General features: G+C 53.3%; 53 protein-coding genes and 8 tRNA genes. 16 read left to right on the top strand and 45 right to left on the bottom strand.

Annotated features, from left to right (window positions below; genetic code table 11):
- The first annotated feature begins 16 nt into the window (after positions 1-16).
- Together pagP and cspE are read left to right on the top strand one after the other, a co-directional pair.
- Positions 17-592, top strand: a complete 576-nt coding sequence (gene pagP / locus ACI2I2_RS18785) for a lipid IV(A) palmitoyltransferase PagP (protein ID WP_404659255.1) — start codon at positions 17-19, stop codon at positions 590-592.
- A 191-nt stretch (positions 593-783) separates the two neighbouring features.
- Positions 784-993 carry a transcription antiterminator/RNA stability regulator CspE gene (gene cspE, locus ACI2I2_RS18780; protein WP_004100146.1) on the top strand — a complete coding sequence of 70 codons (210 nt, stop codon included), beginning with the start codon at positions 784-786 and terminating at the stop codon, positions 991-993.
- 56 nt (positions 994-1,049) lie between these two features.
- On the opposite strand, the gene crcB is transcribed toward cspE, so the two are convergent.
- A complete protein-coding gene (gene crcB, locus ACI2I2_RS18775; protein ID WP_404659254.1) occupies positions 1,050-1,427 on the bottom strand; it encodes a fluoride efflux transporter CrcB in 378 nt (125 codons plus the stop codon).
- Between the two features lie 87 nt (positions 1,428-1,514).
- On the opposite strand from crcB, the gene ACI2I2_RS18770 reads away from it, so the two are divergent.
- Positions 1,515-2,303, top strand: coding sequence for a deaminated glutathione amidase (locus ACI2I2_RS18770; RefSeq protein WP_404659253.1), 789 nt, complete (start codon positions 1,515-1,517; stop codon positions 2,301-2,303).
- Between the two features lie 127 nt (positions 2,304-2,430).
- Positions 2,431-2,634 (top strand): twin-arginine translocase subunit TatE, encoded by a 204-nt coding sequence (tatE, locus tag ACI2I2_RS18765; protein WP_330984499.1) that lies wholly within the window; start codon positions 2,431-2,433, stop codon positions 2,632-2,634.
- 114 nt (positions 2,635-2,748) lie between these two features.
- Here tatE and ACI2I2_RS18760 read toward each other — a convergent pair whose 3' ends face one another.
- From ACI2I2_RS18760 to leuS, 16 genes are all read right to left on the bottom strand, one after another.
- The gene (locus ACI2I2_RS18760) at positions 2,749-4,107 is read right to left on the bottom strand and encodes an 8-oxoguanine deaminase (protein WP_404659252.1); all 1,359 of its coding nucleotides are present in this window, start codon (positions 4,105-4,107) and stop codon (positions 2,749-2,751) included.
- Positions 4,108-4,188: 81 nt separating this feature from the next.
- The gene (locus tag ACI2I2_RS18755; protein ID WP_404659251.1) at positions 4,189-5,559 is read right to left on the bottom strand and encodes a nucleobase:cation symporter-2 family protein; all 1,371 of its coding nucleotides are present in this window, start codon (positions 5,557-5,559) and stop codon (positions 4,189-4,191) included.
- A 241-nt stretch (positions 5,560-5,800) separates the two neighbouring features.
- Entirely contained in the window at positions 5,801-6,766 is a 966-nt protein-coding gene (gene lipA / locus ACI2I2_RS18750; RefSeq protein WP_404659250.1) for a lipoyl synthase, read from the bottom strand.
- Positions 6,767-6,975: 209 nt separating this feature from the next.
- Positions 6,976-7,929, bottom strand: a complete 954-nt coding sequence (locus ACI2I2_RS18745; protein ID WP_404659249.1) for a YbeF family transcriptional regulator — start codon at positions 7,927-7,929, stop codon at positions 6,976-6,978.
- A 300-nt stretch (positions 7,930-8,229) separates the two neighbouring features.
- Positions 8,230-8,871: a lipoyl(octanoyl) transferase LipB gene (lipB, locus tag ACI2I2_RS18740; RefSeq protein WP_404659248.1), complete on the bottom strand. Its 642-nt coding sequence runs from the start codon at positions 8,869-8,871 to the stop codon at positions 8,230-8,232.
- A gap of 89 nt (positions 8,872-8,960) precedes the next feature.
- The gene (ybeD, locus tag ACI2I2_RS18735) at positions 8,961-9,224 is read right to left on the bottom strand and encodes a DUF493 family protein YbeD (protein ID WP_013367141.1); all 264 of its coding nucleotides are present in this window, start codon (positions 9,222-9,224) and stop codon (positions 8,961-8,963) included.
- A 107-nt stretch (positions 9,225-9,331) separates the two neighbouring features.
- Positions 9,332-10,531, bottom strand: a complete 1,200-nt coding sequence (dacA, locus tag ACI2I2_RS18730) for a D-alanyl-D-alanine carboxypeptidase DacA (protein WP_404659247.1) — start codon at positions 10,529-10,531, stop codon at positions 9,332-9,334.
- 139 nt (positions 10,532-10,670) lie between these two features.
- Complete coding sequence (gene rlpA / locus ACI2I2_RS18725; protein WP_404659281.1) at positions 10,671-11,816, bottom strand: endolytic peptidoglycan transglycosylase RlpA; 1,146 nt, start codon at positions 11,814-11,816, stop codon at positions 10,671-10,673.
- A gap of 13 nt (positions 11,817-11,829) precedes the next feature.
- Positions 11,830-12,942, bottom strand: a complete 1,113-nt coding sequence (gene mrdB, locus ACI2I2_RS18720) for a peptidoglycan glycosyltransferase MrdB (RefSeq protein WP_404659246.1) — start codon at positions 12,940-12,942, stop codon at positions 11,830-11,832.
- Between the two features lie 2 nt (positions 12,943-12,944).
- Positions 12,945-14,846, bottom strand: a complete 1,902-nt coding sequence (gene mrdA / locus ACI2I2_RS18715) for a peptidoglycan DD-transpeptidase MrdA (protein WP_404659245.1) — start codon at positions 14,844-14,846, stop codon at positions 12,945-12,947.
- A gap of 27 nt (positions 14,847-14,873) precedes the next feature.
- A complete protein-coding gene (rlmH, locus tag ACI2I2_RS18710; protein WP_404659244.1) occupies positions 14,874-15,341 on the bottom strand; it encodes a 23S rRNA (pseudouridine(1915)-N(3))-methyltransferase RlmH in 468 nt (155 codons plus the stop codon).
- Positions 15,342-15,344: 3 nt separating this feature from the next.
- A complete protein-coding gene (gene rsfS, locus ACI2I2_RS18705) occupies positions 15,345-15,662 on the bottom strand; it encodes a ribosome silencing factor (protein WP_312624465.1) in 318 nt (105 codons plus the stop codon).
- A gap of 275 nt (positions 15,663-15,937) precedes the next feature.
- Positions 15,938-16,597, bottom strand: a complete 660-nt coding sequence (nadD, locus tag ACI2I2_RS18700; protein ID WP_404659243.1) for a nicotinate-nucleotide adenylyltransferase — start codon at positions 16,595-16,597, stop codon at positions 15,938-15,940.
- A gap of 1 nt (position 16,598) precedes the next feature.
- Positions 16,599-17,630, bottom strand: coding sequence for a DNA polymerase III subunit delta (holA, locus tag ACI2I2_RS18695; protein WP_404659242.1), 1,032 nt, complete (start codon positions 17,628-17,630; stop codon positions 16,599-16,601).
- Positions 17,630-18,217 carry an LPS assembly lipoprotein LptE gene (lptE, locus tag ACI2I2_RS18690; RefSeq protein WP_404659241.1) on the bottom strand — a complete coding sequence of 196 codons (588 nt, stop codon included), beginning with the start codon at positions 18,215-18,217 and terminating at the stop codon, positions 17,630-17,632. The genes holA and lptE overlap by 1 nt, the downstream gene beginning before the upstream one ends.
- Positions 18,218-18,231: 14 nt before the next feature.
- Positions 18,232-20,814 (bottom strand): leucine--tRNA ligase, encoded by a 2,583-nt coding sequence (gene leuS / locus ACI2I2_RS18685; RefSeq protein WP_404659240.1) that lies wholly within the window; start codon positions 20,812-20,814, stop codon positions 18,232-18,234.
- 214 nt (positions 20,815-21,028) lie between these two features.
- On the opposite strand from leuS, the gene ACI2I2_RS18680 reads away from it, so the two are divergent.
- The gene (locus ACI2I2_RS18680) at positions 21,029-21,511 is read left to right on the top strand and encodes a zinc ribbon-containing protein (protein ID WP_404659239.1); all 483 of its coding nucleotides are present in this window, start codon (positions 21,029-21,031) and stop codon (positions 21,509-21,511) included.
- Positions 21,512-21,884: 373 nt separating this feature from the next.
- Here the strand turns inward: ACI2I2_RS18680 and ACI2I2_RS18675 are convergent, their stop codons facing one another.
- The 9 genes from ACI2I2_RS18675 to miaB all read right to left on the bottom strand — a co-directional run bounded on the left by ACI2I2_RS18675 (position 21,885) and on the right by miaB (position 31,221).
- Positions 21,885-22,610, bottom strand: coding sequence for an amino acid ABC transporter ATP-binding protein (locus ACI2I2_RS18675; RefSeq protein WP_404659238.1), 726 nt, complete (start codon positions 22,608-22,610; stop codon positions 21,885-21,887).
- Entirely contained in the window at positions 22,610-23,284 is a 675-nt protein-coding gene (gene gltK / locus ACI2I2_RS18670) for a glutamate/aspartate ABC transporter permease GltK (protein WP_330984480.1), read from the bottom strand. Before gltK ends, ACI2I2_RS18675 begins: the two co-directional genes overlap by 1 nt.
- Complete coding sequence (locus ACI2I2_RS18665) at positions 23,284-24,024, bottom strand: amino acid ABC transporter permease (RefSeq protein WP_404659237.1); 741 nt, start codon at positions 24,022-24,024, stop codon at positions 23,284-23,286. Before ACI2I2_RS18665 ends, gltK begins: the two co-directional genes overlap by 1 nt.
- Before the next feature lie 178 nt (positions 24,025-24,202).
- Positions 24,203-25,108, bottom strand: coding sequence for an amino acid ABC transporter substrate-binding protein (locus tag ACI2I2_RS18660; protein WP_404659236.1), 906 nt, complete (start codon positions 25,106-25,108; stop codon positions 24,203-24,205).
- 465 nt (positions 25,109-25,573) lie between these two features.
- A complete protein-coding gene (gene lnt, locus ACI2I2_RS18655) occupies positions 25,574-27,112 on the bottom strand; it encodes an apolipoprotein N-acyltransferase (protein ID WP_404659235.1) in 1,539 nt (512 codons plus the stop codon).
- 22 nt (positions 27,113-27,134) lie between these two features.
- Complete coding sequence (gene corC, locus ACI2I2_RS18650; RefSeq protein ID WP_330984475.1) at positions 27,135-28,013, bottom strand: CNNM family magnesium/cobalt transport protein CorC; 879 nt, start codon at positions 28,011-28,013, stop codon at positions 27,135-27,137.
- Positions 28,014-28,115: 102 nt separating this feature from the next.
- On the bottom strand, positions 28,116-28,583 hold the full coding sequence (gene ybeY / locus ACI2I2_RS18645) for an rRNA maturation RNase YbeY (protein WP_404659234.1): 468 nt from the start codon (positions 28,581-28,583) through the stop codon (positions 28,116-28,118).
- Complete coding sequence (locus tag ACI2I2_RS18640) at positions 28,580-29,635, bottom strand: PhoH family protein (protein ID WP_404659233.1); 1,056 nt, start codon at positions 29,633-29,635, stop codon at positions 28,580-28,582. The genes ybeY and ACI2I2_RS18640 overlap by 4 nt, the downstream gene beginning before the upstream one ends.
- A 152-nt stretch (positions 29,636-29,787) precedes the next feature.
- Positions 29,788-31,221: a tRNA (N6-isopentenyl adenosine(37)-C2)-methylthiotransferase MiaB gene (miaB, locus tag ACI2I2_RS18635; protein WP_404659232.1), complete on the bottom strand. Its 1,434-nt coding sequence runs from the start codon at positions 31,219-31,221 to the stop codon at positions 29,788-29,790.
- A 139-nt stretch (positions 31,222-31,360) separates the two neighbouring features.
- On the opposite strand from miaB, the gene ubiF reads away from it, so the two are divergent.
- A complete protein-coding gene (gene ubiF, locus ACI2I2_RS18630) occupies positions 31,361-32,536 on the top strand; it encodes a 3-demethoxyubiquinol 3-hydroxylase (RefSeq protein ID WP_404659231.1) in 1,176 nt (391 codons plus the stop codon).
- On the opposite strand, the gene ACI2I2_RS18625 is transcribed toward ubiF, so the two are convergent.
- From ACI2I2_RS18625 to nagB, 14 genes are all read right to left on the bottom strand, one after another.
- Complete coding sequence (locus ACI2I2_RS18625; protein ID WP_404659230.1) at positions 32,537-33,130, bottom strand: hypothetical protein; 594 nt, start codon at positions 33,128-33,130, stop codon at positions 32,537-32,539.
- A gap of 94 nt (positions 33,131-33,224) precedes the next feature.
- Positions 33,225-33,299 (bottom strand) — tRNA-Gln (locus tag ACI2I2_RS18620).
- A gap of 34 nt (positions 33,300-33,333) precedes the next feature.
- A tRNA-Gln gene (locus tag ACI2I2_RS18615) sits at positions 33,334-33,408 on the bottom strand.
- Positions 33,409-33,444: 36 nt separating this feature from the next.
- Positions 33,445-33,519, bottom strand: a tRNA-Gln gene (locus ACI2I2_RS18610).
- A gap of 8 nt (positions 33,520-33,527) precedes the next feature.
- Positions 33,528-33,604: transfer RNA gene (locus tag ACI2I2_RS18605), tRNA-Met, on the bottom strand.
- Between the two features lie 17 nt (positions 33,605-33,621).
- Positions 33,622-33,696, bottom strand: a tRNA-Gln gene (locus ACI2I2_RS18600).
- 32 nt (positions 33,697-33,728) lie between these two features.
- Positions 33,729-33,803 (bottom strand) — tRNA-Gln (locus ACI2I2_RS18595).
- Between the two features lie 23 nt (positions 33,804-33,826).
- A tRNA-Leu gene (locus ACI2I2_RS18590) sits at positions 33,827-33,911 on the bottom strand.
- A 9-nt stretch (positions 33,912-33,920) separates the two neighbouring features.
- Positions 33,921-33,997, bottom strand: a tRNA-Met gene (locus ACI2I2_RS18585).
- A gap of 246 nt (positions 33,998-34,243) precedes the next feature.
- Positions 34,244-35,908: an asparagine synthase B gene (asnB, locus tag ACI2I2_RS18580; RefSeq protein WP_404659229.1), complete on the bottom strand. Its 1,665-nt coding sequence runs from the start codon at positions 35,906-35,908 to the stop codon at positions 34,244-34,246.
- 256 nt (positions 35,909-36,164) lie between these two features.
- Complete coding sequence (locus ACI2I2_RS18575; protein ID WP_404659280.1) at positions 36,165-36,917, bottom strand: HAD-IIA family hydrolase; 753 nt, start codon at positions 36,915-36,917, stop codon at positions 36,165-36,167.
- Between the two features lie 88 nt (positions 36,918-37,005).
- Positions 37,006-38,226 carry an N-acetylglucosamine repressor gene (locus tag ACI2I2_RS18570; RefSeq protein WP_404659228.1) on the bottom strand — a complete coding sequence of 407 codons (1,221 nt, stop codon included), beginning with the start codon at positions 38,224-38,226 and terminating at the stop codon, positions 37,006-37,008.
- A gap of 8 nt (positions 38,227-38,234) precedes the next feature.
- Positions 38,235-39,383, bottom strand: coding sequence for an N-acetylglucosamine-6-phosphate deacetylase (gene nagA, locus ACI2I2_RS18565; RefSeq protein ID WP_404659227.1), 1,149 nt, complete (start codon positions 39,381-39,383; stop codon positions 38,235-38,237).
- A gap of 60 nt (positions 39,384-39,443) precedes the next feature.
- Entirely contained in the window at positions 39,444-40,244 is an 801-nt protein-coding gene (gene nagB / locus ACI2I2_RS18560; RefSeq protein ID WP_330984467.1) for a glucosamine-6-phosphate deaminase, read from the bottom strand.
- A gap of 328 nt (positions 40,245-40,572) precedes the next feature.
- On the opposite strand from nagB, the gene nagE reads away from it, so the two are divergent.
- Positions 40,573-42,594, top strand: a complete 2,022-nt coding sequence (gene nagE, locus ACI2I2_RS18555) for an N-acetylglucosamine-specific PTS transporter subunit IIBC (protein ID WP_404659226.1) — start codon at positions 40,573-40,575, stop codon at positions 42,592-42,594.
- A gap of 57 nt (positions 42,595-42,651) precedes the next feature.
- On the opposite strand, the gene ACI2I2_RS18550 is transcribed toward nagE, so the two are convergent.
- Entirely contained in the window at positions 42,652-43,566 is a 915-nt protein-coding gene (locus ACI2I2_RS18550) for a LysR substrate-binding domain-containing protein (RefSeq protein ID WP_404659225.1), read from the bottom strand.
- 239 nt (positions 43,567-43,805) lie between these two features.
- On the opposite strand from ACI2I2_RS18550, the gene ACI2I2_RS18545 reads away from it, so the two are divergent.
- The 7 genes from ACI2I2_RS18545 to chiQ all read left to right on the top strand — a co-directional run bounded on the left by ACI2I2_RS18545 (position 43,806) and on the right by chiQ (position 52,226).
- Positions 43,806-45,167, top strand: a complete 1,362-nt coding sequence (locus ACI2I2_RS18545) for an MFS transporter (RefSeq protein WP_404659224.1) — start codon at positions 43,806-43,808, stop codon at positions 45,165-45,167.
- Between the two features lie 20 nt (positions 45,168-45,187).
- Entirely contained in the window at positions 45,188-45,691 is a 504-nt protein-coding gene (gene fae, locus ACI2I2_RS18540) for a formaldehyde-activating enzyme (RefSeq protein WP_404659223.1), read from the top strand.
- Positions 45,692-45,701: 10 nt separating this feature from the next.
- Positions 45,702-46,745, top strand: a complete 1,044-nt coding sequence (locus ACI2I2_RS18535) for an aldo/keto reductase (protein ID WP_404659222.1) — start codon at positions 45,702-45,704, stop codon at positions 46,743-46,745.
- Positions 46,742-48,187: an NAD-dependent succinate-semialdehyde dehydrogenase gene (locus ACI2I2_RS18530; RefSeq protein ID WP_404659221.1), complete on the top strand. Its 1,446-nt coding sequence runs from the start codon at positions 46,742-46,744 to the stop codon at positions 48,185-48,187. The genes ACI2I2_RS18535 and ACI2I2_RS18530 overlap by 4 nt, the downstream gene beginning before the upstream one ends.
- Positions 48,188-48,357: 170 nt before the next feature.
- Positions 48,358-50,025 (top strand): glutamine--tRNA ligase, encoded by a 1,668-nt coding sequence (glnS, locus tag ACI2I2_RS18525; protein WP_404659220.1) that lies wholly within the window; start codon positions 48,358-48,360, stop codon positions 50,023-50,025.
- Positions 50,026-50,425: 400 nt separating this feature from the next.
- On the top strand, positions 50,426-51,838 hold the full coding sequence (chiP, locus tag ACI2I2_RS18520) for a chitoporin (RefSeq protein WP_404659219.1): 1,413 nt from the start codon (positions 50,426-50,428) through the stop codon (positions 51,836-51,838).
- Positions 51,839-51,887: 49 nt separating this feature from the next.
- Complete coding sequence (gene chiQ / locus ACI2I2_RS18515) at positions 51,888-52,226, top strand: ChiQ/YbfN family lipoprotein (protein ID WP_404659218.1); 339 nt, start codon at positions 51,888-51,890, stop codon at positions 52,224-52,226.
- A 95-nt stretch (positions 52,227-52,321) separates the two neighbouring features.
- On the opposite strand, the gene fur is transcribed toward chiQ, so the two are convergent.
- The 4 genes from fur to ybfF form a co-directional block, all read right to left on the bottom strand.
- Positions 52,322-52,774 carry a ferric iron uptake transcriptional regulator gene (gene fur, locus ACI2I2_RS18510; RefSeq protein WP_404659217.1) on the bottom strand — a complete coding sequence of 151 codons (453 nt, stop codon included), beginning with the start codon at positions 52,772-52,774 and terminating at the stop codon, positions 52,322-52,324.
- Positions 52,775-53,087: 313 nt separating this feature from the next.
- Positions 53,088-53,618, bottom strand: a complete 531-nt coding sequence (gene fldA / locus ACI2I2_RS18505; protein ID WP_176504346.1) for a flavodoxin FldA — start codon at positions 53,616-53,618, stop codon at positions 53,088-53,090.
- A 149-nt stretch (positions 53,619-53,767) separates the two neighbouring features.
- Positions 53,768-54,061, bottom strand: a complete 294-nt coding sequence (gene ybfE, locus ACI2I2_RS18500; RefSeq protein WP_404659216.1) for a LexA regulated protein — start codon at positions 54,059-54,061, stop codon at positions 53,768-53,770.
- Between the two features lie 131 nt (positions 54,062-54,192).
- The gene (ybfF, locus tag ACI2I2_RS18495; protein WP_404659215.1) at positions 54,193-54,957 is read right to left on the bottom strand and encodes an esterase; all 765 of its coding nucleotides are present in this window, start codon (positions 54,955-54,957) and stop codon (positions 54,193-54,195) included.
- A gap of 173 nt (positions 54,958-55,130) precedes the next feature.
- On the opposite strand from ybfF, the gene seqA reads away from it, so the two are divergent.
- The gene (gene seqA, locus ACI2I2_RS18490; RefSeq protein WP_404659214.1) at positions 55,131-55,682 is read left to right on the top strand and encodes a replication initiation negative regulator SeqA; all 552 of its coding nucleotides are present in this window, start codon (positions 55,131-55,133) and stop codon (positions 55,680-55,682) included.
- A gap of 24 nt (positions 55,683-55,706) precedes the next feature.
- Positions 55,707-57,347: a phosphoglucomutase (alpha-D-glucose-1,6-bisphosphate-dependent) gene (gene pgm / locus ACI2I2_RS18485; RefSeq protein ID WP_404659213.1), complete on the top strand. Its 1,641-nt coding sequence runs from the start codon at positions 55,707-55,709 to the stop codon at positions 57,345-57,347.
- The last annotated feature ends 147 nt before the right edge of the window (positions 57,348-57,494 follow it).

Here is a 57,494-nt window from a genome sequence, read left to right as displayed (position 1 = left end):
AAGTGGTTAGGGTAACGTGTTAAAATTAAATAAATTTTTACTCTTTGTGTGGGTGTTTTCAGCACAATGGCTGTTTGCGTCTTCTGCGCAGGCAAGCTTTACATCGACGGTGAGCGATGCTTTTTCAACGCTTGGGGATAACATCGCAGAAACCTGGCATACGCCTGAACATTACGATCTTTACGTGCCTGCTATTACGTGGCATGCGCGTTTTGCGTATGACAAAGAGAAAACGGACAAGTACAACGAACGCCCTTGGGGCGCTGGTTTTGGTCAGTCTCGTTGGGATGACAAAGGGAACTGGCATGGCCTGTATCTGATGGCTTTTAAAGATTCCTTCAACAAATGGGAACCGATCGGTGGCTATGGCTGGGAGAAGACCTGGCGGCCGCTAAGCGACGAAAAGTTCCATCTGGGGTTGGGTTACACCGTCGGAGCCACGGCGCGTGATAACTGGAATTACATCCCCATCCCGGTTTTGTTGCCGTTGGCTTCCATCGGTTACGGGCCGGCAACGTTCCAGATGACTTATATTCCAGGCACTTATAACAACGGTAACGTATACTTCGCCTGGATGCGCTTTCAGTTTTAGCGCTCAAAATGACGTACTCAGCGTAGTGGGGCCTGAGCCGTGTTGAAAAACAACGACTAATTCCCGGTTTAACGAAAAATTAGAGACTTTTATCACTTTTTCGTTAAGTTAAGCTGGACAAAAGGCCCCGCAATTGCTGTACTGTTATCCGACACAGCATTTGTGTCCATTTTCATGTAAAGGTAATATTGATGTCTAAGATTAAAGGTAACGTTAAGTGGTTTAATGAGTCCAAAGGCTTTGGTTTCATTACTCCGGAAGATGGCAGCAAAGATGTATTCGTACACTTCTCTGCAATCCAGTCCAACGGTTTCAAAACTCTGGCTGAAGGTCAGCGTGTAGAGTTCGAAATCACTAACGGTGCCAAAGGCCCATCTGCTGCAAACGTAATGCCTATCTAAGCATTTCGACAGTAGAGTACAAAACCCGCTTAAGGCGGGTTTTTTTTGTCCTGAATTCAGCGCGCAGCGGAAAAAATCCAGAAGGCCATCGCCGTCATGGCGAACGATCCCAGCATGTTGACGGCCACGTTCAGCAGCGCCCAGCCAAATCGCCCATCCTGAAGTAAAAACACCACTTCTGCCGAAAAGGTCGAAAACGTCGTTAGCCCACCACAAAAACCTGTCGTGATCAGCAGCTTCCACATTGGGTCGATGTGCGTCATACGATTAAACCACGCAAGCCCGGCACCAATGACAAACGCACCCAGTAAGTTTGCAGTTAGCGTTCCCACGGGAATGGCATGATGCAGAGGGTTAAACCGCATCCCCAACATCCAGCGAGCCACGCTGCCGGTTCCCCCACCAATAAAAACGGCCAAAAGTAGTTGTAACACTGCCAATTCCTGCTATTTGAATAGTGAAAGAAATATCTTAGCGCCGGACATAGCTGAAGGCTATGGTTATAAACAACAGGAGAGCCTATGCGCGTTGCTGCAGGACAATTTGCCGTCACCCCTGACTGGGAGACGAATGCCCAAACTTGCGTGAGCTTGATGCAACAGGCTGCTGCCAATGCTGCGGCTCTGCTGGTGCTTCCTGAGGCGTTACTGGCTCGTGATGATAATGACCCGGATATGTCGGTTAAATCGGCTCAGCCGCTTAGTGGTGGCTTCCTGCGGCTATTGCTTGAGGAGAGCCGCCGTAACGACTTAACCACCATCCTGACGATTCACGTTCCCACGAGCGAAGGCAGAGCGGCGAATACGCTGGTGGCGCTCAGGCGCGGCGAAATAGTGGCGCAATATCAGAAGTTGCATCTTTACGACGCATTCAGCGTGCAGGAGTCAAAACGCGTCGATGCGGGTTCCACGTTGCCCGCGTTGATTGACGTTGGCGGGATGCGAGTCGGGCTGATGACCTGCTACGATTTGCGCTTCCCTGAGCTTGCACTGGCGCTGGCATTGAACGGTGCAGAGGTCATTGTGCTGCCAACAGCCTGGGTTCGCGGGCCGTTAAAAGAGCATCATTGGGCCTCCTTGCTGACGGCCAGAGCGCTGGATACCACTTGCTACTTTGTCGCAGCAGGCGAATGTGGCAATAAAAACATCGGTCAAAGCAAAATCATTGATCCGTTGGGCGTGACGCTTGCGGGCGCTGGAAGCTCACCGCAGATTATCTATGCTGAGATCAGCAAGGACTCATTACAGGAAATTCGCTCGCAATTGCCGGTGTTAAACAACCGTCGCTTTGCGCCACCGCAAATTATGTGATGTTTTTTTAATCAATGCTTGATTCACCTTGTTACAGATTGCTATTGTGTGCCGTCGCGAAATGACCGTTAATTAGCTACGGTTTTGATGGCGCGTTTTGTAGCCTGTTTTAATGAAGAAGGTATCTATGGGTGAGATTAGTATTACCAAGCTGCTGGTGGTTGCCGCACTGATCGTGCTGGTGTTCGGTACCAAGAAACTGCGTACCCTCGGCGGTGACCTGGGGTCAGCGATCAAAGGCTTTAAGAAAGCCATGAACGACGACGACACCACGGCGAAAAAGAGCGCTGAAGACGACGTTCCAGCGGAAAAGCTCTCTCATAAAGAGTAAGGCGCGTTTCAAAACGACCAGTGGCATCAAGCCAGCCCGTCGTTTTTCTATCGCCGTAGAGTGATTCAGAGAGGCCACAACACACCCCGTTGCGGCCTCTTGTGTTTTTGTCTGTCAGAAAGTTGCAACCAACTGTTTCGCCGCTTGCCGATGCCGGGCAATCAGCGCTTGCGTGTCCAGCCCGTTAATTTCGCCATCGACGACCCGCCATTCTCCTCCAACCATGACTCTGTCAGCACGTTCTGCGCCGCAAAGAATCAATGCCGACAAGGGATCGTGGCTGCCGCTGAAGCGTAATTCATCCAGACGAAACAGGGCGATATCTGCCTGTTTACCCGGACGGATTTCACCGAGATCGTGACGACCCAAAATCTGAGCAGACCCTTGCGTCGCCCAGCGAAGCACTTTCTGTGGCGTTATCTGTTTTGCACCATAGCGCAGGCGTTGCAGGTAAAGTGCCTGGCGGGTTTCAAACATCAGGCTGGAGGCATCGTTTGACGCTGAGCCGTCAACGCCAAGCCCAATAACAGCGCCTGCCGCTTCGAGCTCCAGTGTGGGGCATATTCCTGAAGCCAGGCGCATATTGGAAACAGGGCAGTGACAGATGCCGACGCGGGCTTTCCCCAACCGCCGAATTTCATCGTCGTTAAAATGGATGCCGTGCGCCAGCCAGGTGCGCTCGCTGAGCCAGCCGACTTTCTCCAGATAGTCGACGGTACGCAGGCCAAAGCGTTGTAAGCAAAAGGCCTCTTCATCGAGGGTTTCGGCTAAATGGGTATGCAACCGAACCTCTTCCGTTTCGGCGAGTCTCGCGCTCTCTTGCATGATTTCTTCGGTAACGGAAAAAGGTGAGCAGGGCGCAAGGGCTATCTGAATCCGTGCGCCTTCACCGCGCTGGTGATAGCGACGGATCAAACGCAGACTGTCTTCCAGAATGACTTCACCTGATTGCACCGTGTGTTGAGGAGGCAACCCGCCCTCATTTTCGCCCAGACTCATCGAGCCGCGAGTCAGCATGGCCCGCATCCCCAGCCCGTTCACCACGTCGACCTGGATATCAATCGCGTTCTCCATGCCCTGAGGGAAAAGATAGTGGTGGTCACTGGTGGTGGTACAACCGGACAACAACAGCTCTGCCATGGCAACCTGGCTTGCCAGATGCAGCGCATCGGGGGTGAGTTTGGCCCAGACGGGATAGAGCGTTTTCAACCAGGGGAACAAGGGTTCGTTGACGACCGGTGCCCAGGCGCGTGTCAGCGTCTGGTAGAAGTGATGATGGGTATTAATCAGACCCGGCAGAACCACATGTTCACGGGCGTCAAAGATGCTATCGCAGGGTTTGTCAGGCGTTTCACCTGATGAGAGGACGGCACTGATTTTGCCATCTTCAATGACAATGCCACCCCGGGCATCGATGTCGTCCGGGGTGAAAATCGCCTGCGGGTTTTTGATCCAGATACGGCTAGCGCACATCGCTAACTCCTCTTGTAGGTAAATGAGTGAGTCAGCTCAGTTATGCCCTGTCTGCTGATCCAGGGGCGCGCAGGGCGCGGATTACTTCTCTATAACGGCACCTGTTGCCATCGCCTTGTCGGCACGTTCATCCGGCAAAATCAGATTGAGCAGCATGGCCATCAGCCCACCGCTGGTGATGGCTGACCCAAACAGACTTTTGCAGACGGCCGGTAAATGGCTTAAAAATTCAGGTTCGGCTTCCACACCCAGGCCGATGCCGAATGACACCGCGATAATCAGCATATCGCGGCGTGTGAGCGGTGATTGAGTCATGATTCGAATACCTGCGGCCAGTACACTGCCAAACATCACCAGCGTCGCGCCGCCCAAAACGGGGGCCGGGATCTGCTGCACCACAGCGCCAAAGAGGGGAAATAGCCCCAATACGGCCAGCAAAGCGCCAATCCAGACGCCAACGTGACGACTGGCCACGCCGGTCATCTGAATCACGCCGTTATTCTGTGCAAACGTGGTGCTCGGCAAGGCAGAGAAAACGGCCGCCAGAATACAGCTGACGCCATCCGCAAGAATGCCGCCTTTCAGGCGCGTGACATAGCTATTCCCTTCAATGGGCTGGCGCGATAGCAAACAGTTTGCGGTGAGATCGCCAACCGCCTCCAGAATGCTGATGAGCGAAATCAGGGCCAGCGGCAGAAAGAGGGTGTAATCGAAATCAAAGCCAAAGCGGAAAGGCTGCGGGACGGCAATCCACGGCTGATTGAACGGCTGCCAGCTCAGCTTTCCGCTGAGGGCTGCCGCGAGACACCCGATGGCAATCCCGAGGATCACCGCGCCCAGACGCAGCCAGCGATTGCGAGCGCGGCTAAACAGCACAATCGTGCCCAGCGTCAACAGGCCTAATAGCAGATTGCCGGGAGCGCCGAAATCCTTCACGTTGTGACCGCCGCCCCAGTCCGTGATACTGACTTTTATCAGGCTGATGCCAATCAGGCAGACGACGGTACCGCTGACCAGTGGCGTAATGACGCGGCGCAACTGGCCTAAAAAGCGACTGACGACCACGGGAATAAAGGCGGCAACCAGCGTCAGGCCGAAGATCATCGCCATGATTTGCTCGGGCCCGCCGCCTTTGCTTTTGACGCTAAATCCCGCCGCCAGAATGACACTCAAAAAAGCAAAGCTGGTACCTTGCAAACAAATCATCCCGGCACCGATGCCATAGAAGCGGCGTGCCTGGAGGAATGTGCCGACACCCGAGACAATCAACGACATGCTAATAAGCCAGGGTAAGTAAGCGTTCAGGCCCAGCACGGAGCCGACAATGAGCGGTGGCGTGATGATGCCCACCAGACTTGCCAGTACGTGTTGAAGCGCCGTCAAGAAAGCCGGAAGTGGGGCAGGTTTTTCTTCAAGACCGTAAAGCAGATCGCCAGAATCATTTGCAGACATTGTTGTGCTCCTTCAGTGCGGAATAGCTGAAGCAATGCATGAAACGATCCAGAATTGAGTTGTCGATGTGAAACCGGTGAAATCGTGCAGGCTGCCTGACAGGAAGGGGAGTAAACGGGGTGAACCAAAAGTTTCAGGGTGATTATTCGTGCACCTGAATGGTGCTCGGGAGTTGTTATGGTGCACTAAAATAAAAAGGCCGTCACGCTGCCGCGACGGCCTTTTTTAAAGCATGAAGTCGTTATTTGACTTCCATCCCTTTCGCCTGCAAATCGGCGTGGTAGGAAGAACGAACGAACGGGCCGCACGCCGCATGGGTAAAGCCCATCGCCAGTGCTTCCTCTTTCATCTCTTCAAACTCATCAGGGCTAACATAACGCTGCACCGGCAGGTGATGACGGCTTGGCTGCAGGTACTGGCCCAGCGTCAGCATGGTCACGCCGTGGCGGCGCAGGTCGCGCATGACTTCAATGATTTCAGCATTGGTTTCGCCCAGACCGACCATCAGGCCAGACTTCGTTGGGATATCCGGGTGCGCTTCTTTGAAGCGCTCAAGCAGCTTCAGAGACCAGTTATAGTCGGCACCTGGACGAACCTGACGGTAGATACGCGGCACGTTTTCCAGGTTGTGGTTAAACACGTCTGGCGGCGTCGCGGTGAGGATCTCCAGCGCGCGATCCATACGGCCACGGAAGTCAGGCACCAGCGTTTCGATTTTAATGCTTGGGCTCTTTTCGCGAATGGCAGAAATACAGTCAGCAAAGTGCTGAGCGCCGCCGTCACGAAGGTCATCGCGGTCAACCGAAGTGATAACCACATAGCGCAGGGCCATGTCAGCGATAGTCTGAGCCAGTTTCTGCGGCTCATTGGCATCGGGTGCAACCGGACGGCCGTGTGCCACGTCGCAGAACGGACAGCGACGAGTACAGATAGCGCCCAGGATCATAAAGGTTGCCGTGCCGTGGTTAAAACACTCGGCAAGGTTAGGGCAGGAGGCCTCTTCGCACACGGAGTGCAGGCCGTTTTTGCGCATCGCGGCTTTAATACCCTGAATACGGGTGGAGTCAGCCGGAAGTTTGATTTTCATCCATTCCGGTTTTCTCAGCAGAGCTTCTCGCTCGGTAGCCACGTTTTTAACCGGGATAAGGGCCATTTTATCGGCATCGCGGTACTTAACACCGCGTTCCATCACAATGGGTTTACTCATAGCGTGCGTGTTCCAGTTGCGAGTAACGAAGGAAAGCGTTTCAATTCAAGGGAATGTTGTATTTATCAACTATTTTTGAATCTGATGGCTGGCAGTATACCATCAATAAGAGTGATAAGCAGCCTGCCAGCCCGGCAATTTGTAAACCAGATGTTGCTTTCTGTGCGCTTCGTTCGCATCAACACGGAAAAACGGGGTTCGACGGCGAGTTAAAATACCTGGCGAATGGCGGTAATCACGCTTTGCAATACCGGATCGCGCAGACTGAGCTTGTTGTAATGCAGTGAAAAATCGACAACTTCATCCCGCAATGGCGCAAAATCCACAACCTGCAACGGCCAGCAACGCGAGAACAGCGTAAAGAAGCGCGCAGGCATCAATCCGACCAGATCGCTGTTACCAATCAGCGCCGCTATCGTCACAAGGTTGTAACTGCTGAAGCTGATTTGACGCTCAGGGAACATCTCATGCACGCGCTTACGCAGCTCAGTATGTGCCGCGCCTTCCATCATCAGCAGTGTGTACTCAAACTGGCTCAAGGACGCCTGCGTTTGCGGTGTTTTAAACACCGGATGACCTTCACGGGCAACAAGGACAATACGATCGCTGTACAGCACGTGATGGCTTAAGGCTCTCGTGTCGTGAACATTGCTGTCGATAATTAAGTCAGTCTGAAACTGGCTCAACTGCAGGCCAACATCGGTAACGGGAATATTACGCAACAGCAACTGCGGGAATTGCTCTTTAATCGTCTGATAAATGGCTGGCATGACCACCGCACCCACGCTGGGAGAGGTCCCAATCGTAATTGTGCGCTGCTTGTCGTAGCTGCCAGTGAGATCGAGTGCGCCGAGAATGGATTCCAGGCCCTGACTGATGTATTCGTGCAGGTGAGTGGCATAGGCGGTTGGCGTGACGCCCTGGCCTTTACGGATGAAGAGCGGGTCCGGAAATATGGTGCGCAGTTTCTGAATGGATTGGCTAATAGCTGAAGGAGTGAGATTCAGAATTTTCGCAGCGTTAACGATGCCTTTATGGACATATACGGCCTCAAAAATCGTCAATAAATTGAGGTCGATATTTCGCAGGGTCCTGAAGATTTGCGGCGTATCATTCTCTCTTTGCGGATTTATTCGGCTTTCCGGCTGGTCGTTATATTCCACACTTGTACTCCGTATTCATTCACAATATGAATGATAGTTGAAAATGTTTTTATTGTTATTATGCTTTTGAGAGGCAACTTTATCGCGGAGACAGGATTATTTCACTATTATTAATGAGTTATATCTTGAGCTGCGGAGTCGCCTCGTTTTTTTGTGGCGTGTTAACGTAAAATTTTGTACACGTCATAGTAACTTCTTAGACGGGCGGAGAAAAAATATAGAAAGTTGTGATTAATGTAAAGGAAAACGAGGCAAAAGGGGGGGGACCCGACAAAATATCAGGTCCTGCTGTATAATATATTAAGCTGTAATATATTCATGGGGTGGATTGTTTAGCAGTGCTAAAAAATGCCTGACCAGCACCGGGGCAATATTTACCGTTTTAGCCTCTGTAACCCAATGCTGCATTTGCGTCATTTCCATCCCCGCATAGCCACAAGGGTTAATACGCAGGAAGGGGGATAAGTCCATCGCCACATTCAGCGCGAGACCATGAAACGAGCAGCCTTTACGGATGCGTAACCCCAGTGAGCAAATTTTCTTTTCCCCGACATAAACGCCAGGCGCATCTGCGCGTGGATGTGAATCGATCCCAAATTCGGCCAGCGTATTCACGACGGTTTGTTCCAGTAACGTGACCAGTTCGCGAACACCGAGTTTGCGGCGTTTCAGGTTGAGCAGCACGTACATGACTTGCTGGCCTGGCCCATGGTAGGTCACCTGGCCGCCACGGTCGCTCTGAATGACCGGAATATCACCCGGCACCAGCACGTGTTCCGCTTTGCCCGCCTGCCCTTGCGTGAAGACAGGTTCGTGCTCAACCAGCCAGATTTCATCGGGCGTTGATTCATCACGGTTATCGGTAAAGTCATGCATTGCCTGAGAAACAGGCTCATAAGGTTGGACGCCAAGCTGACGAACCAGCAGGGTATTCAGACTCAAAACGGGAACTCCGCGGAACGGGAAAACATAAGCGGGGAGTATATCACAGAGCAGAAACGGTGTTGCCCGGCGAGCGCCGGGCAGCGGGATCACAGCACCATACGTACGATTTCGATATTGCCTAACTCTTCGTACAACGTTTCGACCTGCTCAATGTGAGTGGCGGTAATGGTGATGGAGACTGAGTGGTAGTTGCCTTTGCTGCTTGGTTTTACTTGCGGGGAGTAATCACCTGGCGCGTGGCGCTGGACCACTTCCACCACCTGATCAACCAGCTCAGGCTTCGCCAAACCCATCACCTTGTAGGTAAATGAAGTAGGGAATTCAAGCAGTTCGTTAAGTTTGGTTTTCATGTCAGCTCCGGTGGTTTAAAAAGACGACTCCCGCGGCGTGCCACGGGAGTCGTTATCATGATGCTTAGTATATGGGGATGGAAATCACACTTTCAAGTGTGTAATTTTTAACCAAACCAGTGGTGGAACATTAATTTAATGTAATCAATCATCTTGCCGAAGAAGTTGCCTTCAGGGATTTCCTGCAGGACAACCAGTGGGCGCTGTTCAATGGTTTTGCCATCGAGCTGGAAGTTGATCGTACCAACCACCTGGTTTTTCTGCAGCGGAGCGTGCAACTCAGCATTGTTCAGAACGTAGCTCGCTTTCAGATCTTTCATGCGACCGCGTGGGATAGTCAGATAAACATCTTTATCCACACCCAGTGAAGCGCGGTCGGTGTCACCGAACCAGGCTGGCTCAGAGGCAAACTCTTTACCGGCTTTGATTGGGTTGACGGTTTCGAAGAAGCGGAAGCCCCAGGTCAGCAGTTTTTTACTTTCGGTTTCACGGCCCTTGTAGGTGCGGCCACCCATGACGGCGGACACCAGACGCATCTGGCCTTCAGTTGCGGAGGCTACGAGGTTGTAACCCGCTTTATCAGTATGGCCGGTTTTGATGCCGTCAACGTTCAGGCTGTTGTCCCACAGCAGACCGTTACGGTTCATCTGACGGATACCGTTGAAGGTAAACTCTTTTTCTTTGTAGATGGTGTATTCGTTCGGCACATCGCGGATCAGCGCCTGACCAATCAGCGCCATATCGCGAGCGGAGCTGTACTGACCATCAGCATCAAGACCGTGTACCGTCTGGAAATGGGTGTTCTGCAGGCCCAGTGCGGTGACGTAGCTGTTCATCAGACCCACGAAAGCGTCCTGGCTGCCCGCAACATAGTCGGCCATGGCCACACAAGCATCGTTACCGGATTGCAGGTTGATACCGCGAATCAGCTGTGAAACGGGAACCTGCATGCCGGGTTTCAGGAACATCAGAGATGAACCTTTGAATACCGGGTTGCCAGTTGCCCAGGCGTCGGTGCCGACGGTGACGAGATCAGACTCTTTGAACTTGCCTGCTTTCATCGCCTGACCGATGACATAGCTGGTCATCATTTTGGTCAGACTGGCCGGGTCACGGCGGGAGTCAGCGTTCTGCTCTGCCAGGACTTTACCTGAGTTGTAGTCGATCAGAATGTAGGATTCCGCGTCAATCTGCGGAACGCCAGGGATCATGGTTTTGATGTTCAGGTCATCAGCGTGGGCGGCTGTGGTCAGTGCCGCAACGGACAGCGCCGTGATAAGTAAACGAGCAGAGAAAGAGGTCTTCATGGTCAGAACAACGACATCCGTGATGGAGTGAAAAAAAGTGCCTAACTATAGCATTTGCTATAAGGTCAGGCATCCTGCATTGCGCGCGACTTTGTTAATGATTTTTACATACTCAGCGCGCCAGGATGCTTATCTGCCTTTAGTTGGCGTGTGTAATAAATGACTGCAGCTGCGCTTCGCTTTGCAAACGTTGTTGCAGAGTACTGGCATCCGCTTTGCTGTTAAACGGCCCTAACTGAATACGCCAGACCGCACCGTTTTGCGTCACCCGACCCGGTACAGCAAACTGCTGGCTGAGGCGCTGTTGATATTGCTGAGCACGAGCCTGATCGCTCACTGCACCCACCTGAACCACATAACTGCCGCTGGCGGTTGTCGCAGTGGCTGCAACAGGCGCAGCGCTTGGAGCAACGCTACCCTGAACAGAACCCGGCGCAGTCACTGGCGTGTTTTGTGTGGCAACAGGCTGTTGAGCAGCAGGTTGCGCGGCTGGCTGAGGTGCCGGTTCGCTACCTTCCAGTACACCGCTGTTCAGCGTTGTCGGTGCACCAAGGAAGCCGCTGCTGTTCACCGGTGCGCCGGTGGCATCTTCCGGCTTCAGCGTATCGTTACTGATTGCGCGAACATCGCCCTGACCAGACTGTGGTTCAGGCGCAGAAGAAACGCTGCCCATGCCGCCGCTCAGATCCGGGCGAGAGGGAAGGGCATAAGTCTGCTTCGCGATAGTGGTACAAGCCGTACCTGGCCCGGACAATGTGCCGTCCTGGGCCACAATAATTGGGTCAATACGGACTTTGGTGTTATTGGACGTATTCAGACGATCGGCTGCGGCGCGGGAAAGTGAAATCACGCGATCGTTGCCATAAGGGCCGCGATCGTTAATACGCACAATCAGCATGCGGCCGTTCGCGAGGTTGGTAATACGTGCGTAGCTTGGCACAGGCAGCGTCGGGTGAGCGGCAGTGAGTTGCATCGGATCAAAAGGCTCACCAGAAGCCGTCAGGTTGCTGCCTGGTTCGGCATCATAAATGGCGGCAAGACCAGCCTGACTGAAGTTCGACGGGTCCTGGACGATTTTGTAATTCTTGCCGTCGCGCTGATAGTCCTGATTGACCGAAGGATTTTGAGGCTCGTAGCGAGGCTCGGCACCGCTGATTTCGACCACCGGGCCATTACAGACCGCCGGCTTCGGTGCGCTGACAGTTTGCTGTGGCACGCCATCATCACTCGAACACGCCGCCAGTAAGCCCGCTGCGATACAGATCCCAAGCCATTGTTTACGCATCATTGCGCACCTCTTATACGCTTTTCGACAACATTTTTCTGTGGGTATGTATCGACATCACGATACCAAACCCGGCCATCAGTACGATGAGAGCGGAGCCCCCATAGCTCACCAGTGGGAGCGGAACGCCTACCACCGGCAAAATCCCACTTACCATACCAATATTTACGAAGACATAAACGAATAAAATCAACATTAAACCGCCAGCCATGACGCGGCCAAAGGTGGTTTGTGCCTGCGCGGCTATCCACAACCCGCGCATAATGAGTAAAACGTACAGCGCGAGCAGAACCAGGAAACCTATCAACCCCAGTTCTTCAGCCAGAACGGCAAAGATAAAGTCAGTATGGCGCTCGGGTAAGAATTCGAGCTGTGACTGAGTGCCGTGCAGCCAGCCTTTGCCGCGCAACCCGCCGGAACCAATGGCAATTTTCGACTGAATGATGTGGTAGCCCGCACCCAGCGGATCGGTTTCCGGATCGAGCAACATCATCACGCGTTGGCGCTGATAATCGTGCATCAGGAAGAACCAGAGTATCGGTATGAAGGCGGCCACCAGTACAACGGCCACGCCAATCAGACGCCAGCTGAGCCCGGAAAGGAACAGCACAAACAGGCCGGAAAGGGCGATAAGAATCGAGGTACCCAGGTCTGGCTGTGCCGCCACCAACAGCGTTGGCAGGAAAATCAGCACCAGGGCAATCGCGGTGTTTTTAAGCGTTGGCGGGCAAACATCACGGTTGATAAAGCGCGCCACCATGAGCGGCACGGCAATCTTGGCTATTTCAGAAGGCTGGAAGCGCACCACGCCCAGGTCAAGCCAGCGCTGTGCGCCTTTAGAAATGGCACCGAAGGCATCTACCGCGACCAACAGCACAATACAGAAGATATAGAGCCAGGGTGCCCAGCCTTCGTACACACGAGGGGGGATCTGCGCCATGACGACCATGATCACCACGCCCATCGCAATCTGGCCGATTTTGCGTTCCATCATGCCAATGTCCTGGCCGCTGGCGCTCCAGATGACCAGCGCACTGTAGGTTAGCAGCGCCAGCAGGATGAGCAGCATGGTGGGGTCAAGATGGATCTTATCCCAGAATGACTTTTTGTTCGGATTATCCGTCATGTTTATTGGTCCTCCGCGGCTGCGGCTGCCGGATTTTCTGCCGGCAGGACGGTGTTGTTATCACCGAGCATAATATGGTCAAGGATCTGGCGCATGATGGTACCGACCGCTGGGCCTGCACCGCCGTTTTCCAGAATAATGGCAACCGCCACTTTCGGGCTGTCATAAGGGGCGAAAGCCGTCATTAATTTATGGTCACGTAAACGTTCGGCAATGCGGTGCGCGTTATAGGTTTCGTTGGCTTTCAGACCAAAGACCTGTGCAGTACCTGATTTAGCCGCAATCTTGTAAGGCGCGCCTGCGAAGTATTTATGTGCCGTGCCGTTTGGACGATTGGCTACGCCGTACATCCCGTCTTTGGCAATTTCCCAGAAGCCGGAGTGAATATCACCCACTGGTGCTTCATGCGGTTGTTCCCACGGGACTTGCTTACCTTCCTCGGTGGTACTCATTAACAGATGAGGGACTTTCACCACACCGTCGTTAATCAGGATCATCAGCGCTTTGCTCATCTGAATGGGCGTCGCTGTCCAGTAACCTTGCCCAATCCCGACGGGAATGGTATCGCCCTGATACCATGGCTTTTTAAAGCGTTTCAGCTTCCATTCACGGGTTGGCATGTTCCCGGAACGCTCTTCAGAAAGGTCGATGCCGGTGTAATGACCGTAGCCAAATTTGCCCATCCATTCGGAAAGTCTGTCGATACCCATGTCGTAAGCGACCTGATAGAAGAAGGTATCGGCGGATTCCTCGAGCGCTTTGGTGACGTTCAGGTGGCCGTGGCCCCATTTTTTCCAGTCGCGATAGCGCTTGTCGGAACCCGGTAACTGCCACCAGCCCGGGTCAAACAGCCCGGTGTTTTTGGTAATCACACCTGCGCTCAGTGCAGAGACAGAAACATAAGGTTTCACTGTGGATGCTGGCGGGTAAACACCTTGAGTGGCTCGGTTAACCAGAGGCGTATTCGGGTCGTTCAGCAAACCGGAATAATCTTTACTGGAGATACCATCCACGAAGAGATTTGGATCGTAGCTTGGCATCGACACCAGCGCCAGAATGCCACCGGAACGCGGATCGGTGACCACCACGGCGGCACGACTGCCTGCCAATAGTGTCTCGATGTACTGCTGAAGCTGCAGGTCCAGCGTCAGGTAGATATCGTGCCCAGCCTGTGGTGGCACTTCCTTCAACTGACGGATCACGCGGCCACGGTTGTTAACTTCAACCTCTTCATAACCGGTTTGACCGTGCAGCACGTCTTCGTAGTAGCGTTCGATGCCGAGCTTACCGATATCGTGCGTCGCGGCATAGTTTGCCAGCTTGCCTTCTTTATCGAGGCGGTCGACGTCTTTATCGTTAATTTTCGAGACGTAACCAATGACGTGCGTCAGCGCGGAACCATAAGGATAGTAGCGGCGTTTATAGCCTTTCACTTCCACGCCCGGGAAACGATACTGATTGACCGCAAACCGTGCGACCTGAACTTCAGTCAGGTTGACCTTGACCGGAATGGACGTGAAACGGTGCGAGCGGGCACGCTCTTTTTTGAAATTGGCGATGTCATCATCGGTAAGGTCGACGACACTGCGCAGATCGTTAAGCGTCTGCTGGAGGTTGTCTACCTTTTCAGGCATCAGTTCAAGCTGGTAAATCGTGCGGTTTAACGCCAGCGGTGTGCCGTTGCGGTCATAGATGATGCCGCGACTTGGCGGAATAGGGACCAGCTTAATGCGGTTTTCGTTAGAGCGGGTTTGATAGTCAGTAAAACGAACAATTTGCAGATTATAGAGATTAACAACCAGCACGCCACTGAGGATTAAAATACCCGTAAAGGCGACTACTGCCCGGCGCACAAAGAGCGCGGACTCAGCCGTATAGTCGCGAAAAGAATTCTGTAATTTCATCCGCTGCTTAATCTACTCTGGTCATCATTACTCGCGGTGGTAAGGGTGGTTGGTGGTAATGCTCCACGCCCGATACAGGCTCTCTGCCACCAGCACTCGCACCAGCGGGTGAGGGAGGGTCAGCGCGGAGAGGGACCAACTTTGTTCTGCGGCGGCTTTACAGGCAGGGGACAACCCCTCCGGGCCACCGATAAGCAGGCTGACATCACGGCCATCCTGCTTCCAGCGCTCAAGCTCAACGGCAAGCTGCGGCGTATCCCAGGGTTTCCCCGGAATATCCAGCGTGACAATGCGATTTTTGCCAGCCGCAGCCAGCATCAGTTCGCCTTCTTTATCCAGAATCCGCTTGATGTCCGCATTCTTACCCCGTTTGCCGGCAGGAATTTCTACCAGCTCAAACGGCATATCTTTGGGGAAGCGGCGCAGGTATTCCGTGAAACCGGTTTGTACCCAGTCAGGCATTTTGGTTCCAACGGCAATGAGCTGCAGCTTCACGCATTAACCCCAGAGTTTTTCCAGTTCATACAGGCGACGACTCTCTTCCTGCATCACGTGAACAATCACATCACCTAAATCGACGACAACCCAATCGGCGACGTTTTCACCTTCAACGCCCAGTGGCAGCATGCCCGCCGCGCGAGATTCCTGAACAACGTGGTCAGCGATGGACATGACATGACGAGTGGATGTGCCGGTGCAGATAATCATGCAGTCGGTGATACTGGATTTACCGTGAACATCGATAGCCACGATGTCCTGGCCTTTAAGATCGTCGATTTTGTCGATAACAAAATCCTGGAGTGCTTTACCCTGCAAGTTTTCCCCCTGGTCAGGTGAAGATTAACAATATGAACAGCCCGTCAGTATACCTGAATCCAGGACGAAGTCGGGACAAATGTCTCCGGCCGGATGGCACCGGCGGGCTATCATCCCATCCAATGACACCGATTGCATCGCCATTTTTGTAAAACAATTTCTGTAAATCAGTATGGTGGGACAAGTCTGGCTGCGGAGAATAGCAGCCTTGCCGGGTGTGTCAATGGTCTGCGGGAAGGATAAGGATGAAAAGAGTTTTTTCGCGGAGTTTGCGTTCAGTCAGCTTCAGAAACGGCCTGATAAAGACCGTGCTGGTGAATATAGGCCAAAACCGCTTCTGGCAACATTTCCGCGCACGATTCCCCTTTTTGCAGGCGCTCACGGATTAGCGTGGCGGAGATATCAAACCAGGGCGTTTCTGCCAGGTAAATTTTGCCAGACGGAGAGTCATGTAAATCATCAGCACGGTGCGTCAGATGGGCATCCAGCCAGTGTTGATGCTGCTCTTCTTTCATCGCCATCGGGTAACCCGGGCGGCGGCAGACCAGCAAATGCGTATTACCCAAAATACTTTGATAGTCGTGCCAGGTCGGAAAATTGATTAACGAGTCCTGGCCGATAATGAACGCCAGCGGCTGAGCAGGGCCTGCTTCTTGCCGCCAGGCTTTCAGCGTTTCAGACGTGTAAGAGGGCGTGTCGCGTTTGAGTTCGCGCTCATCCAGTTCAAACAGCGGTTTATCCGCAATCGCCAGCTGCAGCATTTCTTTGCGCTGGGCACTGGTCGCTTCTGGCTGGGGGCGATGCGGCGGCACGTTGTTCGGCATGATCACCACTTTTGCCAACCCAATCAGGTTGGCGAGGATCTCAACCGGTTTGAGGTGTCCGTAATGCACCGGATCAAAAGTGCCGCCATAAATGGCTTTTAACGCAGTCATATCAACCTTCGAAAAAGACGTCAGGCAGGTTTTTGTGGCACAGCAACAGCGACAGGCCTTCGAGTTCGGCCCACACAGATTGTCCGTAATCCTGCTTGAGGGTCAGTTCTGTGCGAGTCAACAGCGATACGGCGTGGCGAAGTTGCTCAGCACTCAGACGATTCAGTGCTTCAGTAAACAGCGGGCGGCGGTTCTGCCAGACACGGTGTTTATCGAACAGCGTTCTCAGTGGCGTGGACACCGACTGACGTTTCATATTGACCAGCAGTAACAACTCGCGTTGCAACGTGCGAAGCAGGATAACCGGCTCGCTCCCTTCCTGGCGAAGCTGTTGAAGAATGTGCAGAGCGCGTTTGCTTTTGCCGGCCAGCAACGCATCCAGCCAGTGGAAAGGCGTGAAGTGCGCCGCATCATTTACGGCCTGTTCGACGCGCGGCAGCGTCAGTTTTCCGTCTGGCCACAGCAGAGAAAGGCGTTCCAGTGCCTGAGCCAGAGCCAGCAAGTTGCCTTCGTAGCAGTAGCAGAGCAACTGGCTTGCCGCTTCGTCGAGCTGCAGGTTGTGTTGCTTCGCGCGAGCCGCCAACCAGCGTGGCAACTGAGCTTGCTCTGGGGTCTGGCAGGAAACCTGCACGGCTCTTTCTGAAAGCGCGCTGCACCATGCGGCGTTTTCCTGTGCTTTAGTCAGCTTGTTTCCGCGAACAATCAGCAGCAGATCGTCGTGCAGCATGCCCGTCAATCCGGCAAGTTGTTCATTGATGGCGGCGTTTGGGCCGTTTTCAGGCAGCAGTAGCATCAGCGTTTGGCGGCTGGCAAACAGGCTTCTTTCCTGGCTGAGCGCGAACAGGGCATTCCAGTCGGTGCTGGCGTCAATCGAGACGGTGTGGTGTTCATCAAAACCTTGAGCCATCGCAGCGGTGCGAATGGCATCCTGGCTTTCCTGAAGCAGAAGAGGGTCGTTACCGAGGAGTAAATACGCCGCGCGCAGCCCTTCAGAGAGCTGCGCGCGGAGTTGTTCTGGGTACAGCCGAATCATCAGTTACCCAGAGTAGTAGAGGTGCGAGTCGTTGCCGGTGCAGCGGGGGTGTCCGCCGCAGGCTGCTCTTCCTCTTTGGTGGCTTCAGTATCCGCCACTTTCACGCTTGGCAGCTTGCGAATCAGCTGTTGAGCGGCTTTGTCGTACATTTCCTGAATGATGATGTCCTGCTCGGAATCTTTCGCCAGCGCCTTCTGCGGGTTATCGAAGAAGGAACGATAAACCTTGGTGCTGATTGGATAGATGTCGTGACCTGGAATCAAAATGCTCGCCGTCACGGTCATCACCATCTGGTATTCCGCCGTTCTGCCGTCCTGGAATACCGACGCGGTGTCTTTACCGATGCTCGCACCGCCCAGACGCAGGGACGGAATGTCCTGGCGAATGGAACTGCCATCCACAATCTCGATCCCATTAAGGCGCATCTGGTTACGAACAGAACGGCTCAGTGGGCCATTCGGATCGCTTGAGATGAAAATCATCTGTTTCATGTTGGCAGGAACCTGCGTGGAGCTCTGCAGGTGCCAGCCACAACCTGCGGTGACAAGCACCGCAAGAGATACCAATAACGTTGTCAGAAATCGCACGCTTCCTCCCGCGCTTAGCCAACGACCAGGTTGAGCAGTTTACCCGGTACGTAAATTACTTTACGCACGGTAACGCCTTCCAGATATTTCGCAACCAAATGTTCCTGGCCTGCGCGTTCACGAACTTGCTCTTCGGTCGCATCCACCGGCACGGTGACTTTGCCGCGAACTTTGCCGTTAACCTGTACGACAACCAGCGTGGTGTTCTCAACCATCGCTTTTTCGTCTGCAACCGGCCATGGTGCGTTATCCACATCACCTTCGCCGCCCAGCGTCTGCCACAGGGTGAAGCTCACGTGTGGGGTGAACGGGTTCAACATGCGAACCACAGCCAGCAATGCTTCCTGCATCAGCGCGCGATCTTGCTCGCCTTCAGTCGGGGCTTTCGCCAGCTTGTTCATCAGTTCCATCACAGCCGCAATCGCGGTGTTGAAGGTCTGACGACGACCAACATCATCGGTCACTTTGGCGATGGTTTTATGCACGTCGCGACGCAGAGCCTGCTGATCTTCGCTCAGCGCATCAACATTCAGTGCCGCAACCGGGCCTTTAGAGGTGTGCTCATAAACCAGCTTCCAGACGCGCTTCAGGAAGCGGTTCGCGCCTTCAACGCCGGATTCCTGCCATTCCAGCGTCATATCGGCTGGGGAGGCAAACATCATGAACAAACGTACGGTGTCTGCGCCGTAACGCTCAACCATTTCCTGCGGGTCGATGCCGTTGTTTTTCGACTTCGACATTTTGCTCATGCCGGTGTACACCAACTCATGGCCCGCGTTGTCTTTCGCTTTTACGATACGGCCTTTTTCGTCGCGCTCAACAATGGCGTCTTTCGGAGACACCCAGTTGCGCTCGCCGTTTTCACCGACGTAATAGAATGCGTCTGCCAGCACCATGCCCTGACACAGCAGCTGTTTGGCTGGCTCGTCAGAGTTCACCATGCCTGCATCGCGCATCAGTTTGTGGAAGAAGCGGAAATACAGCAGGTGCATGATGGCGTGTTCGATACCGCCGATGTAGATATCGACGGGCAGCCAGTAGTTGGCAGCATCTGAATCCAGCATGCCTTCCTGATAGTCCGGGCAGGTGTAACGCGCGTAGTACCAGGAAGACTCCATAAAGGTGTCAAAGGTATCCGTTTCGCGCAGTGCAGGCTGACCGTTTACGGTGGTTTTTGCCCACTCAGGATCGGCTTTAATTGGGCTTGTGATCCCGTCCATGACCACGTCTTCCGGCAGAATAACCGGCAGTTGATCTTCAGGCGTTGGCATCACGGTACCGTCTTCCAGCGTCACCATTGGAATCGGTGCACCCCAGTAACGCTGACGGGAAACACCCCAGTCGCGCAGACGGAAGTTAACTTTACGCTCACCAACGCCCAGCGCTGCAAGCTTATCGGCAATGGCGTTAAAGCCTGCTTCGAAGCTCAGACCGCTGAATTCGCCGGAGTTGAACAGGGTACCTTTTTCGGTCAATGCCTGTTCGGAGAGGTCTGGTTCTGAGCCGTCGGCGGCCAGAATAACGGGCTTGATGTTCAGACCGTATTTGCTGGCGAATTCGTAGTCGCGCTGATCGTGACCAGGAACGGCCATGACTGCGCCGGTGCCGTATTCCATCAGCACGAAGTTCGCCGCCCATACCGGAATCGCTTCGCCGGTCAGCGGGTGAATGGCTTTAAAGCCAGTATCGACGCCTTTCTTCTCCATCGTTGCCATGTCAGCTTCGGCAACTTTGGTGTTACGGCATTCGTCGATGAAGGCGGCAAGTTCTGGGTTGTTCGCCGCAGCCTGCTGTGCCAGCGGGTGGCCAGCTGCAACGGCCAGATACGTCGCACCCATAAAGGTGTCTGGACGGGTGGTGTAGACCGTCAGTTTGTCCGTGTAATCGGTGACATCAAAGGAGATTTCTACCCCTTCGGAACGGCCAATCCAGTTGCGCTGCATGGTTTTAACGGTGTCTGGCCACTGATCCATTTTATCCAGATCGTTGAGCAGTTCATCCGCGTAAGCAGTGATTTTGATAAACCACTGTGGAATTTCTTTACGCTCAACTTTGGTGTCGCAGCGCCAGCAGCAGCCGTCGATAACCTGTTCGTTGGCCAGAACGGTCTGATCGTTCGGGCACCAGTTAACGGCAGAGGTTTTCTTGTACACGAGGCCTTTTTTATACAGCTCGGTAAAGAACTTCTGCTCCCAACGGTAGTATTCCGGGGTACAGGTCGCCAGTTCACGGCTCCAGTCATAGCCGAAGCCCAGCATTTTCAGCTGGTTTTTCATGTAGGCGATGTTGTCGTAGGTCCACGGTGCAGGTGCAGTGTTGTTTTTCACCGCCGCGCCTTCTGCCGGGAGGCCGAACGCATCCCAACCGATAGGCTGCAGCACGTTTTTGCCCAGCATGCGCTGGTAACGGGCAATCACATCACCAATGGTGTAGTTACGCACGTGGCCCATGTGTAGTCGGCCAGAAGGATAGGGGAGCATCGACAGGCAATAGTATTTCTCTTTGCTGTTGTCTTCAGTCACTTCAAATGTGCGCTTCTCGTCCCAGTGTTGCTGGACTTTCGATTCTATCTCTTCCGGGCGGTATTGCTCTTGCATGGCAGCCAGTGGTCCTGTTTTCAATACAGCTACAAACGTAGCCAATGGATGTGGTCATTCAGATCCGCATAGCATAGCCCAAACGCGCACGTCAAAACAGCCTTTCACACACTCCAGGCTGGCGTTTATTTACCGAGTCTGTGGCTGAACTGACAAAGCGTGTGGGAAATAAGGTCTACTATTAGAAGACGTTAACCGCCCGGGAGATGAAACAATGAACAAGGTTGCTCAATATTATCGTGAACTGGTGACGACACTGACGGAACGCCTGCGCAATGGCGAGCGCGATATTGACGCGCTGGTTGAGCAAGCACGCGCGAGTGTTAGCCAGACCGGGGAGTTAACCCGAACCGAAATTGAAGAGCTGACGCGTGCTGTTCGGCGTGATCTGGAAGAGTTTGCCATCAGTTACAACGAAAGCCAGGACGAGCTAAAAGACAGCGTTTTTTTACGGGTGATTAAAGAGAGTATCTGGCAAGAACTGGCAGACATCACCGACAAAACACAGCTGGAATGGCGCGAGGTTTTCCAGGATTTGAATCATCATGGCGTGTATCACAGCGGCGAGGTGGTAGGGCTGGGTAATCTGGTTTGCGAGAAGTGCCATTTCCATCTGGCGGTATATTCACCGGATGTGCTGCCGTTGTGCCCGAAATGCGGTCACGACCAGTTTCAGCGTAAGGCTTTTGAGCCGTGATAAATGCGCTCCTCCTTACTGGAGGGGCTAGTGTTTGCTCCCTCTCCACTTGGGAGAGGGTCGGGGTGAGGGCATCAGACCGCACAAGGTAAAAGCCAAACCTTCTCAGTGGAGAAGGTTTTTAGTGTTTGCTCCCTCTCCACGTGGGAGAGGGTCGGGGTGAGGGCATCAGACCGCACAAGGTAAAAGCAAAACCTTCTCAGTGGAGAAGGTTTTTAGTGTTTGCTCCCTCTCCACGTGGGAGAGGGTCGGGGAGAGGGCATCAGACCGCACAAGGTAAAAGCAAAACCTTCTCAGTGGAGAAGGTTTTTAGTGTTTGCTCCCTCTCCACGTGGGAGAGGGGCGGGGAGAGGGCATCAGACCGCACCTATCGTTAATGCAAAATCTTCGCCAGGAAGTCTTTCGCACGGTCTGATTGCGGGTTATTGAAGAAGTCATCTTTGTCGGAGTCTTCGACAATCTTGCCCTCATCCATAAAGATTACGCGGTTGGCTACTTTGCGGGCAAAGCCCATTTCGTGCGTCACCACCATCATCGTCATCCCTTCGTGCGCCAGTTCCACCATGACATCCAGGACTTCGTTGATCATCTCTGGATCAAGCGCGGAAGTGGGTTCGTCAAACAGCATCGCCACCGGGTCCATACACAACGCGCGGGCAATCGCCACACGTTGTTGTTGGCCGCCGGAGAGCTGTGCGGGGAATTTATCGGCATGCGCGGAAAGCCCAACACGCTCAAGCAGCTTCAGGCCTTTGGTGCGTGCAGCCGTTTTATCGCGCTTGAGGACTTTGACCTGTGCCAGTGTCAGGTTCTCAATAATCGACAAGTGTGGGAACAGCTCAAAGTGCTGGAACACCATACCCACGTGAGAACGCAATTTGGCCAGGTCGGTTTTCTTGTCGTTGACCTTAGTGCCGTTGACCAGAATTTCGCCTTGCTGCACGGGTTCCAGGCCATTCACGGTTTTGATCAGCGTAGATTTGCCGGACCCTGAAGGGCCACAAACCACCACCACTTCGCCTTTTTTCACTTCCGTGGAGCAGTCGGTCAGCACCTGAAAGTGACCATACCATTTCGAAACATTTTTCAGGGAAATCATTACACGGTCCTTTTCTTCAAATAGCTGACCAACAGCGAGGCGCTCAAACTGATAACAAAATAGACGGCCCCGGCAAACAGGATCATCTCAACCTGGGTTCCGTCACGCTCGCCAATGGTGGAGGCGGTACGGAAGAAGTCGGCAAGGCTTAGCACGTAGACGAGCGAGGTATCCTGGAACAGGACAATGCCCTGCGTCAGCAGCAACGGCACCATCGCACGGAACGCTTGTGGCAGGATAATTAGCTTCATTGACTGCCATTGGGTCATCCCCAGCGCCAACGCCGCATTGCCCTGACCGCGAGACACACTCTGAATACCGGCACGGATTATCTCGGAATAGTAAGCCGCTTCAAACATGGAAAAGGCCACCATCGCCGACACCAGACGGATGTCCGTCTTCGGTGATAGCCCCAACACGTTTTGCAGGAAGCCAGGTACTATCAAATAGAACCACAGCAGCACCATCACCAGCGGAATCGAACGGAACACGTTCACATAAGCTGTTGCAAACCAGGCCACCGGTTTGAAGGTGGAGAGACGCATTACCGCAAGGATTGTGCCCCAGACGATACCGATAACCACGGCCGTGACGGTGATTTTCAGCGTAATCACCAGACCAGCCAGCAGGTATGGCATGGAAGGGACGATTGAACTCCAGTCAAAATCGTACATTATTTGCCTCCCATATTGCCCGGCAGGCGGATTTTGCGTTCAACAATATTCATCACCAGCATGATAACCGCGTTAATAAACACATAGGCGAGGGTGATGGCGGTAAAGGATTCCCAGGCATGCGCCGAGTAGTCCAGCAGTTTCCCTGCTTGTGCGGCCATGTCGACCAAACCAATCGTTGAGGCAATGGCCGAATTTTTCACCAGGTTCATCATCTCAGAGGTCATCGGTGGCACGATCACGCGATAGGCATTAGGCAGCAGCACGTAACGGTAGGTTTGCGGGAGCGTTAAGCCCATCGCTAAGCCTGCATTTTTTTGTCCACGTGGCAGAGACTGGATTGCGGCACGCACCTGCTCACAAACACGCGCAGCGGTGAACAGCCCCAGGCAGAGCATGGAGGAAACAAAGAACTGAATGTTAGGGTCAAGCTCAGACTTAAACCAGGTGCCGATGTTTTCCGGCAGCAGCTCTGGGATCACCAGATACCAGGTAAAAAACTGAACGATTAGCGGAACGTTACGGAACAGTTCTACGTACAACGTGCCGATTCCGGAAAGGAAACGGTTAGGGACGGTGCGCAGAATGCCGAACAGCGAGCCGACAAGGAAAGCGATAATCCAGGCCGTTACAGATAACGCAACGGTGACCTGAAAGCCGCTCCACAGCCAGCCCAGATAGGTGGTGTTGCCGAACGGGGCTTGTTGCAAAAAAATACCCCAGTTCCAGTCGATTGACATAAATGGACTCCGAAAAAAAAAGGGTAGCAGCGCTACCCTCGAAGACTGCTAAGGAAACCTTTACCCTGCACAGGGTAATTTTAATTCATGCCGAGTGGGGAACGACCCCTCGGCGTATAGTCTGTCCGTATTTCCTCGCAATCGAGAGGGCAGGCGAACCCGCCCATCGTTGTTTTAATTAGTTAAGCGCCTTGTCGCTTGGTGCTTTGAACAGCGCTTTCATGTCGTCTGACAGGTCAAAGTTCATGTTCAGGTTTTTCGGTGGGATTGGGTTTTTGAACCACTTATCAAACCACTTCTCGGCTTCACCGGAAGTCTGAGCCTGAGCGATGGTGTCATCCATCAGCTTTTTGAACTGTGGGTCATCTTTACGCAGCATGCAGCCGTAAGCTTCTTTGGACTGCGCGGTGCCGACGATTTCCCAGTTGTCTGGTTTCTTCGCTTTTGCACGTTCGCCAGCCAGCAACGCATCATCCATCATGAACGCAACGGCGCGGCCGCTTTCCAGAGTACGGAAGGAGTCACCGTGATCTTTCGCGCTGATGATACGCATATCCATTTTCTTCTCGTCGTTCAGCTTATGCAGCAGCACTTCGGAAGTGGTACCGGAGGTCACGACCACGGCTTTGCCTTTCAGGTCAGCGAAATCTTTAATCGGGCCGCCTTTTTTGGTCAGCAGACGAGTACCGACTACGAAAATGGTGTCAGAGAACGCAGCCTGTTTTTGACGTTCGAGGTTGTTGGTGGTGGAGCCACACTCGAAGTCGAAGGTGCCGTTTTGCAGCAGGGGAATACGGTTTTGAGAGGTAATTGGGATCAGTTTGACCTGCAGGTCCGGCTTGTTCAGCTTTTTCTTGATAGCGTCAACGATCGCGTTGGAGTAATCCTGAGAGTAACCGACAACCTGTTGCTGGTTGTCATAGTAGGAAAATGGTACGGATGACTCACGGTGGCCGACCACAATCACACCATTTTTGGCGATTTTGTCCAGCGTACTGCCCGCTGCAGGTGCGTCTTCTGCATGGACTACGCCTGCGGACATTCCCATCACCAGCATTGCTGTGGCCAGTTTACGTAATTGCATATCCAACTCCTTATCGTGGCGTCGTGGAGACGCACAGATACCCATTGTGAGTGTTGTGTTGTTATTGCCTGCCACTTTTGTGTGCAGTATTAAGCCTGTTTGTTAACATTTAGTTTGGCTTAATGTAAAGATTTTGCTGCGATATTGTTTGTTTTTGCGAAGTGCGCCGCACCGTTTTAAGGCAAAAATCCTGGCTTGCACCGAAAAGGTGCCACCGATGGACGCTGTTGGTGCAACTTAGTCGCACCTGCGCAAAATACGCAGCTCACTGAAATAACAAAGCAATTGGCGTGCCAGAAATGGTTTTTAATGAAAGGGAGAGGGGAAATGTAGGCCGGGCAAACGGAGTGCTGCCCGGCAGATAAGCCGTTGCGAAAGTGCGGTCTGGTGCCCTCACCCCGACCCTCTCCCACGTGGAGAGGGAGAGAACACTAAAAATCGTCTCTTTAGAGACGCTTTTGCTGTTTACCTCGAACGTTTTCGCAGGCTCATCACCAGCGCACCAAAACCAAACAGCGCAGTGATGATCCACAGCGGCCAGTTGCCTGTACGGGCGTAAGGCGTCAGGCCAGATGTTGGCGTCACGGTAGTGGTCAGCACTTCGCGGGTGAACTGCGGGATCATCGCCTGCACGTCACCTTGTGGATTAATCACCGCAGTAATCCCGTTGTTGGTACTGCGCAGAAGAGGGCGAGCCAGTTCGAGCGCACGCATTCTTGCCATCTGGAAGTGCTGCCACGGACCGATGGATTTACCAAACCAGGCATCGTTAGAGATGGTTAGCAGGAAATCGGTATCCGGGCGGAAGTTATCACGCACTTGCTCGCCGAGAATGATCTCGTAGCAGATAGCCGCCGTCAGCTTCAGATTATGGGCTGAAAGCTGTGGCTGAACATACGGCCCACGGCTAAAGGATGACATCGGCAGATCGAAGAACGGTGCGAGAGGGCGCAGAATAGATTCCAGCGGAACAAACTCACCAAAAGGCACCAGATGGTTCTTATTGTAGCGATCGGTAGAGTTGTAGCTGTAGGGGTTATCTTTCCCCAGCGTGATGATGGTGTTGTAGGTGTCGTAACGGTTTTTGGCGTTAAGACGTGAATCCACCACACCTGTTATCAGCGAGCTGTTTTTCGCGCGCAGCATATCGTCCATCATGCTCAGTAAACGCTGCTGGTTGATCTCCAGATCGGGGATCGCTGATTCCGGCCAGATGATGAGCTGTGACTTGCCCATCACTTTTTCAGTGGCATCGAGATAGATCTGGAGCGTATTCAGAAGCTCCTTTTCATCCCATTTCAGCGACTGGGGAATATTGCCCTGAACCAGCGACACTTGCGTGGTACGGTCAGGCAGCAGTTGATACCACTGAATGTAACGCAACGGGAAAGGCAGCGCGAAAAGCACCACGGCAACCACCAACGGACGCCAGTTGCGGCTGACCAGCGCCAACGCCAGCAGGCCACTGACCATCATCAGCAGGAAGTTAATCGCCTCCACGCCCATCACCGGGGCCAGCCCCTTCAGTGGGCCATCAATCTGGCTATAGCCGAACTGCAGCCACGGGAAGCCGGTTAAGACCCAACCGCGCAGAAACTCGGTGATTTGCCAGACGACGGGAGCCGCAATCGCCACACGTAGCCAGGTCGCTTTAGGCCACAAGCGGGAAAGAATGCCCGCGAACAGACCGGTATAAAGCGACAGATAAGCTGCCAGCAATACCACCAGGAACACGTTCACCGGGCCGGGCATACCGCCAAACTGGGCGATACTGACATAAACCCAGTTAATGCCAGAGCCGAATAAACCTAAGCCCCAGAAATAACCAATCCATGCGCTTTGCAGCGGCCGACGGTTGAGGGTTAATCCCTGAAGACCCATCAGCGAGACGATCGCCGCAGGCCAGAAATCATAAGGAGAAAATGCCAGCGTTCCGCAGGCGCCGAAAAGTAGCGCCAGCAGCAAGCGTACGCGCTGGCGTTCAATCAGAGGGGCAAATGCCATTTAGCGTTGTCGTCCCGTTAAATTAGTCTTCCAGATTCGGCTGGGGGGCATCTTCCGGAAGTTTGACATGTACCTGGATGATACGGCGGCTGTCCGCCATCGCAACTTTGAACTGGTAACCATCGATGTCAATGGATTCGCCGCGGGCAGGCAGATGCCCGAACGCCTGCATCACCAGACCGCCAATGGTATCCACTTCTTCATCGCTGAAGTGGGTGCCGTAGGCTTCGTTGAAGTCTTCGATGGAAGCCAGCGCGCGCACCGTCCAGGTGTGACGGCTTAACTGACGGAAATCGATGTCTTCTTCTTCATCGTATTCGTCTTCAATTTCGCCGACGATCAGTTCCAGAATGTCTTCGATAGTCACCAGACCCGACACACCGCCAAATTCGTCAATCACAATCGCCATGTGGTAGCGCTGGGAACGGAACTCTTTGAGCATGCGGTCAACACGCTTGCTTTCCGGTACCACCACCGCCTGGCGTAACACTTTATCCATGCTGAAAGCTTCGGCATCGCTGCGCATAAACGGCAGCAGATCCTTGGCCATCAGAATCCCTTCGATATGATCTTTGTCTTCGCTGATAACCGGGAAACGCGAGTGTGCCGATTCGATAATGACATCGAGGCACTCATCCAGAGTCTGGTTGCGTTTCAGGGTAATCATTTGCGAGCGGGGGATCATGATGTCGCGGACGCGCTGGTCGGCGATATCCATTACCCCTTCGAGCATGTCACGAGTATCTTCGTCGATAAGATCGTTCTGCCCGGAATCACGGATCAGCGCCAGCAGTTCATCACGGTTTTTCGGTTCGCCGTGGAACAGTTGGCTCAGTAAGAGGGAGAAGAATCCCTTTTTGCTGTTTAAGGTGTCGCTACTGTGTGAGTTGTCGTCGCTCATGGCGTCGTATGGGGTCTCATGTTAGGGAAATCGTGGCTGCTGCGCGTAAACTCAGCGTCAGACAGCATAAAATGCCAGCGCGGCGGTGAGCCGCCGCACAGGTTATTCTTTCTCGGCAATGTACGGATCATCATAGCCCAGAGCAAGCATTATCTCTGTTTCCAGGCTCTCCATCTCTTCCGCTTCTTCGTCTTCGATATGGTCATAGCCCAGCAGATGCAGACTGCCATGTACAACCATATGCGCCCAGTGCGCCTCCAGCGGTTTGCCTTGTTCTTCCGCTTCGCGCTCGACCACCTGACGGCAGATGATGAGATCGCCAAGCAGCGGCAATTCCATACCCGGTGGCGCTTCAAACGGGAAGGAGAGCACGTTGGTGGATTTGTCCTTGCCGCGATAAGTCAGGTTCAGCTCGTGGCTTTCGGCTTCGTCCACCAGACGTACGGTGACTTCTGACTCTTCCTGAAACGCAGGAATCGTTGCATCCAGCCAGCGTTGAAAGGCGGCCTCTTGTGGCAGGCCGTTTTCGTTTTCGCAGGCCAGCTGCAAATCCAACATCACCGAACTCATTTTTGCTCCTGGGTTTGCGCCGCCAGCGCTTCACGCTTGCGTTCTGCTGCTTCGGCAGCTTTGCGTTTCTGTTCTGCTTCTTCCCACGCTTCATAGGCATTGACGATACGGGCCACCACCGGGTGGCGCACAACGTCTTCGCTGTGGAAGAAGTTAAAGCTGATTTCATCGACTTCCGCCAGCACTTCAATCGCGTGGCGCAGGCCGGATTTCACGTTGCGTGGCAAGTCAATCTGCGTCACGTCGCCGGTGATGACCGCTTTCGAGTTAAAGCCAATACGGGTCAGGAACATCTTCATCTGTTCGATGGTGGTGTTCTGGCTTTCGTCGAGAATAATGAAAGCATCGTTCAGGGTACGTCCACGCATATAGGCAAGTGGTGCGACTTCAATGACATTGCGTTCAATAAGCTTTTCGACTTTTTCGAAACCGAGCATCTCAAACAAGGCGTCGTACAGCGGACGCAGATACGGGTCGACTTTCTGGCTCAGATCGCCAGGCAGGAAGCCCAGTTTTTCCCCGGCTTCCACCGCAGGGCGAGTCAGCAGAATGCGGCGAATTTCCTGACGCTCAAGTGCATCAACCGCAGCGGCAACCGCGAGATAGGTTTTGCCTGTCCCCGCCGGGCCAACGCCGAAAGTGATGTCGTGGTCGAGAATATTGGCGATGTACTGTGCCTGATTCGGCGTGCGCGGTTTGATAACGCCACGCTTGGTCTTGATGTTAATGGCTTTGCCGTAATCCGGGACGCTTTCTGCGCTTTGTTCCAGCACACGCGCTTCTTTAATGGCGAGGTGGATTTGTTCCGGGTCGATATCCTGCGTCTGGCCGCGCATTGGCGCGGTGTCGACATACAGGCTGCGCAGAATATCGGCGGCTGCGTTCACGCAGATAGCGCGTCCGGTCAGTTTAAAATGGTTGTCGCGACGGTTGATTTCGATGCCCAGACGGCGTTCCAGATGTTTGATGTTGTCATCAAACGGGCCACAGAGGCTCAGCAGGCGTTCGTTGTCCGCTGGCTCGAGGGTGATTTCACGGGTTTCTGTATTCAAACTGTTCCTCTTCTGGCTGACAATGTGCGTAGGAGTTCCACGTGCTCTAAGGAAATTATTCTCGCAAGCGTTTAAAGGTGCAAGCATTGCAATTTATGTGGGGGGCAGGGCGAGGAAAAACAAGGGCCTGCCGCTGGGGCAGGCCGACAAGATTATGGCTGGAACACGCCGACGCCGAGATCGTTCTCTTTACGGGTGCGGGCAATCACAGATTCCGGAGATTGCGCAACGCGCAGGCCCATTTCAGCTTCGGTGCGAACCACTTTGCCGCGCAGTGAGTTGGTATACACGTCAACGATTTCAACATCGACGAATTTGCCCACCATGTCTGGCGTGCCTTCGAAGTTAACCACGCGGTTATTTTCGGTGCGGCCCGTCAGTTCCATAATGCTCTTACGGGAAGTGCCTTCCACCAGAATACGCTGAGTGGTGCCTATCATCCGGCGGCTCCAGGCCATCGCCTGCTGGTTGATTCGTTCCTGCAGGATATACAGACGCTGTTTTTTGTCCTCATCCGGCACGTCATCGACCATATCGGCGGCTGGCGTACCTGGACGGGCAGAGAAGATAAAGCTGTAGCTGGTATCCATATTGACGTCAGAAATGACTTTCATCGTCTTCTCGAAGTCTTCGTTGGTTTCCCCCGGGAAGCCAACGATGAAATCAGAGCTTATCTGGATAGTCGGGCGTGCCACCAGCAGCTTACGAATAATCGCTTTGTACTCCAGCACGGTGTGCGTACGGCCCATCAGGTTCAGGATACGGTCAGAGCCGCTCTGAACAGGCAGGTGCAGGAAGCTCACCAGCTCCGGCGTGTCACGGTAAACGTCAATGATGTCGTCCGTGAATTCGATAGGATGGCTGGTGGTGAAACGGAGACGGTCGATGCCGTCGATGGCGGCCACCAGACGCAGCAGTTCGGAGAATGACCCGGTGCTGCCGTCGTAGTTCGCTCCACGCCAGGCATTCACGTTCTGGCCAAGCAGATGAATTTCACGCACGCCCTGAGCCGCCAGTTGGGCGACTTCAAACAAAATATCGTCGGTTGGACGGCTGACTTCTTCGCCGCGGGTGTAAGGCACCACGCAGTAAGTGCAGTATTTATTGCAGCCTTCCATGATTGAGACAAAGGCCGTTGGGCCGTCGGCTTTCGGTTCTGGCAGGCGGTCGAATTTTTCGATTTCCGGGAAGCTAACGTCAATGATCGGCTTGCGATGGTCGCGCATTTCCCGAATAGAAGTGATCATTTCCGGCAGGCGGTGCAGGGTCTGCGGGCCAAAAATGATGTCGACGTAATGGGCGCGCTGGCGAATGAGCTTGCCTTCCTGAGAAGCCACGCAGCCACCAATGCCGATAATCACGTCCGGGCGTTTTGCCTTAATGAGCTTCCAGCGTCCTAGCTGATGGAACACTTTCTCCTGCGCTTTCTCACGAATCGAGCAGGTGTTCAGCAACAGCACGTCGGCTTCTTCCGCGATGTCGGTCAGTTGATAGCCATGAGTGGCATCCAGCAGATCGGCCATCTTTGATGAATCGTATTCGTTCATCTGACAGCCCCAGGTTTTGATGTGGAGTTTTTTTGTCATCGACTTAGCTTTGCTCTAAGGAACGCAGGGCGCGTATTGTAATGCTTTGCGGCGAGTGTGACCAGTATGACCGAGCCTTCGCCCAAAGGGGGAAAAAATCCGGTAAACTTAAGAGATTCAGGTTTAAGGATTATTGACCATGAGCACTCAACAAACAGATGTCGCGATTGTCGGCGGCGGAATGGTAGGCGGAGCGCTGGCGCTGGGGCTGGCGCAGCAGGGATTCACTGTCACGGTGATCGAACAAACCACGCCACCGGCGTTCGACGCTTCAAGTCAGCCCGATGTGCGTATTTCTGCCATCAGCGCCGCCTCGGTGGGATTGCTGCGCGGGTTAGGCGTTTGGGAGGCGATTCAAGGGATGCGAACGCATCGCTATCGCCAGCTTGAAACCTGGGAGTGGGAAAGTGCGCATGTGGTGTTTAATGCCGCAGAACTGAAGCTGCCAGAGCTTGGTTATATGGTGGAGAACAATGTTCTGCAACTCGCGTTGTGGCAGGCGTTGCAAGCCCATGACAATGTGCAATTGTGTGTACCCGCCACGCTAGAAACGATGCTGCATGAACCGCAGGGCTATCTGCTTAACTTTAGGGATGGCAGTGAGCTGCGTGCGAAGTTGGTGATCGGTGCCGATGGAGCTAACTCTCAGGTACGCCAGATGGCGGGCATTGGGACCCATGCCTGGCAGTATCAGCAATCGTGTATGTTGATAACCGTCGAGTGTGAACAAGATCCGGGTGACAGCACCTGGCAGCAATTCACACCCGCGGGCCCACGCGCTTTCCTGCCACTGTTTGATCGCTGGGCCTCGCTGGTCTGGTATGACTCTCCCGCAAAAATTCGCCAGCTTCAGGCGTTGTCTTTGCCACAGCTTGATCAAGAAATCCGTCAAAACTTCCCTGCGCGGTTGGGCAATGTCAAAGCAGTTGCTGCGGGAGCTTTCCCGTTAACGAGACGCCACGCTTTGCGCTATGTGCAGCCAGCACTGGCGTTAGTCGGCGACGCTGCGCATACCATTCATCCGCTGGCCGGGCAGGGCGTAAATCTTGGTTATCGTGATGTGGATGCGCTACTCGACGTATTGGCGAATGCGCGTAGTCAGGGTGAAGACTGGGCGAGCTTGCAAGTTCTGAAGCGCTATCAAACGCGGCGGATGGCCGATAACTACGTGATGCAGTCGGGAATGGATTTGTTCTACGCCAGCTTCAGCAACGACCTCGCGCCGCTGAGGATGCTGCGTAATATCGGCCTGATGGCGGCTGAACGCGCTGGCGTGCTGAAACGCCAGGCGCTGAAATATGCTTTAGGGCTGTAATCACACCAAAGAGCACAGCTTGCTTAAGGCGGGTTGTGCTTTCTGTTTGTTCAGGAATAAGGCCTGGTACCACACAGTGCCGGCTTTCGAAGTGATTGTCTGAATTTCCCATTGCTGCTTTCTGATCTGGCTTAATGTTCTTAAGGTGGAGGCCAGCAGGATAACCAACAGACACAGCAAAAGGGCTTCGACCAGCCCTGCAAAGCTCATCAACTCAATTTCTTTTCCCTGGTTAAAAAGCATCACCACCGCCACGACCTGGATGGCAAGCTTGCCGCCAAATCCTCTTAAGAAGAATTGTTGCAAACGCTCTGGCGATGAAAAACAGGGATTGTTCAGCGTCGAACGTTGTTCCTGAATCGGTATTGCAGTGAGGTACAGCATCCAGTCGGAGCGCTCTTTGATAAGCCAGGCGCTCCCGGTTTCACTCAAAGTATGAAGGCGCATAGACACGACAACGGGCAGGACCACACCTGTCATCACGATGTAGAACAGTGGGCTCGTTAAGCCGAGAAACAAGCATCCCAGACAGAGAGCCAGGACAAGGAATATGTAGGGGTTGTAGAACCACAGTGTTGTCGTTTGGTAGTTCATTGGAATTCGTCCTGAAGACAATGAACGTATAAATTACAGGCAAATAAAACGACTGAAAACAAAAAAGCCCGCGTAAGCGAGCTTTTCTGTTTATTGGCTGGGGTGCAGGGATTCGAACCCCGGTATGCTGGTATCAGAAACCAGAGCCTTACCGCTTGGCGACACCCCAATAAATTGTTGACTTCACGATGTGAGCAGAAAAGTGGCTGGGGTGCAGGGATTCGAACCCCGGTATGCTGGTATCAGAAACCAGAGCCTTACCGCTTGGCGACACCCCATCAGATTTTCTTTTCGCTGGTACATCGTTTGGAACTTGGCTGGGGTGCAGGGATTCGAACCCCGGAATGCTGGTATCAGAAACCAGAGCCTTACCGCTTGGCGACACCCCAATAAAATATGGTGGCTACGACGGGATTCGAACCTGTGACCCCATCATTATGAGTGATGTGCTCTAACCAACTGAGCTACGTAGCCAGTACTGCATTCTTCGATGGCTGGGGTACCTGGATTCGAACCAGGGAATGCCGGTATCAAAAACCGGTGCCTTACCGCTTGGCGATACCCCAATACCGCGGAGAACCGCTAATCGAAGAAAAAATGGCTGGGGTACCTGGATTCGAACCAGGGAATGCCGGTATCAAAAACCGGTGCCTTACCGCTTGGCGATACCCCATCCGTGCAACGCTTACCTGGGAATGGTGCGGGAGGCGAGACTTGAACTCGCACACCTTGCGGCGCCAGAACCTAAATCTGGTGCGTCTACCAATTTCGCCACTCCCGCAAAAAAAGATGGTGGCTACGACGGGATTCGAACCTGTGACCCCATCATTATGAGTGATGTGCTCTAACCAACTGAGCTACGTAGCCCTCTTTTTTTCGCGTTACCTTATCGGCGTTGCGGGGCGCATTATGCGTATTGAGCTTTGTAGCGTCAACACCTTTTTCACTGAAAATGCCCTGAATGTGACTGTTTGGTTAGGTTGCGAACAGCGTGACGGAATAATCGGCAAAAATGGATTATTTAGGCTAAATCTGACGCTTAAAAAGAACAACGGGCCCCTGAAGACCCGCTGAGTGTTATGGCAAAAACGGACCCCGAAGGGCCCGTTCTGATTATTTATAAGCAGACTGGTGAACACCCACTGCGCGGCCTGACGGATCGTTCATGGTTTTGAACGCTTCATCCCACTCAATCGCCTTCGCAGAGGAGCAGGCGACAGACGGGCCACCCGGCACACATTCTGCTGCGCTTGGCAGTGGGAACAGCTCTTCGAAGATTTCACGGTACAGGTACGCTTCTTTGGAAGACGGCGTGTTATACGGGAAACGGAAGCTTGCGGTTTCCAGCTGTTTGTCGGAAATCTGTTTCGCCGCCACTTCTTTCAGCGTGTCAATCCAGCTGTAGCCCACGCCATCGGAGAACTGCTCTTTCTGGCGCCATGCAACGCTTGCTGGCAGATAAGATTCAAAGCATTCGCGCAGAACGTGTTTTTCCATTTTGCCGTTGCCGCACATTTTATCCTGCGGGTTGATGCGCATCGCCACATCCAGGAATTTCTTGTCGAGGAATGGCACGCGCGCTTCCACACCCCACGCAGACATGGCTTTGTTAGCACGAGCACAGTCAAACATGTGCAGAGCCTGCAATTTACGCACGGTTTCTTCATGCAGCTCTTTAGCGTTTGGCGCTTTGTGGAAATAGAGATAACCGCCAAACACTTCGTCGGACCCTTCGCCAGACAGCACCATTTTGATGCCCATCGCTTTGATTTTACGCGACATCAGATACATCGGCGTGGACGCACGAATGGTGGTCACGTCATAGGTTTCGATGTGGTAAATCACGTCACGAATGGCATCAAGGCCTTCCTGCACGGTGAAATGAATCTCGTGGTGCACGGTGCCAAGGTGGTGAGCGACTTCCTGCGCGGCTTTCAGGTCCGGAGAGCCTTCCAGCCCGACAGCGAAAGAGTGCAGCTGTGGCCACCAGGCTTCTGAACGTTCGTCATCTTCTACGCGACGAGCGGCATATTTCTTGGTGATGGCGGAAATCACGGAGGAGTCCAGACCACCGGAAAGCAACACGCCATAAGGCACATCAGACATCAGGTGGCTTTTTACGGAATCTTCCAGCGCCTGACGCAACTCGTTTTTATCGGTGACGTTGTCTTTCACCGCGTCATAATCAAACCAGTCACGCTGATAATAAGGACGAATTTCACCGTCCTGGCTCCACAGGTAACTACCCGCCGGGAATTCTTTGATGGTGCGGCAAACCGGCACCAGGGCTTTCATTTCAGAAGCCACATACAGGTTGCCGTGCTCATCATGACCCATATACAGCGGGATGATCCCAATGTGATCGCGGCCAATCAGATAAGCGTCTTTCTCACTGTCATACAGGGCGAAGGCGAACATGCCTTGCAGATCGTCGAGGAATTCAGGGCCTTTTTCCTGATACAGCGCCAGGATAACTTCACAGTCAGAACCGGTCTGGAACTGATAGCGGTCACCGTATTCCGCGCGCAGCGCCTGATGGTTGTAGATTTCACCGTTGACCGCCAGCGCATGGGTTTTCTTTTCGTTATACAGCGGCTGGGCACCGGCGTTGACGTCAACAATCGACAGACGTTCGTGAGCGAGGATGGCTTTATCGCTGGCATAAATACCCGACCAGTCCGGCCCGCGATGGCGCATCAGACGGGAGAGCTCCAGCGCTTTTTTACGCAGCTCTACCGCGTCAGTTTTGATATCCAGTACACCGAAAATAGAACACATAGCGACTTCTCCGTTAACCCTGTTGCGTGATGTTGTGTCGTTGCATGCCTTAAAAAATGCCGGAAAGCGGCCACCTAAGCAAGGGAATAAGCAAGGGAAACGAAAATAGTGCAATGAGGATTAGGGAATACTAAAAAACGCGTATGTTTTGCACTGTGTTGTTGATGATTATTCAGTGAATGGCGGTTTTTATTAGATGAATACATGTTTTGTAGGGGCGAAAATAAAAAACCACGTCCTGGGACGTGGTTTGATGTCAGATGACGTCGATCTCGGCGACTGAGGGGTAAATCCATGACGGCCTGAACGGCATGTTGTCGATGTCATCCATGGTTGAGACGCCGGACAGAACCAGAATCGTTTCAAGCCCGGCCTGGAAACCGGCCAGGATGTCGGTGCGAAGGTTGTCGCCGACGATCACGGTTTGCTCAGAGTGCGCCTGCATTTTGTTGAGTGCGGCGCGGATAATCCACGGGCTTGGCTTGCCGACCACAAAGGGTTTGCGCCCGGAGATTTTCTCGATGCCTGCGCAAAGTGCACCGCACGCCGGATAGTAACCACGCCCGTGGGTATCCGGGTTGGTTGCGATAAAACGCGCTCCGTTAGCCACAAAGAAAGCAGCCTTATGCATCATGTCCCAGTTAAAGGAACGGGTCTCACCAACAATCACAAAATCCGGATTCACATCGGTGATGGTGAAACCTGCTTTATACAGCTCGTGGATCAGTGCGCCTTCACCGACCACATAGGCTTTCTTGCCTTCCTGGCGACGCAGAAAATCGGCCGTTGCCATGGCGGAGGTGTAAAACACGCTGTCTGGTACGTCAATACCGGCGGTAGCAAAGCGGTTTGCCAGATCCTGGCCCGTCTGCGAGGGGTAGTTCGTCAGGCAGACAAACGGCATGTTTTTTTCCAGCACCCGCGCCACAAACTCTGCAGCACCGGGAACGGCCACGTTATCGTGCATCAGCACGCCGTCAATATCGCAAATGATGTTCTGAATGGTCATGGACTGTCCGGAGTCTTCTTCTGAGAAAGGCGTAATTATACACATTTACCTCCCGGTCGCCTTTAACACGGGAGGAAGAGGGGAGAGATTAGCCTTCGAGCAGGCGCTGAAGCAGCATCCCGTTCAGCATCGAGCGCTTCACCAGCGCAAAGGCGCCAATGGCGGAGCGGTGATCCAGTGCTGAACGTACGACGGGCAGATTCTGGCGGAATGCTTTTAACGCCTGGGTGTTGATGCAGCCTTCAATGGCAGGCAGCAGCACTTTTTCTGCCTCGGTGATTTCACCGGCGATGACGACTTTCTGCGGATTAAACAGGTTAATGGCGATAGCAATGGTTTTGCCCAAATGACGGCCAACCTGTTCAATCACTTCGCTCGCCAGCGCATCCCCTTTATTGGCCGCTTTGCAGATAGATTTGATAGTGCAGTCATCCGCCGTGACTTTGCTTTGGTAGCCTTTTTCTAACAGGTGACGAACCCGTTGTTCGATGGCGGCATTAGCGGCGACGGTTTCCAGGCAGCCAAAGTTGCCGCAGTGACAGCGTTCGCCCAGCGGATCAACCTGGATATGGCCAATCTCACCCACGTTGCCGTTGCGACCGATAAAGATACGACCGTTAGAGATAATCCCCGCGCCGGTACCACGGTGGACTCGCACCAGAATGGAATCTTCGCAGTCCTGTGTCGCACCAAAGTAGTGCTCCGCCAGCGCCAGGCTACGGATGTCATGGCCGACAAAACAGGTCACTTTAAAGCGTTTTTCCAGCGCGCCGACCAGACCCCAGTTTTCCACCGGAATGTGCGGCATATAGCGGATCACCCCGCTTTCTGGATCGACAAGCCCGGGCAAAATCACCGAGATAGCAATCAGCTCGCGAATTTTACGCTGGCAGTGCTCTATAAAGGTGGCGATGGTGTTGAGCAGCTCGTGCTCAAGCGTTTCCTGCGTGCGCTGCGGCAGAGGATAGTGTTCTTCAGCGATGACTTTAGTGCTGAGATCGTACAGCGTCAGGGTGGTGTCGTGACGACCCAAACGCACGCCGATAGCGTGAAAATTGCGGGTTTCGGTGATGATAGAGATAGCGCGACGGCCCCCGGTGGAGGCCTGCTGATCGACTTCTTTGATCAGGCCGCGCTCAATCAATTGACGAGTAATTTTGGTGACACTGGCGGGCGCAAGCTGGCTCTGTTCAGCAATCTGAATGCGAGAGATTGGCCCGTGCTGGTCAATCAGGCGGTAAACGGCCGCGCTGTTCAGCTGTTTAACGAGGTCAACATTACCAATTTGAGCTTGTCCGCCTGATGTCATACTTTCACTTACTCTGTAACGACCTCGTTACCATTAACGATGGTCTTGGTGATTTTATAATCGCGGGTAAACGCTGTCAGGTTTGCCACCATGCCAGGTGCAATGCTGCCCAGTTGCTTATCAACGCCGATGGCGCGAGCCGGGTAGAGCGTTGCCATACGCAGCGTCTCGTCCAGCGCGATACCACAGTGTTCAACCAGGTTACGCACGCCTTCAATCATGGTCAGGGCAGAACCGCTCAGCGTGCCGTTTTCGTCTACGCACAGTCCATCACGGTAGTATATTGTTTTACCAGCAAAAATGAACTCTTCAATGTTCGCACCTGCCGGTGCGGTCGCATCCGTCACCAGACAGAGCTTGTCGCCTTTCAGACGTTTAGCGTTACGCACGTTGGCGAAGTCGACATGCAGGCCATCCACGATGATGCCGCAATACACGTCAGCTTCATCAAAAATAGCGCCCGCCAGACCAGGTTCGCGGCCAGTGATGTATGGCATTGCGTTATAAAGGTGCGTCGCGAAAGTGATACCTGCGCGGAAGCCCACTTTGGCTTCTTTCAGGGTGGCATTAGAGTGACCCGCAGAGACCACAATGCCCGCGTTGACCAGGCGAGTAATCACATCGGCAGGCACCATTTCTGGCGCCAGCGTGACTTTGGTGATCACATCGGCGTTAGCACACAGGAAATCCACCAGTTCGTTATCCGGCTGGCGGACGTAATCTGGATTGTGGGTGCCTTTCTTCACGAGATTCAGCCACGGGCCTTCAAGGTGCAGACCCAGCGCCTGATTAGGGTATTTGGCCAGGTATTCACGCATCACGCGGATACCCTGTTTCATCAGGTCGTCGCTGGAAGTAATCAGCGTGGGCAGATAGCTGGTGCAGCCTGATTTCTCATTGGCTTTCTGCATAATTTCCAGCGTTTCAACGGTCACCGCATCCGGGCTGTCGTTGAACTGCACACCGCCGCAGCCGTTCAGCTGGACGTCGATAAAACCGGGAGCCAAAATGGCGCCATTTAACGAGCGTTGCTCAATCCCGGCCGGTAAATCCGCCTGTGGGCAGACACGTTCAATCAGGCCATCGGCAATCACAACCGCATGGTCATCCAGAATTTCGTGGCCGCTATAGATTCGGCCCTGAGTTAGTGCATACATTGACTACGACCCCCGGTAATAAAAATGCTACCGCCCCTGAAAACAGAGGCGGAAATTCAATTACAGACCTTTGATGTTTTCAGCTTCTAATTCGTTGAAATACTTCAGGGTCTTCACTTTCAGTTCCATCGTGGACGGCTCGTCGCAGACCATCACCGCTTTCGGGTGCAGCTGCAGACAGCTGATGGTCCACATGTGGTTAACGTTGCCTTCAACCGCAGCCTGCAGGGCCTGCGCTTTCTGGTGGCCCAGCACCAGGATCATCACTTCTTCAGCATCCAGCAGCGTACCCACGCCAACGGTCAGCGCGTATTTAGGCACCTGATTCACATCGCCATCAAAGAAACGGGAGTTTGCCACGCGAGTGTCATGGGTCAGAGTTTTAATACGAGTGCGGGAAGAGAGAGAAGAAGCCGGTTCGTTGAACGCGATGTGACCGTCGTTGCCTACGCCACCCATGAACAGGTTGATTTTGCCGTAAGAGCGGATTTTTTCTTCGTACTGACGGCATTCTGCGTCGATATCTGGCGCGTTACCATCCAGCAGGTTAATGTTTTCTGCAGGAATATCAACGTGGTCGAAGAAGTTACGGTGCATGAAGCTGTGGTAGCTTTCCGGGTGCTCTTTTGCCAGACCCACGTATTCATCCATGTTGAAGGTCACAACATGTTTGAAGCTAACCTGGCCCGCTTTGTGCATCTCAACCAGTGCTTTGTAAGCAGTGAGCGGAGTACCACCGGTTGGCAGACCCAGAACAAAAGGACGATCCGCAGTCGGTTTAAAAGCGTTGATGCGGTTGACGATATGACGCGCGGCCCATTTACCTACTTGTTCAGCTGTCGCCAGGGGAATCAGTCTCATTGTTCACCTCAATAGTTTAATTTAGAAAAGCGTTAGCGGATTGGCACCGACTCTCTGTTAAGAGTAACCTGGTTTCGCCACATGAGGCGGTAATCCGTCCTGATTTTTCGAATGATAAAATAAGTTTTCACTGTTAGCCAGTCGGAAGAGGGGGTGATGACGATATTTGGTGATAAAAATCACAAAAAAGGTGCGTTTAATTTGCGAGACGAATTAATTTTTCACACACTCTGATAGCAGGTCGTACGTCGCTGCGTTGTTAAGAGTAGTCATACTATAAAAAACGGCTTTGACTAAGTCGGTTCGGGGTCTCATAGGGGGAATAAAAGTGAGTGTTCTAGGCTATTTACAAAAAGTGGGTCGCGCACTAATGGTGCCGGTAGCCACGCTGCCAGCGGCAGCCATCCTGATGGGTGTCGGCTACTGGATTGACCCAGTCAGTTGGGGCGGTGATAACGCCTTAGCGGCACTGTTTATTAAATCCGGTTCGGCCATCATCGATCATATGTCTGTGTTGTTTGCGATTGGTGTGGCTTATGGTATGTCCAAAGATAAAGACGGTGCAGCTGCGCTGACGGGCTTTGTCGGTTTCCTCGTATTAACCACCCTGTGTTCACCTGCAGCGGTGTCAATGATCCAGAAGATTCCTTTGGATCAGGTTCCTGCGGCTTTCGGCAAAATCGAAAACCAGTTCGTGGGTATTCTCGTCGGTATTATTTCTGCGGAACTGTACAACCGCTTCAGCGGCGTTGAGCTGCCGAAAGCGCTGTCTTTCTTCAGCGGTCGCCGTCTGGTGCCGATCCTCACTTCCTTCCTGATGATCGCGGTTGCGTTCCTGCTGATGTACATCTGGCCGGTTATCTTCGGTGGTCTGGTGAGCTTTGGTGAGCACATTCAGAAACTCGGTTCTGCAGGCGCAGGTATCTATGCGTTCTTCAACCGTCTGCTGATCCCAGTCGGTCTGCACCACGCGCTGAACTCCGTATTCTGGTTCGACGTTGCCGGTATCAACGATATTCCTAACTTCCTCGGTGGCGCTCAGTCTATCGAAGCAGGTAAAGCGGTTGTCGGTATCACTGGTCGTTATCAGGCGGGCTTCTTCCCGATCATGATGTTCGGTCTGCCGGGGGCGGCGCTGGCTATCTACCACTGTGCGCGTCCTGAGAACAAAGCCAAAGTGCTGGGTATCATGATGGCGGGTGCGTTTGCCGCCTTCTTCACCGGTATCACTGAACCGCTGGAATTCTCCTTCATGTTCGTGGCGCCAGTCCTGTACTTCATCCACGCTGTTCTGACCGGTATTTCCGTGTTCATCGCAGCAAGCATGCACTGGATTGCGGGCTTCGGCTTCAGCGCCGGTCTGGTGGATATGGTGCTGTCCTCGCGTAACCCGCTGGCGACTCACTGGTGGATGCTGATCCCTCAGGGTCTGGTGTTCTTCGCTATCTACTACGTGGTGTTCCGCTTCACCATCACCAAATTCAACCTGATGACTCCGGGTCGCGAACTGGCGGTTGCTGGCAGCGAAGAAGATGGTCAGGACACGAATGTGAGCACTGATAAAGAGCAGGACGCTTCCGCGCTGGCTCGTCAGTACATCGCTGCGGTCGGCGGTTCTGACAACCTGACTGGCATCGATGCCTGTATCACTCGTCTGCGTCTGAGCGTGAAAGACTCTTCACTGGTCAATGAAGCACTGGCTAAACGTCTGGGTGCGTCGGGTGTGATTCGCCTGAACAAAACCAGCGTGCAGATTATCGTTGGTTTCGTGGCAGAGAAAATTGCGAACGCCATGAAAACTACCGGTCACGTTGCAGCAGCAGAAGCCGCGCCAGTGGCAGCCGCTCCGGCAGCAGCAAAACCGCAGGCCGTTCCAAATGCGACAGCAACTATCGCGGCACTGGTTTCACCAGTTACGGGTGAAGTGGTTGCGCTGGAACAGGTGCCTGATGAAGCGTTTGCCAGCAAAGCAGTAGGTGACGGCGTGGCAGTGAAACCCACTGAAAAAACAGTGGTGTCTCCGGCAGCCGGTACTATCGTTAAAATCTTCAACACCAACCACGCGTTCTGCCTGGAAACCGAAAAAGGCGCAGAAATCGTTGTCCACATGGGGATCGATACTGTTGCGCTGAACGGTCAGGGCTTTACTCGCCTGGTGGAAGAAGGGGCCGAAGTCGTAGCAGGTCAGCCAATCCTCGAAATGGATCTGGATTTCCTGAATGCGAATGCACGCTCCATGATTAGCCCGGTAGTGTGCAGCAACATCGACGATTTCAGCGGTCTGGTTATCAAGGCCCAGGGTCATGTCGTGGCAGGCGAAACCGCGCTGTATGAGATTAAAGGCAAATAATCGTTCCTGAGTAAATCTTATGTGCCTTAGCGGCGGGGGAACTCCTCCGCCGCTTTTTTATCCGACTTTGGCGATATCAGCGTAAGCAAAGAGAGCCCAGAAACTGTCAATTTCCGTTTTAAGCCAGTCCCGAAAATAGGCGACGCGCGGCAAGCTTTCTTTCCCCGGTGCCGTTTCCAGCCAATAACCATTCTGACTCTGCAACTCAGTCGTTGAGACCAACACCAGTAGCCCCGCATTCAGCTCATTGCGGATCATCATCTTATCAAGGACAGCAAAACCCGCCCCGGTGACACAGGCATTGATCACCTGATCCTCCGTACTAAATTCCAGCCCACCTTCCTCTAAGTGAACCTGTTGCCCAGAGGCTTCCAGCCAGCGTTCCCAGTTATCTAACCGAACATCGCCATTCAGGATATGCAACTGAGGGTGAAGACTCAGTGGCGGGAAAATACCTTCAATCATCAGCAAGGGACTGGCGACCAGCACCAGCCGTTCGTGGCAAAGCCACTCGCCATGTTGTTGCGCCTGAGAGGGCGTGCCAAAGCGAACTGCGCAGTCAAAATCGCAATATTTTTGCCGTGTTTCGCTGACCAGCGCTATCTGCAATTGGCTGTTCTTTTGACGTAATGCGACCAGCCGAGGGGCTAACCAGCGCGTGGCGAAGGTGGGGGCGACCTGCAAACGCAAATGTTGTAACGGGTTACGCAGCTGAACCTGACTGATACCGCCTTCCAGCATATCCAGCGACTGCCGAACCACCGGCAAGAGCAGCGCGGCGTCCTGCGTCAGCTCAAGCCCGCTGTGCGCGCGAATGAACAACAACTTTCCCAAAAACTCTTCCAACTGCTTTATCTGCCTGCTGGCGGCACTTTGCGTAATACACAGTGCCTGAGCGGCTTTGCTGAGGCTCAGGGTCCGGCAGGTCTCTTCAAAGACGCGCAGGGTGCTGAGCGAGGGCAGTTTTCTCACGATGTTAAGCCTTAATAGTGATCTGAATGTTAATTTATTGTTATCAGATAGCAGCCTTTATACCCGCATGGGTATGACTATTTCTCAGAAAGAGGAGGGCGATCACATGCATTTTACTCATAGGGGTATGCACAGAATGCGCTCGCCAGGTGATGCGTTTGTTGTCATGTTGTTAACCGAAATGAAACATAAAAATTACCCTATCCCTACAAACACAGCGCCTGATGGAGGACGAGTCAATGCAACAACTGACACAACAAGCTGTGCGGATGGATGATGTCCCGTTAAATCGGTTCCATCTTAAAATTGCGGGCCTGACCTTTGGCGCGCACTTCACTGACGGTTACGTACTGGGAGTCATTGGATTTGCGCTCTCACAAATCCGGCCACAGATGGCGTTGACGCCGTTTCAGGAAGGCATGCTCGGCAGCTCTGCACTGCTGGGATTGTTTCTCGGCAGCCTGCTTTTGGGCTGGGTTTCTGATTACATCGGTCGGCAAAAAATCTTCTGTTTCAGCTTCGTGGTGATAACCCTGGCTTCCGCCGCACAGTTTTTTGCCACCACACCGGAGCAGTTATTCTGGCTTCGGGTGCTGGTAGGCTTTGGCCTCGGCGGAGATTTTGCGGTTGGGCATACGATGCTGGCTGAGTTTTCTCCGCGTAAACATCGCGGGGTATTGCTAGGATCGTTCAGCGTTATCTGGACGGTGGGCTATGTCGCCGCAGGCTTTGCCGGGCACTTTATGACCGCACTCGGCCCGGAGGCCTGGCGTTGGTTGCTCGCTTCTTCTGCTGTGCCTGCTTTTATTATTCTGCTGCTGCGCATCGGCACGCCGGAATCGCCTCGCTGGCTGATGGGCAAAGGGCGGCGCGCGCAGGCACTGGATATTGTCCATCGCTATTTTGGCCCGCATGTCCTGCTAATTGATGAGGCCCCCGTGGCTTCTCGCCAGCGTTTCTTGTCGCTGTTTGGACCGAAGTATCGCCGTCGCACCGCTTTTAACAGCCTGTTCTTTGTCTGTCTGGTGATCCCTTATTTTGCGATCTACACCTTCCTGCCTTCGATCCTGACCGTAATGGGGCTTGATCAAAGCTTCGGCACCGATTTGCTGCTCAATGGCCTGCTGATCATCGGCGCACTGCTGGGGATCGTGTTGACGCAGGTCTGTTCTCGTCGCGGCTTCTTAATTGGCGCTTTCGTCTTCCTCGCCGCTTGTCTGGCTTTAATGAGTCTCTTACCGGGAAGCTTCCACATCGGCCTGATCGCTCTGTTTGCCGCTTTCACGCTGATGATGTCAGCCGTCAGCAATCTGGTTGGCGTATTCCCGGCGGAAAGCTTCCCAACCGAAGTTCGCTCTATGGGCGTTGGCTTTGCAACGTCAATGAGCCGCCTTGGGTCGGCTATCGGTACCGCGATGCTTCCACTCTCTATCGTTCATTTTGGGATGCCGGTCACTACCGGCATTCTCGCGCTGATTCTGGTGGTTGGCGCCATTGTTTCTCTTGCATGGGCACCGGAAACCAAAGGTCTCACTTTGGTTGATGCCGCTCATGACCCGCATCAACGTCCTGAAACGCATGCCGTGGTTTCGGCTGAATAACATCATCTGAGGAGTCTCACGTGGAAATGTATATCGGTGAAGGTTTTGAAGGGAATGGCGTCAACGCCTCGCACATTAACATCATGATTGGACCGCGTAACGGCGTCGTTGGGCAAGCATTCTCTTCAAGTCTCGCCTCACCAAGCCAGGGCCACTGCCCGTTTATGGTAGTTATCAAACCTAATATCCCGGCAAAACCGATGACGCTGTATGTCAACAAAGCCGAGATTGGCAGCGAAACCCACGCCAACGCCACCTGGGGTGCGTCACAGGCGGCTATCGCGAAAGCGGTTACCGAAGCGCTACTTGAAGGCGTGTTGCCAGCAGAAGCCGAAAACGAGTGGTGCATTGTGACGGCCAACTGGGTGAATCCTGGCTGCAACGATCTGGATGAGGTTTATCGCAATAACTACAACGCCTGTCGCAATGCGATTCAGGCGGCGATGAAAGGGCTTCCGCAACGTAGCGAAATCGCCGATGCCGTGACCCAACCGTCAAACCCGTTCTATACCCCTAAGGCTTGAGGAACTGAGCATGCAATACATTCATCTGGGAAAAAGTGGCCTGAAAGTCTCCCGTCTGTGTCTGGGTACGATGAACATGGGCAGTAAGCAGTGGAAGCCGTGGATTTTTGATGAAGCACAGAGCGAGCCGCTAATCCGTCACGCACTGGAAAAGGGCGTTAACTTTATCGATCTTGCGGATTTCTACTCCAGTGGGGCGGGTGAAGAAGTGGTAGGGCGCGTAGTTTCGCGCATCGCAAAGCGAGATGAACTGGTGCTGACCACCAAAGTGGGTTACCCGATTGGTGGCGGTGCCAACAATCAAGGGCATTCACGCAAGCACATCATGGAGAGCATCGACGCCAGCCTGCGCCGCCTTGGCACAGACTATGTTGATATCTACATGCTGCATTATTTCGACGTCAATACGCCTGTGGAAGAAACCTGGGCGGCGATGGATGAGATCGTGCGTTCAGGCAAAGCTCGCTATGTCGGCGTGTCGACGATGTACACCTGGCAACTGGCGAAAATTCTCTGGTGCTGTGAACGCAATGGTTATGTCAAACCGATCAATATGCAGCTTCAGCTCAACTGCGCCTACCGCGAAGAAGAGCGCGAAATGATCCCGTTCTGCAAAGATCAGGGACTAGGCGTCTCCGTATTTAGCCCGCTGGCGCGTGGCTTGCTGAGCTGTGATTTTGAGTCAGTACGCAACAAAACAGATTTCTTCACCCAGGAAATGTACGCCGATGCAGTGTCATTAGAAGTGGCGAAGTCAGTCAGCCGCGTTGCTGCGCTGCGTGGTGTGACGCCGGCACAGGTCGCTCAGTCGTGGGTGCTGAGCCACCCTGGCGTTGACTGCATGCTGGTGGGGGCTGATTCGGTCACTCAAATTGACTGCGCGATAGCCGCGATGGAAACCACACTGAGCGCCGACGAACGCTTTGAACTGGAACGTAACTATACCCCGTGTGATGTCATCAACGACTACACCGCAGGGAAACGCATTGCTCGTGACTCACGTCCGGCGCAGGGTGTCTTTATCGATGAATTCAGCACAAGGAAAATCGCATGAGCCGTTTTGACTATCTGGTACGCACCGGCTGGTATTGTGGTGGTGAATGGCGAAGTGCCAGTGAACAGTATCCAGTTATCAACCCGGCAACAGAAGAGACTGTTGCACAGGTGGCGATGGCAGGCAAAAGTGAAACGCTGCAAGCCATTGATTCAGCGACCCGGGCCTTAGCGGGATGGAAAGCCCAAACCGCAGGAGCCCGTGCCAAAATTCTTCAACGCTGGTATCAGTTGATAATGGAAAATCAGCAGAGCCTGGCTGAACTGGTCGTGGCAGAGCAGGGGAAAGTGTTGGCCGAAGCGCTGGGTGAAGTCACCTACGCCGCCAGCTTTATTGAGTGGTTTGCCGAAGAGGGCAAACGCGCTTATGGCAAGACCATCCCGGAAAGCAAAAACGGTAACCGTATCATCACCTTTAAAGAGCCTGTTGGCGTGGTGGCGGCTATCACACCGTGGAATTTCCCGCTGGCGATGCTGACCCGTAAACTGGGCCCTGCGCTTGCTGCTGGCTGTACTGCGGTGATTAAGCCCGCCAATGAAACGCCCCTTTCTGCCTTTGCTTTACTGGCGCTGGCAGAGCAGGCTGGTGTGCCAGCGGGCGTGCTGAATGCCGTGACCGGTGACACCAAAGCCATTGGTGAAACGCTGATGTCCAGCCCTGCGGTACGCAAAATATCGTTCACAGGGTCAACCGCGACAGGCAAATTGTTAATGCGCCAGGCGGCAGATAACGTGAAAAAGCTGTCGCTCGAACTGGGAGGCAATGCGCCATTTATCGTTTTTGATGATGCGGATATCGAAGCGGCGGTAGCGGGCGCGATGGCGGCGAAATTCCGTAACAGCGGGCAAACCTGTGTCTGCGTAAACCGCTTCTATATCCAGAACGGGGTTTATGACCGTTTCGTCACGCGTCTGACAGAAGAGGCGAGTGCTCTGCGTGTTGCGCCAGGTATGACCGAAGGCGCACAACAAGGGCCGCTAATCCACCAGCAAGCCGTGGTGAAAGTGGATTCTCACGTACGTGATGCGCTGAGCAGAGGCGCGAAGCTGATGTGCGGCGGTGAGCGTCATGCGCTGGGTAAGAGTTTTTATCAGCCGACGGTGCTGGCAGAGGTCACTGAAGCCATGCTGATTGCACGTGAAGAGACGTTTGGCCCGGTCGCAGCGTGTTTCCGTTTCGACAGCGAAGAGGAAGTCATCGAACGTGCGAACGCCACGCCGTTCGGCCTCGCCGCTTATCTTTATACCCGGGATTTGGCTCGTGCTTTCCGCGCAACACGCGCACTGGAAAGTGGGATGGTGGGCGTTAATGAAGGGATCATTTCGACAGAAGTGGCCCCGTTCGGCGGCGTGAAAGAATCCGGTCTGGGTCGCGAAGGCGCGGATGTCGGGCTGGAAGAATATCTCGAAACGAAATACATGAATCTGGGGCAGATTGGCTAATGTTCCCGCAGCTTCCTTTCGGCACCCGGAGCCGGAAGGAAGCACCTCCGCACCGTTTTCCGCACATCAGGGGGATAAATCGCCAGTTTTCTGCAACAAACAGTTGTCACACCTCCCGGCTTATAAGATCATATGCCGTTATATGTTGTTTACGCCTTGAGGAACCCGCGATGAGTGAGGCAGAAGCCCGCCCGACTAACTTTATTCGCCAGATTATCGATGAAGATCTGGCCAGTGGTAAGCACACGACCGTTCATACCCGTTTTCCGCCAGAGCCGAACGGGTATCTGCATATCGGTCACGCAAAATCTATCTGCCTGAACTTCGGCATCGCTCAGGATTATCAAGGGCAATGCAACCTGCGTTTCGATGACACCAACCCGGTGAAAGAAGATATCGAATACGTTGAGTCCATCAAGAACGACGTCGAGTGGTTAGGTTTCCACTGGTCTGGCGATATTCGCTACTCTTCTGACTACTTCGATACGCTGCACCAGTATGCGGTCGAACTGATCACCAAAGGTCTGGCGTATGTCGATGAGCTGTCCGCTGACGAAATCCGTGAATACCGCGGCACCCTGACTGCGCCGGGCAAAAACAGCCCATACCGCGATCGCAGCGTAGAAGAGAACCTGGCGCTGTTCGAGAAAATGCGTGCCGGCGGCTTCGAAGAAGGCAAAGCGTGTCTGCGTGCCAAAATCGACATGGCTTCTTCTTTCGTCGTGATGCGTGACCCGGTGCTGTACCGCATTAAATTTGCCGATCACCACCAGACTGGCAGCAAGTGGTGCATCTACCCGATGTACGACTTCACCCACTGCATCAGCGATGCGCTGGAAGGTATCACCCATTCCCTGTGTACGCTGGAATTCCAGGACAACCGTCGTCTGTACGACTGGGTGCTGGACAACATCTCCATTCCGGTGCACCCGCGTCAGTACGAGTTCTCTCGTCTGAATCTGGAATACACCGTGATGTCCAAGCGTAAGCTGAACCTGCTGGTGACCGACAAGCACGTAGAAGGCTGGGACGATCCGCGTATGCCGACCATCTCTGGCCTGCGTCGCCGTGGCTACTCTGCTGCCGCTATCCGTGAATTCTGTAAGCGCATCGGCGTAACCAAACAGGACAACACCATCGAGATCGCCTCGCTGGAATCCTGCATCCGTGAAGATCTGAACGAGAACGCACCGCGCGCGATGGCGGTTATCGATCCGGTTAAACTGGTTATCGAAAACTACCCGCAGGGCGAGAGCGAAATCGTGGCGATGCCGAACCATCCGAGCAAGCCAGAAATGGGCAGCCGTGAAGTGCCGTTCAGCGGTGAGATTTGGATCGATCGCGCTGACTTCCGCGAAGAAGCCAACAAGCAGTACAAGCGTCTGGTGATGGGCAAAGAAGTCCGTCTGCGTAACGCTTATGTGGTGAAAGCTGAACGCGTTGAGAAAGACGCTGAAGGGAATATCACAACCATCTTCTGCACCTACGATGCGGAAACCCTGAGCAAAGATCCGGCTGATGGCCGTAAAGTAAAAGGCGTTATTCACTGGGTGAGTGCACAGCATGCGCTGCCGGTAGAGATTCGCCTGTACGATCGCCTGTTCAGTGTGCCAAATCCGGGTGCTGCGGATGACTTCCTGTCTGTTATCAACCAGGATTCTCTGGTTATCAAACAGGGTTACGCTGAGCCGTCGCTGAAAGCAGCAGAAGCCAGCAAAGCGTTCCAGTTCGAGCGTGAAGGTTACTTCTGCCTCGACAGCCGTTACAGCACTGCTGAGAAACTGGTCTTCAACCGCACTGTCGGTTTGCGTGATACCTGGGCAAAAGCGGGCGAATAATCCGCTGAGTCAAACAAAGAGCGTCGCCTGGTGCGGCGCTTTTTTTATGACATTTTCGTGATGCGAATTAATATCATTTAGTGTGATGTAACACTGACAAGTGCCTGTTACATTTTCCCGCCAGAAATCTTACCTGTACGCCGAAATAAGCTGTTTCCTTGCGGCTTCTCACGTTTTCTTCTGAAATCCCTCTTTGTAACAAAACGCAATCAAATATGTGCGCACTGTCATACTCTTGCGTATTCGTGCGGAAAAAGGATTGATAATTCGCGTCGCGAAAAATAGTCTAGGAGACGTAGCTTTAGGAGAATTCTTCCCGCTACTTTTTTGGCAGTGCTTATTTTTTTATCGCTTTCTCGCCTTTGCGAGAGCGTTTTTAAAAGTCAAAGAGGATATACACATGCGTACGTTCAGTGGCAAACGTAGTACGCTGGCGCTGGCTATTGCCGGGGTCACCGCAATGTCGGGCTGGGTTGCTTCCCCGCAAGCCAGTGCAGCAGGATTCGTAGACGATTCAACCTTAACCGGCGGCATCTATTACTGGCAGCGTGAGCGTGACCGTAAAGACGTGACCGACGGCGACAAATACAAAACCAACCTTTCTCACTCCACCTGGAACGCCAACCTCGATTTCCAGTCTGGCTATGCTGCTGATTTTATCGGTCTTGATATTGCCGCTTTCACCGCTATCGAAATGGCGGAATCTGCAGAAAGTGGGCACCCGAACGAAATCGCGTTCTCTTCTATCAATAAAGCCTACGACGAAGATTACTCTGGCGATAAGAGCGGGATCAGCCTGTATAAAGCGGCCGCTAAATTCAAACTTGGTCCAGCCTGGGCGCGTGCGGGTTATATCCAGCCAACCGGTCAGACGCTGTTAGCGCCACACTGGAGCTTCATGCCAGGTACTTATCAGGGTGCAGAAGCCGGGGCAAACTTTGACTACGGTGATGCGGGCGCACTGAGCTTCTCGTACATGTGGACCAACGAGTACAAGGCGCCATGGCACCTTGAGACCGACAATTTCTATCAGAACGACAAGAAAACCAAAGTCGATTATCTGCACTCCATCGGTGCGAAATATGACTTTAAAAATGACCTCGTGCTGGAAGCCGCTTTCGGTCAGGCGGAAGGCTTTATGGATCAGTACTTCGCCAAAGCCAGCTACAAATTTGATGTGGCGGGCTCTCCACTTTCTACCAGCTATCAGTTCTACGGTGCGCGTGACACGGTAGAAAGCAACACCATCAACGATATCTATGACGGCACCGCATGGTTGCAGGCTCTGACCTTCGGCTACAAAGTGGCTGACGTCGTTGACCTGCGTCTGGAAGGGACCTGGGTTAAAGCGGAAGGGCAGCAGGGTTACTTCCTGCAGCGTATGACGCCAACTTACGCTTCCTCCAACGGTCGCCTGGATATCTGGTGGGATAACCGTTCAGACTTCAACGCCAACGGCGAAAAAGCGGTCTTCCTCGGCGCAATGTATGACCTGAAAAACTGGGATCTGCCAGGCTGGGCTGTGGGCGCGTCCTATGTCTACGCGTGGGATGCTAAGCCTTCTGACTGGTTTATCAACAGCGCCGGTCAGCGTGAAGACATGGCTTCCAACAAAATCAAAGAGTCCTCTTACAGCCTTGATGCGATGTATACCGTTCAGGAAGGCCGTGCGAAGGGCACCTTGTTCAAGCTGCACTTCACTCAGTATGACAACCACTCAGACATCCCAAGCTGGGGCGGCGGTTACGGCAACATGTTCCAGGATGAGCGCGACGTGAAGTTCATCGTCATCGCACCGTTTACCATCTTCTGATCCGTCACGCGGCAGGCGTAATGTTTGCCGCGTAACCTGAGGCCATACTATGAAAAAATTGATTCTCATCGCTGTCATGGCATCCGGGCTGGTGGCTTGCGCGCAACCGCCTGCCCCGAAAGAGGACAGTAAACTGAAAGAAGCTTATAGCGCTTGTATCAATACGGCAGAAGGCAACCCGGATAAAATTCAGGCCTGCCAGAGCGTGCTGGATGTCCTGAAACAGGAAAAAGTGCATAAGCAGTTTGCCGATCAGGAAAGCGTGCGCACCCTGGATTATCAGCAGTGTATTCAGGCAACCCGTACTGGCAATGATCAGGCTGTGAAAGCGCGTTGCGACAAGATCTGGCAGGAAATTCGTAGTAACAATACGACCACCAAGCCGTAATTTCAGTTTTATTACTCTGTTATCGCCAAACAGAAAAATCGCCAATAAAAAAGCCAACCGCGAGGTTGGCTTTTATCGTTCTGTGGGGCTAAGAATTATTTCTCAGCCGCATCGTGTGCGTGTTCATCTTCACGGCAGTCGCCTTCTGCGCAGTGACCGTAAAGATACAAGCTGTGGTTGGTCAGACGAATGCCGTGTTTCGTGGCGATTTCGCGCTGACGCGCTTCAATGGAATCATCACTGAATTCAATAACCTTGCCACAGTCGAGGCAAATCAGGTGATCGTGGTGATGTTGTTGTGTCAGTTCGAAAACAGATTTACCGCCTTCGAAATTATGGCGGGTGACAATGCCGGCGTCGTCGAACTGGTTCAGAACGCGATAAACCGTTGCCAGACCAATTTCTTCGCCCATGTCGATAAGGCGTTTATAGAGGTCTTCCGCACTGACATGGTGATTGTCCGGCTCCTGAAGCACTTCCAGAATTTTTAAACGAGGAAGCGTGACTTTCAGGCCGGCTTTCTTCAATGCGGTATTGTTGTCAGTCATGCGGAATCAGTCCTGTTGCTATACGATACACTTCCTTATCAGGAAGCATTACTAAGAATGAATTCAGGATAATGCGTCTCATTATAGAACTGCCGTACCTAAATGAAAACCGCAATCCCTGAGCAAAGTATGCTTTTCAAAAACGAGGCGTCCGGCAAAGCGAAACCTCAGACCTCGTCAAAACAGTGGACATTGTACAGACATGTGCTCAAAAGTTAAAAATTTGTAGCGATTAATTTGATTGCTTTTAGCTATTAATGTCACACAACCTATCGCTAATACGGCGCAGCGCAGGCGCTGCGCCGTCACCCAATCAGGCGTTTTTAATCTCTTCGAGGTGCAACTCTTCAGAAATCTGCTTAACCCATTTCTGAACGCGCTCTGCGGTCAGTTCTGGTTGACGGTCTTCGTCAATCGCCAGACCGACAAAGTGATCGTCATCAGCCAGGCCTTTAGAGGCTTCAAAATGATAGCCCGCTGTTGGCCAGTGACCGACGATAGTTGCGCCGCGTGGCTCAATGATGTCTCGGATTGTGCCCAGTGCATCACAGAAGTACTCTGCGTAATCTTCCTGGTCACCACAGCCAAACAGGGCGACCAGCTTGCCGTTGAAGTCTACCTCTTCCAGTGTTGGGAAGAAGTCGTCCCAGTCACACTGCGCTTCACCGTAATACCAGGTCGGAATACCCAGCAGCAGAATATCGAACCCTTCGAGATCTTCTTTGCTGCTCTTGGCAATGTCATGCACTTCAGCAACGTCTTTCCCAAGCTGCTTCTGAATCATCTTCGCGATATTTTCGGTATTGCCGGTGTCGCTGCCGAAGAAAATGCCTGTAATTGCCATGAGTAAAATAACCTCTTGAAACGTATTGAAATGGTGGTGGAATGTTGCCCACAGATAAAGGCAATGATAGCAGGAGGTGAAGTGCGCGGAAACAGCAAACGCGCTGGACTGCACTCTCTGCTACATGAAAGTGACGTTTTGCTGGATTTTCAGACAAGTTCCTGGCGATGAAGATCGGCCAGTTGTTGCATCAACATCTCTTCGATGAGTTCGCTGCGGCTCATGTTTCTGGCATCAGCCAGTTCGTTCAGCGCATCAACGGCGTCGTTATTGAGCTTCAGCTCAACTCGCTTGAGACCTTTACTCTTGTCACGTTTAAGCTGGTTGCGCTTATTAATGCGTAACTGTTCGTCGCGTGAGAGCGGATTGGTTTTCGGCCTTCCCGGGCGACGCTCATTTGCGAACAAATCTAATGTCGTTCGGTCCGTTTGTTCTTTTGCCATGATTCAGAGTGACTTCGGGGAAACAAGCCGCCGGACGACAGGCCCGGCGCAGATAGCGCGCAATCATACATCAGCGAACCCCGCACGCCAACGCCGTGAGCGACATTGGCGTGCGGTCGCTCGCATTTTAATCATTCAGCCAGATAACGGCGAATGGCGCGGAGCACAGCGTCCGGTTTTTCGGCGTGCACCCAGTGTCCTGCGCCCGCAATAATATGCGCACGGGCTTGCGGGAACTGAGAGAGCAAATCATCACGATACTCTGGCGTGACGTACGGTGAATTTCCGCCAGGGATGAACAGGGCAGGGGGGTTCCATGCGGGAACAGTCTGCCAGCCAACAATATTGGCATACTGATCCCACAAAACGGGCACGTTAAAGCGCCATGCGCCATCGACAAACGACTTCAGCAAAAACTGAATCACGCCTTCTTCATTAAGATGTTCGCGCATCACTTCGGCGGCTTTCTGACGTGTTGCCACGCCCGCTTCGGTCACGGCGTTAATGGCCGCAAAAATCTCATCGTGACGACGTACGTGATAATCCACGGGGGCGATGTCGATAGCGACCAGCTTATCCACGCGATTCGGTGCTAGCGCCGTGAAGGCCATCACTGCTTTTCCGCCCATTGAATGGCCAATCAGCGTGGCCTTTTCAATATTCTGTGCGTCAAGGGTATCTAAAAGATCCTGGGCCATCGCGGAGTAAGTCATTTCTGATGAACGCTCGGACAGGCCGTGGTTGCGCATATCGACTTGCAGGATGTCATGGTCGCTCACGAGGTCTCGGGCGAGTATCCCCAAGTTATCCAGACTACCAAAAAGGCCGTGGACCAGGACGATGGGAGAATTATTGTGCGGGTTTTGTGCAGTTTGCGCTCGGGTATGTAAATTCATGGCAAAGTTCTTTTTTTCGCTTCGTCGGGTTAGGGTATCATGTTGAACATTCTGCCGCCCGGCTGCAACACTCAGTAGTCGTCTGAGTTTTTGCCGACACGCTATCCGCTGTTGGGTTTTGACTTTATAATCCCAACGACTTGTATTCAGAAAAGATATATCACTGGATTAAGATGAAAACGATCGAAGTTGATGACGAACTCTATGCCTTTATCGCTAGCCACACCCGGCACATCGGCGAGAGCGCATCCGACATTTTGCGGCGCATGCTGAAATTTTCCGCCGCTTCGCAACCCGCAGCAACCGTGGTCAAAGACGCGCCGGTTCAGCCTGCTGCACCGGTCGTCGCCGCCGTGAAAAAAGTCTCCTCGCCGAAAGATAATGTTCGCGCCGTGCGTGAACTGCTGCTTTCCGACGAGTACGCCGAGCAGAAAAAAGCGGTTAACCGCTTCATGCTGGTGCTGACTACACTTTACTCCTTAGACAGCAAGGCATTTGTTGAGGCCACCGAGTCACTGCATGGTCGTACGCGTGTTTACTTCGCCGCTGATGAAGCGACGCTGCTGAAAAACGGCACGCACACCAAGCCGAAGCAAGTGCCTCAGACGCCGTACTGGGTCATTACCAATACCAATACTGGCCGTAAATGCAGCATGGTTGAGCACATCATGCAGTCAATGCAGTTCCCCGCGGAATTGATTGAAAAGGTTTGCGGCACAATCTAACCCTTGCATAAGAAGGACCAGGCAATGGCAACTCATAACCGTGCGGGTCAGCCTGCACAACAGAGTGATTTGATTAACGTCGCCCAACTGACGTCTCAGTACTATGTGCTGAAGCCGGAAGCAGGCAACGCAGAACACGCAGTGAAATTCGGCACGTCCGGTCACCGCGGGAGCGCAGCTCGCCATAGCTTTAACGAACCGCATATTCTGGCGATTGCCCAGGCGATTGCGGAAGAACGTGCGAAAAATGGTATCACCGGGCCATGCTACGTGGGTAAGGATACTCACGCCTTGTCAGAGCCGGCGATCATTTCCGTACTGGAAGTCCTGGCCGCTAACGGCGTGGACGTGATTGTGCAGGAAAATAACGGCTACACCCCAACCCCTGCCATTTCGAATGCCATCCTGGTTCATAACAAAAAAGGGGGCCCACAGGCCGATGGGATCGTGATTACGCCGTCCCATAACCCGCCGGACGATGGTGGCATCAAATACAATCCACCGAATGGCGGCCCGGCTGATACCAACGTCACCAAAGTGGTGGAAGACCGTGCGAACGCCCTGATGGCGGACGGCCTGAAAGGGGTGAAACGCCTTTCACTGGATGCAGCGTATGCGTCTGGTCATATTAAAGAGCAAGATCTGGTGCAGCCGTTCATTGAAGGCCTGGCCGATATTGTTGATATCAAAGCGATTCAGAAAGCGGGCCTGAAGCTGGGCGTTGATCCGCTGGGCGGTTCCGGGATCGAATACTGGAAACGCATTGCCGAGTTCTACAAACTCGATCTGACTATCGTCAACGATCATGTCGATCAGACTTTCCGCTTTATGCACCTCGATAAAGACGGCGCGATCCGTATGGACTGCTCCTCTGAGTGCGCGATGGCCGGTCTGTTGGCGCTGCGCGATAAGTTCGATTTGGCTTTCGCCAACGACCCGGATTATGACCGTCACGGCATCGTCACGCCAGCTGGCCTGATGAACCCGAACCACTACCTGGCTGTGGCTATTAATTACCTGTTCCAGCATCGCCCGCAGTGGGGCAAAGATGTTGCGGTGGGTAAAACGCTGGTCTCTTCTGCAATGATTGACCGCGTGGTTAACGACCTTGGCCGTAAACTGGTGGAAGTGCCGGTAGGCTTCAAATGGTTTGTTGACGGCTTGTTCGACGGCAGCTTTGGTTTCGGCGGCGAAGAGAGTGCGGGCGCGTCATTCCTGCGCTTCGACGGCACGCCATGGTCTACCGATAAAGACGGCATCATCATGTGCTTGCTGGCCGCAGAAATCACCGCTGTCACTGGCAAGAACCCGCAGCAGCATTACGACGAGCTGGCCGCTCGCTTTGGCGCGCCAAGCTACAACCGTCTGCAGGCTTCTGCAACTTCCGCACAGAAAGCCGCGCTGTCTAAGCTTTCCCCAGAAATGGTGAGCGCTAACACGCTGGCCGGTGACCCAATCACCGCACGCCTGACCGCAGCTCCGGGTAACGGCGCTTCCATCGGCGGCCTGAAAGTGATGACCGAGAACGGCTGGTTCGCGGCTCGTCCATCGGGCACCGAAGACGCCTACAAGATTTACTGTGAAAGTTTCCTCGGCGCGGAACACCGTAAGCTGATTGAGAAAGAAGCCGTAGAGATTGTTAGCGAAGTGCTGAAAAACGCCTAGGTAAACAGCAAAAACCTTCTCAAGGCGCCAATCGGCGCCTTTTTCTTTACAACTGTAGATACTGTTATGCCACGCAAGCATTTTCTGTGTGCAACGTGGCATCGAACGGGCGTCCTGATTTCAGGACGCCGTACGCCACTTGTGCCA

The organism is Scandinavium sp. NPDC088450, assembly GCF_044900545.1.
Classification (GTDB): Bacteria; Pseudomonadota; Gammaproteobacteria; order Enterobacterales; family Enterobacteriaceae; genus Scandinavium.
This window is presented reverse-complemented; position numbering and strand designations above follow the sequence as displayed.

Excerpts from the sequence above, each read along its gene's own strand:
- cspE (WP_004100146.1), top strand. The coding sequence starts at position 784 with ATGTCTAAGATTAAAGGTAACGTTAAGTGGTTTAATGAGTCCAAAGGC.
- ACI2I2_RS18770 (WP_404659253.1), top strand. The coding sequence starts at position 1,515 with ATGCGCGTTGCTGCAGGACAATTTGCCGTCACCCCTGACTGGGAGACG.
- tatE (WP_330984499.1), top strand. The coding sequence starts at position 2,431 with ATGGGTGAGATTAGTATTACCAAGCTGCTGGTGGTTGCCGCACTGATC.
- ACI2I2_RS18760 (WP_404659252.1), bottom strand. The coding sequence starts at position 4,107 with ATGTGCGCTAGCCGTATCTGGATCAAAAACCCGCAGGCGATTTTCACC.
- ACI2I2_RS18755 (WP_404659251.1), bottom strand. The coding sequence starts at position 5,559 with ATGTCTGCAAATGATTCTGGCGATCTGCTTTACGGTCTTGAAGAAAAA.
- lipA (WP_404659250.1), bottom strand. The coding sequence starts at position 6,766 with ATGAGTAAACCCATTGTGATGGAACGCGGTGTTAAGTACCGCGATGCC.
- ybeD (WP_013367141.1), bottom strand. The coding sequence starts at position 9,224 with ATGAAAACCAAACTTAACGAACTGCTTGAATTCCCTACTTCATTTACC.
- dacA (WP_404659247.1), bottom strand. The coding sequence starts at position 10,531 with ATGAAGACCTCTTTCTCTGCTCGTTTACTTATCACGGCGCTGTCCGTT.
- rlpA (WP_404659281.1), bottom strand. The coding sequence starts at position 11,816 with ATGCGTAAACAATGGCTTGGGATCTGTATCGCAGCGGGCTTACTGGCG.
- mrdB (WP_404659246.1), bottom strand. The coding sequence starts at position 12,942 with ATGACGGATAATCCGAACAAAAAGTCATTCTGGGATAAGATCCATCTT.
- mrdA (WP_404659245.1), bottom strand. The coding sequence starts at position 14,846 with ATGAAATTACAGAATTCTTTTCGCGACTATACGGCTGAGTCCGCGCTC.
- nadD (WP_404659243.1), bottom strand. The coding sequence starts at position 16,597 with ATGACTGCGTTAAAAGCCATTTATGGCGGCACTTTTGATCCGGTGCAT.
- holA (WP_404659242.1), bottom strand. The coding sequence starts at position 17,630 with ATGATTCGGCTGTACCCAGAACAACTCCGCGCGCAGCTCTCTGAAGGG.
- leuS (WP_404659240.1), bottom strand. The coding sequence starts at position 20,814 with ATGCAAGAGCAATACCGCCCGGAAGAGATAGAATCGAAAGTCCAGCAA.
- ACI2I2_RS18680 (WP_404659239.1), top strand. The coding sequence starts at position 21,029 with ATGAACAAGGTTGCTCAATATTATCGTGAACTGGTGACGACACTGACG.
- ACI2I2_RS18675 (WP_404659238.1), bottom strand. The coding sequence starts at position 22,610 with ATGATTTCCCTGAAAAATGTTTCGAAATGGTATGGTCACTTTCAGGTG.
- gltK (WP_330984480.1), bottom strand. The coding sequence starts at position 23,284 with ATGTACGATTTTGACTGGAGTTCAATCGTCCCTTCCATGCCATACCTG.
- ACI2I2_RS18665 (WP_404659237.1), bottom strand. The coding sequence starts at position 24,024 with ATGTCAATCGACTGGAACTGGGGTATTTTTTTGCAACAAGCCCCGTTC.
- ACI2I2_RS18660 (WP_404659236.1), bottom strand. The coding sequence starts at position 25,108 with ATGCAATTACGTAAACTGGCCACAGCAATGCTGGTGATGGGAATGTCC.
- lnt (WP_404659235.1), bottom strand. The coding sequence starts at position 27,112 with ATGGCATTTGCCCCTCTGATTGAACGCCAGCGCGTACGCTTGCTGCTG.
- corC (WP_330984475.1), bottom strand. The coding sequence starts at position 28,013 with ATGAGCGACGACAACTCACACAGTAGCGACACCTTAAACAGCAAAAAG.
- ybeY (WP_404659234.1), bottom strand. The coding sequence starts at position 28,583 with ATGAGTTCGGTGATGTTGGATTTGCAGCTGGCCTGCGAAAACGAAAAC.
- miaB (WP_404659232.1), bottom strand. The coding sequence starts at position 31,221 with ATGACAAAAAAACTCCACATCAAAACCTGGGGCTGTCAGATGAACGAA.
- ubiF (WP_404659231.1), top strand. The coding sequence starts at position 31,361 with ATGAGCACTCAACAAACAGATGTCGCGATTGTCGGCGGCGGAATGGTA.
- ACI2I2_RS18625 (WP_404659230.1), bottom strand. The coding sequence starts at position 33,130 with ATGAACTACCAAACGACAACACTGTGGTTCTACAACCCCTACATATTC.
- asnB (WP_404659229.1), bottom strand. The coding sequence starts at position 35,908 with ATGTGTTCTATTTTCGGTGTACTGGATATCAAAACTGACGCGGTAGAG.
- ACI2I2_RS18575 (WP_404659280.1), bottom strand. The coding sequence starts at position 36,917 with ATGACCATTCAGAACATCATTTGCGATATTGACGGCGTGCTGATGCAC.
- ACI2I2_RS18570 (WP_404659228.1), bottom strand. The coding sequence starts at position 38,226 with ATGACATCAGGCGGACAAGCTCAAATTGGTAATGTTGACCTCGTTAAA.
- nagA (WP_404659227.1), bottom strand. The coding sequence starts at position 39,383 with ATGTATGCACTAACTCAGGGCCGAATCTATAGCGGCCACGAAATTCTG.
- nagB (WP_330984467.1), bottom strand. The coding sequence starts at position 40,244 with ATGAGACTGATTCCCCTGGCGACAGCTGAACAAGTAGGTAAATGGGCC.
- ACI2I2_RS18545 (WP_404659224.1), top strand. The coding sequence starts at position 43,806 with ATGCAACAACTGACACAACAAGCTGTGCGGATGGATGATGTCCCGTTA.
- ACI2I2_RS18535 (WP_404659222.1), top strand. The coding sequence starts at position 45,702 with ATGCAATACATTCATCTGGGAAAAAGTGGCCTGAAAGTCTCCCGTCTG.
- ACI2I2_RS18530 (WP_404659221.1), top strand. The coding sequence starts at position 46,742 with ATGAGCCGTTTTGACTATCTGGTACGCACCGGCTGGTATTGTGGTGGT.
- glnS (WP_404659220.1), top strand. The coding sequence starts at position 48,358 with ATGAGTGAGGCAGAAGCCCGCCCGACTAACTTTATTCGCCAGATTATC.
- chiP (WP_404659219.1), top strand. The coding sequence starts at position 50,426 with ATGCGTACGTTCAGTGGCAAACGTAGTACGCTGGCGCTGGCTATTGCC.
- chiQ (WP_404659218.1), top strand. The coding sequence starts at position 51,888 with ATGAAAAAATTGATTCTCATCGCTGTCATGGCATCCGGGCTGGTGGCT.
- fur (WP_404659217.1), bottom strand. The coding sequence starts at position 52,774 with ATGACTGACAACAATACCGCATTGAAGAAAGCCGGCCTGAAAGTCACG.
- fldA (WP_176504346.1), bottom strand. The coding sequence starts at position 53,618 with ATGGCAATTACAGGCATTTTCTTCGGCAGCGACACCGGCAATACCGAA.
- ybfE (WP_404659216.1), bottom strand. The coding sequence starts at position 54,061 with ATGGCAAAAGAACAAACGGACCGAACGACATTAGATTTGTTCGCAAAT.
- ybfF (WP_404659215.1), bottom strand. The coding sequence starts at position 54,957 with ATGAATTTACATACCCGAGCGCAAACTGCACAAAACCCGCACAATAAT.
- seqA (WP_404659214.1), top strand. The coding sequence starts at position 55,131 with ATGAAAACGATCGAAGTTGATGACGAACTCTATGCCTTTATCGCTAGC.
- pgm (WP_404659213.1), top strand. The coding sequence starts at position 55,707 with ATGGCAACTCATAACCGTGCGGGTCAGCCTGCACAACAGAGTGATTTG.